The organism is Vibrio penaeicida (assembly GCF_019977755.1).
GTDB lineage: Bacteria > Pseudomonadota > Gammaproteobacteria > Enterobacterales > Vibrionaceae > Vibrio > Vibrio penaeicida.
Genome location: NZ_AP025145.1, coordinates 2,305,700 through 2,363,338 on the forward strand (window position 1 = coordinate 2,305,700; position 57,639 = coordinate 2,363,338).

43 protein-coding genes and 1 pseudogene (1 of these 44 running past the window's edge) are annotated in these 57,639 nt (G+C 43.6%); 12 read left to right on the forward strand and 32 right to left on the reverse strand.

Annotation, left to right across the window (positions count from 1 at the left end; translation table 11 throughout):
- A protein-coding gene (locus LDO37_RS28555; protein ID WP_126607649.1) for a glutamate synthase-related protein crosses the window boundary here: on the reverse strand, nucleotides 1-3,778 show its 5' portion. Its footprint begins 1,679 nt before the window's first position; 3,778 of the gene's 5,457 nt are visible here — the first part of the coding sequence; its start codon is at nucleotides 3,776-3,778; its stop codon lies beyond the left edge, outside the window.
- Nucleotides 3,779-4,174: 396 nt separating this feature from the next.
- On the opposite strand from LDO37_RS28555, the gene LDO37_RS28560 reads away from it, so the two are divergent.
- A complete protein-coding gene (locus tag LDO37_RS28560) occupies nucleotides 4,175-4,882 on the forward strand; it encodes a DUF445 domain-containing protein (protein WP_126607677.1) in 708 nt (235 codons plus the stop codon).
- Between the two features lie 95 nt (nucleotides 4,883-4,977).
- Here LDO37_RS28560 and LDO37_RS28565 read toward each other — a convergent pair whose 3' ends face one another.
- Nucleotides 4,978-5,463 carry an Lrp/AsnC family transcriptional regulator gene (locus LDO37_RS28565; protein ID WP_101111857.1) on the reverse strand — a complete coding sequence of 162 codons (486 nt, stop codon included), beginning with the start codon at nucleotides 5,461-5,463 and terminating at the stop codon, nucleotides 4,978-4,980.
- A gap of 715 nt (nucleotides 5,464-6,178) precedes the next feature.
- Between LDO37_RS28565 and LDO37_RS28570 the strand changes: the two genes are divergently transcribed.
- Nucleotides 6,179-7,819 carry a GGDEF domain-containing protein gene (locus LDO37_RS28570; RefSeq protein ID WP_126607648.1) on the forward strand — a complete coding sequence of 547 codons (1,641 nt, stop codon included), beginning with the start codon at nucleotides 6,179-6,181 and terminating at the stop codon, nucleotides 7,817-7,819.
- A gap of 51 nt (nucleotides 7,820-7,870) precedes the next feature.
- Here the strand turns inward: LDO37_RS28570 and LDO37_RS28575 are convergent, their stop codons facing one another.
- From LDO37_RS28575 to LDO37_RS28595, 5 genes are all read right to left on the reverse strand, one after another.
- Nucleotides 7,871-8,101, reverse strand: a complete 231-nt coding sequence (locus LDO37_RS28575) for a hypothetical protein (RefSeq protein WP_126607647.1) — start codon at nucleotides 8,099-8,101, stop codon at nucleotides 7,871-7,873.
- 337 nt (nucleotides 8,102-8,438) lie between these two features.
- A complete protein-coding gene (gene putP, locus LDO37_RS28580) occupies nucleotides 8,439-9,926 on the reverse strand; it encodes a sodium/proline symporter PutP (protein ID WP_126607676.1) in 1,488 nt (495 codons plus the stop codon).
- Between the two features lie 90 nt (nucleotides 9,927-10,016).
- The gene (locus LDO37_RS28585; protein WP_126607646.1) at nucleotides 10,017-10,715 is read right to left on the reverse strand and encodes a 1-pyrroline-5-carboxylate dehydrogenase; all 699 of its coding nucleotides are present in this window, start codon (nucleotides 10,713-10,715) and stop codon (nucleotides 10,017-10,019) included.
- Between the two features lie 11 nt (nucleotides 10,716-10,726).
- Complete coding sequence (gene putA / locus LDO37_RS28590) at nucleotides 10,727-13,846, reverse strand: bifunctional proline dehydrogenase/L-glutamate gamma-semialdehyde dehydrogenase PutA (RefSeq protein ID WP_126607645.1); 3,120 nt, start codon at nucleotides 13,844-13,846, stop codon at nucleotides 10,727-10,729.
- 251 nt (nucleotides 13,847-14,097) lie between these two features.
- Nucleotides 14,098-14,892 carry an AraC family transcriptional regulator gene (locus tag LDO37_RS28595; RefSeq protein ID WP_126607644.1) on the reverse strand — a complete coding sequence of 265 codons (795 nt, stop codon included), beginning with the start codon at nucleotides 14,890-14,892 and terminating at the stop codon, nucleotides 14,098-14,100.
- 418 nt (nucleotides 14,893-15,310) lie between these two features.
- On the opposite strand from LDO37_RS28595, the gene LDO37_RS28600 reads away from it, so the two are divergent.
- Both LDO37_RS28600 and LDO37_RS28605 read left to right on the forward strand, forming a co-directional pair.
- Nucleotides 15,311-16,414, forward strand: coding sequence for a PEGA domain-containing protein (locus LDO37_RS28600; protein WP_180958379.1), 1,104 nt, complete (start codon nucleotides 15,311-15,313; stop codon nucleotides 16,412-16,414).
- A 130-nt stretch (nucleotides 16,415-16,544) separates the two neighbouring features.
- Entirely contained in the window at nucleotides 16,545-18,368 is a 1,824-nt protein-coding gene (locus LDO37_RS28605; RefSeq protein WP_126607643.1) for an SUMF1/EgtB/PvdO family nonheme iron enzyme, read from the forward strand.
- A 419-nt stretch (nucleotides 18,369-18,787) separates the two neighbouring features.
- Here the strand turns inward: LDO37_RS28605 and LDO37_RS28610 are convergent, their stop codons facing one another.
- From LDO37_RS28610 to LDO37_RS28625, 4 genes are read right to left on the reverse strand one after another with little or no spacing between them, the layout of a single operon-like run.
- The gene (locus LDO37_RS28610) at nucleotides 18,788-19,657 is read right to left on the reverse strand and encodes a metal ABC transporter permease (RefSeq protein WP_126607642.1); all 870 of its coding nucleotides are present in this window, start codon (nucleotides 19,655-19,657) and stop codon (nucleotides 18,788-18,790) included.
- Entirely contained in the window at nucleotides 19,657-20,535 is an 879-nt protein-coding gene (locus tag LDO37_RS28615; RefSeq protein WP_126607641.1) for a metal ABC transporter permease, read from the reverse strand. The genes LDO37_RS28610 and LDO37_RS28615 overlap by 1 nt, the downstream gene beginning before the upstream one ends.
- Nucleotides 20,535-21,464, reverse strand: coding sequence for a metal ABC transporter ATP-binding protein (locus LDO37_RS28620; protein WP_126607640.1), 930 nt, complete (start codon nucleotides 21,462-21,464; stop codon nucleotides 20,535-20,537). The genes LDO37_RS28615 and LDO37_RS28620 overlap by 1 nt, the downstream gene beginning before the upstream one ends.
- Nucleotides 21,461-22,342 (reverse strand): metal ABC transporter substrate-binding protein, encoded by an 882-nt coding sequence (locus LDO37_RS28625; RefSeq protein ID WP_126607639.1) that lies wholly within the window; start codon nucleotides 22,340-22,342, stop codon nucleotides 21,461-21,463. The genes LDO37_RS28620 and LDO37_RS28625 overlap by 4 nt, the downstream gene beginning before the upstream one ends.
- 418 nt (nucleotides 22,343-22,760) lie before the next feature.
- On the opposite strand from LDO37_RS28625, the gene LDO37_RS28630 reads away from it, so the two are divergent.
- Both LDO37_RS28630 and LDO37_RS28635 read left to right on the forward strand, forming a co-directional pair.
- Entirely contained in the window at nucleotides 22,761-23,507 is a 747-nt protein-coding gene (locus LDO37_RS28630) for a helix-turn-helix transcriptional regulator (protein WP_126607638.1), read from the forward strand.
- Between the two features lie 1,058 nt (nucleotides 23,508-24,565).
- Nucleotides 24,566-25,330: a heparin lyase I family protein gene (locus LDO37_RS28635; RefSeq protein ID WP_126607741.1), complete on the forward strand. Its 765-nt coding sequence runs from the start codon at nucleotides 24,566-24,568 to the stop codon at nucleotides 25,328-25,330.
- A gap of 94 nt (nucleotides 25,331-25,424) precedes the next feature.
- Here the strand turns inward: LDO37_RS28635 and pdxH are convergent, their stop codons facing one another.
- Nucleotides 25,425-26,060, reverse strand: a complete 636-nt coding sequence (gene pdxH, locus LDO37_RS28640) for a pyridoxamine 5'-phosphate oxidase (protein ID WP_126607742.1) — start codon at nucleotides 26,058-26,060, stop codon at nucleotides 25,425-25,427.
- A 292-nt stretch (nucleotides 26,061-26,352) separates the two neighbouring features.
- Between pdxH and LDO37_RS28645 the strand changes: the two genes are divergently transcribed.
- The 4 genes from LDO37_RS28645 (at nucleotide 26,353) to LDO37_RS28660 (ending at nucleotide 32,576) form a co-directional block, all read left to right on the forward strand.
- Nucleotides 26,353-27,744 carry an HlyD family type I secretion periplasmic adaptor subunit gene (locus tag LDO37_RS28645; RefSeq protein WP_126607743.1) on the forward strand — a complete coding sequence of 464 codons (1,392 nt, stop codon included), beginning with the start codon at nucleotides 26,353-26,355 and terminating at the stop codon, nucleotides 27,742-27,744.
- A gap of 140 nt (nucleotides 27,745-27,884) precedes the next feature.
- Complete coding sequence (locus tag LDO37_RS28650; RefSeq protein WP_399481619.1) at nucleotides 27,885-28,529, forward strand: transglutaminase-like cysteine peptidase; 645 nt, start codon at nucleotides 27,885-27,887, stop codon at nucleotides 28,527-28,529.
- A gap of 5 nt (nucleotides 28,530-28,534) precedes the next feature.
- Nucleotides 28,535-30,445 carry a bifunctional diguanylate cyclase/phosphodiesterase gene (locus LDO37_RS28655; RefSeq protein ID WP_126607744.1) on the forward strand — a complete coding sequence of 637 codons (1,911 nt, stop codon included), beginning with the start codon at nucleotides 28,535-28,537 and terminating at the stop codon, nucleotides 30,443-30,445.
- A gap of 19 nt (nucleotides 30,446-30,464) precedes the next feature.
- Nucleotides 30,465-32,576, forward strand: a complete 2,112-nt coding sequence (locus LDO37_RS28660; protein ID WP_126607745.1) for a type I secretion system permease/ATPase — start codon at nucleotides 30,465-30,467, stop codon at nucleotides 32,574-32,576.
- A gap of 123 nt (nucleotides 32,577-32,699) precedes the next feature.
- Here LDO37_RS28660 and LDO37_RS28665 read toward each other — a convergent pair whose 3' ends face one another.
- Nucleotides 32,700-33,656 carry an NAD(P)-dependent alcohol dehydrogenase gene (locus LDO37_RS28665; RefSeq protein WP_126607746.1) on the reverse strand — a complete coding sequence of 319 codons (957 nt, stop codon included), beginning with the start codon at nucleotides 33,654-33,656 and terminating at the stop codon, nucleotides 32,700-32,702.
- Between the two features lie 165 nt (nucleotides 33,657-33,821).
- On the opposite strand from LDO37_RS28665, the gene LDO37_RS28670 reads away from it, so the two are divergent.
- Nucleotides 33,822-34,718, forward strand: a complete 897-nt coding sequence (locus tag LDO37_RS28670; protein WP_126607747.1) for a helix-turn-helix domain-containing protein — start codon at nucleotides 33,822-33,824, stop codon at nucleotides 34,716-34,718.
- Nucleotides 34,719-34,797: 79 nt separating this feature from the next.
- Here LDO37_RS28670 and LDO37_RS28675 read toward each other — a convergent pair whose 3' ends face one another.
- Complete coding sequence (locus LDO37_RS28675) at nucleotides 34,798-35,781, reverse strand: porin (RefSeq protein WP_185829799.1); 984 nt, start codon at nucleotides 35,779-35,781, stop codon at nucleotides 34,798-34,800.
- A gap of 272 nt (nucleotides 35,782-36,053) precedes the next feature.
- Complete coding sequence (locus tag LDO37_RS28680; RefSeq protein ID WP_221768531.1) at nucleotides 36,054-36,386, reverse strand: DUF1294 domain-containing protein; 333 nt, start codon at nucleotides 36,384-36,386, stop codon at nucleotides 36,054-36,056.
- Nucleotides 36,387-36,417: 31 nt separating this feature from the next.
- Between LDO37_RS28680 and LDO37_RS28685 the strand changes: the two genes are divergently transcribed.
- A complete protein-coding gene (locus LDO37_RS28685) occupies nucleotides 36,418-36,777 on the forward strand; it encodes a GFA family protein (protein WP_126607749.1) in 360 nt (119 codons plus the stop codon).
- 44 nt (nucleotides 36,778-36,821) lie between these two features.
- Here the strand turns inward: LDO37_RS28685 and LDO37_RS28690 are convergent, their stop codons facing one another.
- From LDO37_RS28690 to LDO37_RS28770, 17 genes and pseudogenes are all read right to left on the reverse strand, one after another.
- On the reverse strand, nucleotides 36,822-38,486 hold the full coding sequence (locus LDO37_RS28690; protein WP_126607750.1) for a DUF342 domain-containing protein: 1,665 nt from the start codon (nucleotides 38,484-38,486) through the stop codon (nucleotides 36,822-36,824).
- Between the two features lie 277 nt (nucleotides 38,487-38,763).
- Nucleotides 38,764-40,434, reverse strand: a complete 1,671-nt coding sequence (locus LDO37_RS28695) for an ATP-binding SpoIIE family protein phosphatase (protein ID WP_126607751.1) — start codon at nucleotides 40,432-40,434, stop codon at nucleotides 38,764-38,766.
- A gap of 21 nt (nucleotides 40,435-40,455) precedes the next feature.
- Nucleotides 40,456-40,755 carry an STAS domain-containing protein gene (locus tag LDO37_RS28700; RefSeq protein ID WP_101111882.1) on the reverse strand — a complete coding sequence of 100 codons (300 nt, stop codon included), beginning with the start codon at nucleotides 40,753-40,755 and terminating at the stop codon, nucleotides 40,456-40,458.
- An 11-nt stretch (nucleotides 40,756-40,766) separates the two neighbouring features.
- Nucleotides 40,767-41,942 (reverse strand): methyl-accepting chemotaxis protein, encoded by a 1,176-nt coding sequence (locus tag LDO37_RS28705; RefSeq protein ID WP_126607752.1) that lies wholly within the window; start codon nucleotides 41,940-41,942, stop codon nucleotides 40,767-40,769.
- Nucleotides 41,943-41,971: 29 nt separating this feature from the next.
- On the reverse strand, nucleotides 41,972-43,015 hold the full coding sequence (locus tag LDO37_RS28710; protein WP_126607753.1) for a protein-glutamate methylesterase/protein-glutamine glutaminase: 1,044 nt from the start codon (nucleotides 43,013-43,015) through the stop codon (nucleotides 41,972-41,974).
- Nucleotides 43,012-43,656: a chemotaxis protein CheD gene (locus LDO37_RS28715; RefSeq protein WP_126607754.1), complete on the reverse strand. Its 645-nt coding sequence runs from the start codon at nucleotides 43,654-43,656 to the stop codon at nucleotides 43,012-43,014. Before LDO37_RS28715 ends, LDO37_RS28710 begins: the two co-directional genes overlap by 4 nt.
- A gap of 7 nt (nucleotides 43,657-43,663) precedes the next feature.
- Nucleotides 43,664-44,524, reverse strand: coding sequence for a CheR family methyltransferase (locus tag LDO37_RS28720; protein WP_224055744.1), 861 nt, complete (start codon nucleotides 44,522-44,524; stop codon nucleotides 43,664-43,666).
- Nucleotides 44,509-46,830, reverse strand: coding sequence for an aerotaxis transducer Aer2 (gene aer2 / locus LDO37_RS28725; protein ID WP_317982789.1), 2,322 nt, complete (start codon nucleotides 46,828-46,830; stop codon nucleotides 44,509-44,511). The genes LDO37_RS28720 and aer2 overlap by 16 nt, the downstream gene beginning before the upstream one ends.
- A 225-nt stretch (nucleotides 46,831-47,055) precedes the next feature.
- Nucleotides 47,056-47,316 (reverse strand): annotated as a pseudogene (locus tag LDO37_RS28730) (PAS domain-containing protein); the annotation flags it as partial.
- Between the two features lie 11 nt (nucleotides 47,317-47,327).
- Nucleotides 47,328-47,792, reverse strand: coding sequence for a chemotaxis protein CheW (locus LDO37_RS28735; protein ID WP_126607980.1), 465 nt, complete (start codon nucleotides 47,790-47,792; stop codon nucleotides 47,328-47,330).
- Between the two features lie 3 nt (nucleotides 47,793-47,795).
- A complete protein-coding gene (locus LDO37_RS28740; RefSeq protein WP_126607979.1) occupies nucleotides 47,796-48,299 on the reverse strand; it encodes a chemotaxis protein CheW in 504 nt (167 codons plus the stop codon).
- A gap of 9 nt (nucleotides 48,300-48,308) precedes the next feature.
- On the reverse strand, nucleotides 48,309-50,417 hold the full coding sequence (locus tag LDO37_RS28745; RefSeq protein ID WP_126607978.1) for a chemotaxis protein CheA: 2,109 nt from the start codon (nucleotides 50,415-50,417) through the stop codon (nucleotides 48,309-48,311).
- Between the two features lie 48 nt (nucleotides 50,418-50,465).
- Nucleotides 50,466-50,825, reverse strand: a complete 360-nt coding sequence (locus LDO37_RS28750) for a response regulator (RefSeq protein ID WP_101111889.1) — start codon at nucleotides 50,823-50,825, stop codon at nucleotides 50,466-50,468.
- 19 nt (nucleotides 50,826-50,844) lie between these two features.
- Nucleotides 50,845-51,108 carry an STAS domain-containing protein gene (locus LDO37_RS28755; protein ID WP_126607977.1) on the reverse strand — a complete coding sequence of 88 codons (264 nt, stop codon included), beginning with the start codon at nucleotides 51,106-51,108 and terminating at the stop codon, nucleotides 50,845-50,847.
- Between the two features lie 449 nt (nucleotides 51,109-51,557).
- Nucleotides 51,558-53,624, reverse strand: a complete 2,067-nt coding sequence (locus LDO37_RS28760; protein WP_126606588.1) for a tRNA(Met) cytidine acetyltransferase TmcA — start codon at nucleotides 53,622-53,624, stop codon at nucleotides 51,558-51,560.
- Between the two features lie 168 nt (nucleotides 53,625-53,792).
- Complete coding sequence (locus tag LDO37_RS28765; protein ID WP_126606589.1) at nucleotides 53,793-54,767, reverse strand: ParB/RepB/Spo0J family partition protein; 975 nt, start codon at nucleotides 54,765-54,767, stop codon at nucleotides 53,793-53,795.
- Between the two features lie 3 nt (nucleotides 54,768-54,770).
- Nucleotides 54,771-55,991, reverse strand: a complete 1,221-nt coding sequence (locus LDO37_RS28770) for a ParA family protein (protein ID WP_126606590.1) — start codon at nucleotides 55,989-55,991, stop codon at nucleotides 54,771-54,773.
- Nucleotides 55,992-57,639 lie beyond the last annotated feature (1,648 nt).

Genomic DNA, 57,639 nt, shown 5'->3' on the forward strand with positions numbered 1-57,639 from the left:
GCTCAGGGTTCGTTGTCAGGCCCGCTGGGCACTTGATGTTACAGTTCTTCGCCATAACGCATTTAAGCATCATCAGCGCCGTTGTACCGAATTCGAACGAATCACCGCCCATAATCGCCGACTTGATGACATCCGTACCCGTTTGGTGTGCGTTGGAACAACGAAGCGTCACTTTGTCTCGCAAGCCGTTCTCGCTGAGCGACTGATGCACTTCTGCAATGCCGATTTCTGCCGCACGACCTGTATTTTTCAAACTGGTTACTGCGGCGGCACCTGTACCACCAGTGTTACCTGCGACGTTGATGACATCCGCACCCGCTTTCGCAACACCAACCGCGATCGTACCGATACCTTCAGATGACACCAACTTAACGATAACGCGAACACGCGCTGCTTTTGCATCGTGAATAAGCTGACCAAGATCCTCGATCGAGTAAGTATCATGGTGTGGTGGTGGGCTCACCAATTCCACACCCGGTGTACCACCACGCGCCGCCGCAATTTCTACGGTGACCTTTGGTGATGGTAGCTGACCACCTTCGCCGGGCTTCGCACCTTGCGCGATTTTGATTTCTATCTCTTCAAGCTGTGGATCGGCAAGGTAACCTACCCAAACACCAAATCGACCCGATGCAAACTGCTTGATCTTGCTCGACTTGATGCTGTTGAAACGGCTAGAGTGTTCACCGCCTTCACCGGAGTTACTCATAGCACCCGCTATATTGGTGCCTTGCGCAACCGCCATGTGAGCATTGGAGTTAAGTGCACCGTGACTCATCGCGCCCGATGCAAAGGTAGGCGTAATGAGATGTGCTGGCTCGACGTCGTCCAGCTCTATAGGCGATTTCGCTTTTTGAATCTTCCCAATAAACTCTGCGTATTTAGGTGCGAGAACCACATCCACTTTGTCTTGGTGAAGGGACAATTGTTCAACGTGATCTGCCCAACAGGTTTGCATCGCTTCTGCAAACGTCGAGAGGTTATCAGTGTTGTCCAAACAGAAAGTAAACACACGGTCTTGGCGCGACACACTCTCAATAGAAATGCCGCCCCACAAATAGTTGACGTTGCCATCCAAATGGAAACGGTCGAGAAGATGCGAAAATGCTTCTACGGTGTTGGCTTTGGAGAAATCCAGTGGCAGCAGCAAGATATCGCGAAGTGCCGCAGGTCGAGCACTACGTTCCTGATACAGGTTGTCGATGAACGCTTGATAAGACGGCGTAATGTCAAACTCGTCAATCTGTTCTGGGCTGCGTTTCTCGTAACCCTTGTCTTTGTAGGCGATGTCTTCACTGGCAAATTGATTGGTCTTGTCCATTGCCAGTTCGGCTTGATCGGCGTAACTGACAGGCTCTTGAGTCATGTTGATGTATTCGCGAACCGCTGTATTACCAAAGCTGTGACCCGCGCCATCTTGTCGCTCTTTAAACAAACCAAGAAGTGGAATCTGATTCTCTTCATTGATGGCAAGCGCTTTAAAGTGCCACTTAGCAGAACTCCAAGCCAGATCTTCAAACCTTGCCCCACCCACAGGCGAGCTGATGTTCGGGAAATAATGCTTCAAACAATCGGAATCGGAATCTAAGAAGTTTGATTCGAAAAATTCGCCACCGATGTAACTTTCAGCAGTACACAGACCAAACTTACCCATGGTCTTCATGAGTGATTTTTCGACTGCTTTTTGGAAATGCTTAAGACCCGCTTCAACCGTTTGATTGGTCGATAACGTTTGAGCACGATAGAACACAGAAATAGGGCAAACAGCCGATGAGCCAAACCCAAGAAGGCAGGCTATATCGTGGCTACTTGCCGCCTGCCCTGTGAGGTAAACAATGCTGGTGTCAAATCTCAGACCTTGTTTGATCAACCTTTGGTTGGCAGCGGCAGCCATTAAAATGGCAGGCAGAGCGGCTTTGTCTTTGCTGATGTTCTTATCGCTGAGCAAAACAATACCGCAGCGACGACGAGCCGCTTCTTCAATTTGGTCACAAAGCGCGTTAATCGCTTCTTCTACTCGCTTGGCGTTTTCTTCACGGCTATTCAGTGTCGGAGTGTACAGCGTATCGAACGTTGCGACCTCTATGCGATCTTGTTCAAGAATTTGCTCCAGCTGTTGTGGCTGCAACACAGGTGATTGTAAAACAAGCTGAACGGTATCTTGAGGGCTGAAGCCTGGCTTAGCGCCTAAGGCAACGCGCAAGGTCATACCATCCGATTCACGCAGCGAATCCAAAGGCGGGTTGGTTACCTGAGCAAAACGCTGACTGAAGTATTTGGACATGCCGCCTTCTTCATCGGTCAAAACGTTTGGCGCCAAGCCAAAGCCCATGGCAGAGATTTTCTCCGCTCCATTTTCGATCATGGGATCGAGGAAGAATTTGAAGCTCTCTTGGTTTAATGAATAAGCAACGTGGCGGCTGTAGGTACTGAAATTATTGTTTTCTTTAACCGCGTCAAGGGATACGGGTTCAATATCGTTCAGCGTGATTCTTGCCGACTCTAACAATGCCGAGTAATTACGCTCTTTCGCGAGCGTTTCTAAAATTTCTTTGGTTTCGTAGCTATTGCCAGTGGAGTGATCGAAGTAAATCATGCCACCAGCTTGAATACGCCCATAACGAATCACATCTTCTGGTGGAAAATCAATTTGACCAGATTCACTCATCACCGCGAGATAGCGGTTGGTTTCAACACTACGAAGCGGACGCAGACCCAATCGGTCTAGACGCGCCCCCACTTTCTCTCCATCGGAGAAAATCAGTGCGGCAGGTCCATCATTTTTTTCTTCGGACAAACTGAAGTATTCCAGCATGTCTCGTACTTCTTGCGAAATCGATTCGTCGTTTTCCCAAGCAGGCGGCATCATCGCCAACACCGCTGTTACGATGTCCATACGATCCTCAACAACGCGTCTAGCCAACGTTTGGTCAAGACGGGCTGAGTCCGATTGCCCCTTAGGGAAAATCACTTTTTTGTGTTGCTGACGCGCTATCGCATCTTCGCTTAGGCGGTTTTTCTTATCGGTATTAAGTTCACCATTATGCGCCATACGACGAAACGGCTGCGCCATCATGGTGGCGGGTGCGGTATTCGTCGAAAAACGGGTATGGAAAAACAAAGTGGTAACGTGATGCTCTGGGTGCGTAAGATCCGCAAAATAAGGTACAACTTCACCTGAGTTTAAGCGCCCTTTGTACACCTGAGTGCGCGAACTCATTGAAAGTGGGTAAAACCCTTCAAATTCAGAATCGGTAAAACCGATCGATTCAAGTTCTGAAAGCGCAGCGTTGATCTGGTCTTCAAACGATTGTGCGTCTGGCTGATTATCGCCTCGTAAAAAAACCACCTGTTGAATGGTTTGCTGAACTTTTTGCGACGCTTCATTGACTGCTTCAGGGTTAACGGGCACTTCGCGCCACAATTCAACCTTCAATGAATACTTGTAAAGCGTCTCTAGAATAAGCGATTTAGCCGACTCAAATTGTGCAGAGTCGAATGGGAAAAAAAAGTTTGCTACACCAAATTCGCCTTTTTCAAGCGTTGGTTCGTTTAACAGAAAGCGGTAAAAGTTCACGGATAAGTCGATGTTAACACCGGCACCATCACCAATACCCTCGGCATTCATACCGCCACGATGTGGAATAGTGCATAAAGCTTCATGGGCAAGGGTAAGAAGCTGATGAGTCTGCTCCCCCGTTTTATCCGTGATGAAACCCACCCCACAGCTTGAGTGTTCATGCTCGCGATCATACAGCGAGCGAGATTCCTGATTCATTCGATCATTTCCTTGATTGCTTGCAGCTATTAGCTCTGCAGGTCCTTTGGCATGTATCGCTACAGTACCGAAGCCTTTATCCAGTGTATTGTGAGCAAACCAATCCTGTTTAACTCACACAAATAGAAATGATAATAATTATCATGCGTAGTGCTGTAAGGCAAGTTTTCTGTGATTGAGATCGCTAAAAATTATTCGTCAAATTCCTAGTGATAGTTGAATGAGTATGCGTTCTGATTGAATTTAAGGCGGTTTTTCTAATTGAGCTGGCCACAAAACTTGTTTAGGGTGTACTGGTGAGTTTGAAAAAGATGAATACAAAGAGGTTATTTAGGTATTCAAGTCACATTATGATGTTGCTAGAATCGCGAAAATTTTTCATAAGACAAGAGAATGATGAATAAAAGTGTTGTCACTAATTTGCTAGCGCTTGGTCTGCTGGCAGCCGGATACCAATTGGACAATCAAATTGCACTGTATGCAGGTGTATTTGCTTTTTCAGGTGCAATAACCAATTGGTTGGCCGTACATATGTTGTTTGAAAAAGTCCCTGGGCTCTATGGGTCTGGGGTCATTCCGGCAAGATTCGAGGAATTTAAATCTGCCATTAAGAACTTGATGATGGCGGAATTCTTTACCAATGAAAACATTGATCGCTTCTTGAGCAACGAAATGTCTGGAGGTCAGTCGTTGGATCTACAGCCTGTCATCGAGTCCATCGACTTCGAGCCAACTTTTGAGTCTTTGGTAGAGGTTATCGCCAATTCTCAGTTTGGTGGCATGCTTGCGATGTTCGGTGGAACCGATGCATTGCAGCCTCTAAAACAACCTTTTGTCGAAAAAATGCAGCAATCTGTTGTTCAAATAAGCCAAAGTGATGCCGTTAAGGCAGCATTAAAAACGCAGTTAGAGCAGCCAGGTATGATCGATGAAATTCAGAATAATATCGAAAACATCATTGACCAACGTTTGAATGAGCTAACACCTCAGCTAGTAAAAAGCATGGTTCAAGATATGATCAAAAATCACCTAGGCTGGCTAGTCGTCTGGGGAGGTGTTTTTGGTGGTCTCATTGGTGTGGTTTCGGCTTTTCTTAGCGCCTAACTAAACCCACTTCTATGGTTCGTGCTGTCTGATAAAGTTTATAAGTGATAATTAGGGTCAATGACTCTAATTATCACCCTTAAGGTACTAATCCCCTAAAGCATGGTAATCAAATCTGGGTTCACTCCGAATCCAGTTTTATGCTCTTCAATCACCACTTCACTACGTGTTTGGATAACTCCTGGAAGCGTGCCTAATTTAGTAGACATGAAGTCTTGATACGCTTTCATATCTTTAACACGCACCTTGATCATGGTGTCGAAATCACCGGAAAGGGAGTAACACTCCTCAATTTCTGGCATTAACTCTACCGCTTTTGCAAATTTTTCGAAAATAGAAAAGCTCGTTTGATCCAAGCGAATATGAATGAAAACTTGGACATCTAGCCCTAATCGTTCAGGGCATAGCTCCGCGTGATACCCTTTTATGTACCCTTCTTTTTCCAGTCTTTTTACTCGGTCTGAACATGGGGAGGTTGTAAGGTGCACTTGTTTAGCAAGCTCCACCATGGAGATACGCCCCTTAAGATGAAGAATACGCAGTATTTCGAGATCAATTTTATCCAATGACGAGTGAGGCATAACAACTTCCTAGCAATAATTACAATCCATTAACAGCAAGTATCACTGAGTTTTTAACCACATCCAAGTGGAATTCACTTTGTGGCACCAAAATCACCATACGGTATCACTTTTTGACGTTTTTATTACTATACCCAAGTAACCTCAAGATACTTGGGTATAAAGTGGGATTTAAAGAGAAAAGGATAAAAAAAAGCCAACCGCAAAACTGTGCGATTGGCTGATAGATAGTGTGAACAAATAATATTCACTAACAACGTCAGTTGGCTAGGTGACCCTCGGCTTTAAAAGGGTCACAGTTAATAAAGCAAAACTGGTGCCAACTTTTTTCAGTAAAAAATCGAGTGATTTTGGATAAAAAACTATCGTTTTTGATTTTTTCAATGAAATTGATTTGCAAATTGCGAAATCTCGATTGCATAGTGAGAATGAAACGCCTCTAATAACGGTAGATTAACAACGTAAAACCAGACTTTGAGCGTATTTTTCCAGAAAACATTTAACGTATTGAATCCTCAAAAGAATTGAAATTCACTTAAACGTTTTATAAATCTCACATACTCTACTCGCAAGTGTGACTACCTTCTCAAAGTTTGATCTGTATTTAAGGAATCGCTGAATTTAACAGGCAGAGTTGCATAGTCACTATGGTTCGTATTGTCACAACCGATTACAATCGGCTAACTTTTGAATTAAGATCACAATACCTTCTTTAATGAGCCGTACTACGTATCATTTTTTCGCTTACCTTACCGCTGCAGTGTGCTCACTCAGCTCAAAGGAAATAGCCGCCTCACCACAAACCATTAACGTGGGTTTACGTTGGGTTCACCAATTTCAGTTTGCTGGGTATTACGCAGCAATCGATCAGGGCTACTACGCAGAAAAAGGGCTTCACATTAACTTGGTTGAAGGCTCACCGACATTGAATGTCACTGAAGAAGTACTATCCGGTACATTGGATTTTGGCGTAGGGAATGGTGAACTTGTTCTTCAGCGTTTAAAAGGAAAGCCGCTGGTTGCTATTGCCGCGACTTTTCAATATTCGCCATCTGTATTACTGACTCTTGAGTCTTCGGGTATAAGAACCCCCAAAGATTTGGAAGGTAAACGAATCATGACCTTAAATGGTCAGATGTACCCTTCCTATCTATCAATGCTAACGTCTGTAGGTACAGACGTTTCTACCATTAGGATTCAAAAATCCTCGTTTGATGTACAAGACCTCATTGACGGTAAAGTCGATGCCTTTAATGCCTATTTACCCAATGAACCCTATTTGCTTAAAAAACAAAACATCCGCTTCAATATTCTCAACCCTGGAGCTTATGGCGTCGATTTTTATAGTGACTTTATTTTTACACGCGACTCACTCATCCAGCAAAATCCACAATTGGTAGACCAATTCCGGGAAGCGACACTTCGAGGATGGCGATACGCTCTCGATAACCCCGAAGAAATCATTCAGATAATCCAAAGCAAATACAACAACGAAAAGACACTCGACGAATTACGCTACGAAGCACTCGCCATTTCCAATCTCGTGCGTTCCGATCTGGTGGATATTGGCTACATCAATGAAAGCCGAATTGAAAAAATGGCCGCTATATTGATTCAAGAGAATTTGGTCGATGATCTCTACCATTTGGATGGATTGGTGTATCACGCTGAAAAAGAACAAATTGCTGACGCTCAGAAAAAGGTGTTCTGGTTATCACTGGTACTCATTTCACTTACTGGTGTATGCACCATTCTGATGCTTCTAATGCGACGCTTAAAGCAAGAAATGGCCAGCAGAAAAAAAGTCGAAGAACAGCTCCGCCACCTAGCTTCGGTAGATCCTCTCACTAGCCTATACAATCGAAGAATGTTTGCGAGCTTGATGGAAAAAGCCACAAACATCGCTCGGAGAACACAAATACCTTATAGCTTGGTGATTCTCGATATTGACCTATTCAAAGCAATCAATGATCAACATGGTCACAACACAGGTGATAAGGTGATCGTGGGCGTTGCCGATACGATAAAAAATGTGGCGAGAAGTTGCGACGTGTGTGCCCGCTTCGGTGGCGAAGAGTTTATTATTCTGTTGCCTGACACCGATTTGCGTGGCGCGACCTCTTTTGCTTCAAGATTACGAGAAAGAGTCAATCACCAACCCTTTTATTCTGAAGAAGATCATGCCTTTAAAGTTACATGCTCGTTTGGTGTCGTAGAATGGAACCTTACGATGAGTCTTGATGAACTTATATCAAGAGCAGATGACGCCCTCTACGATGCGAAAAGAAGTGGAAGAGATAAGATTTGTACCTTTCACAACAGTACTAAGGAAACGCTAAAGCCCATTGAAGCCTAACTTGTTCATTGAATAGCTAAACAAGCAGGCGGCAATGAAAACCCAGCAAATCTAAGCAATGCTGGTTTCTTTTATTTCCGTATTTACCGGGCTGCAATATTCTTGATTGCATACTCGGCAGTAAAGCCTTTGTTCCATTTTATGGTCGTTATCACCACTAAAAATTTGGAACATCATTTGATTAGCCTTTTCCAACAGCGTTGTACATTGCGGTGTGGTTTTGCACATAATGGCTTTATGGTGGGTCTTCTTATCACACGCTTCACAATATACCTTAGGCATTAATGGTTTCCTTTTAGCACTTTTGAACTAAGTAGACCTAATTAGAACAAACCTGTTCGCTATTATTAATTCTGAAACTAATATTTGTGGTGGACATAACATATTTTCAGAACTTAACACTCAACGAACACTATTCTTGTGCTTGGTGTCATAATAAAAATGTTTTGTTTCAGGAAAATACGATATCTAGTACTTTATTTATAGCTAATGAAGACAACGACAATTAAAAGCTCAAAAATTCTTGTCCACTCAATGAAACTCAATAAAAAACGCCCTCGGATGAACGAGGGCGTTTTGCTCTTTACAAGAAAGACTCTGTTCCTAATAACTGCCGCTCTTAGTCAAGTTCCTGCAATTGCTTTTCAAACTTGGCATGTTGCGCTTTCACTTCATCAGAAGGTTCGCCTGTTGCAATGCTGACTGCAACAATAGAGATCGTTGATAATATGATCCCTGGTACAATTTCGTACACGTCAAACCAACCGCCTGAAAGCTGTTTCCATACCACAATCGTGATACCACCGACCAAGATACCCGCAAGAGCACCGTTGCGATTCATGCCAACCCAGAAAAGACTCAATACGATTGCAGGTCCAAACGCAGCACCAAAGCCAGCCCACGCGTAAGAAACTAGCCCAAGAACAGAACTGTCTGGGTTCATCGCAAGGAACAAAGCAACAAGTGATAGCAAGACAACTGCAATTCGACCAACAGTAACAACTTGCTCAGGTGATGCTTCGTTATTAAATACCTGCTTGTAGAAGTCTTCAGCTAGAGCTGATGAAGATACAAGTAACTGCGAATCCGCTGTACTCATTATCGCCGCTAGAATGGCTGCCAAAAGAATACCGGCAATCACTGGATGGAAAATAGCATTAACAAGCAGCATGAAGATTTTCTCACCATCCGCCAAATCATTGCCTTGTCCATTGAGGTAAACCAAACCAACCAAGCCCACTAACATGGCGCCAACCATTGATAGTGCCGACCAAATAACAGCAATGCGGCGCGCCGTGACAAGATCTTTGTTGCTTCTTGATGCTTTGAAACGAGCCAAAATATGCGGCTGACCAAAGTAACCCAGACCCCATGCAGCCAAAGAAATAATGGCGATGGCAGTCAGTGGTTCACCTTTAGAGTCATTCCACAAAGTCAGAAGCTCAGGGTTAATGTTTTTCAGATCCTCAGTCAGCTGACCAAGCCCTCCATCCATTGCAGCAATAGGCACAATTAGAAGCGCAGCTGCCATTAGCAAGCCCTGAACTAAATCCGTCCAAGAAACCGCTAAGAACCCACCAAACAAGGTATAAGAAACAACACAAACAGTGCCGATTATAACCGCTGTGGTGTAATCCAATCCGAATACCGTTTCAAACAACTTGCCGCCTGCAACCAAACCTGAGCTGGTATAAAAAAGGAAGAACAAAAGGATAAAGAAAGCAGAGATTGTCTGAATCAATTTCGAATTATCTTGGAATCGACGCGATAAGAATTCAGGTAACGTTAACGCATCGGTTGTGATGCTGTAAGTACGCAGACGCTTGGCGTTAATAAGCCAGTTTGCCCATGTTCCTATTAGCAGACCACCAGCAAGCCAAAATGCTTCAATACCTGCAGCATAGGCATAACCTGGTAGACCAAGAAGCAACCATCCACTCATATCTGACGCACCTGCAGAAAGCGCAGCTGGCCAAGGACCTAGTGAACGACCACCCAAAAAGTAATCACTTGAATTTGAAGTACGCTTATAAGCAATAACACCGATTGCAAGCATCAAAATAAGATACGCAATAAAGGTACCGGTAATAGCAAAGCTATTCTCGATCATATAAAACTCCTCGTTTTATTATTTTTATTCCATGTAGCTTCCCCCCTAATTGAATACACAATTAAGGGAAAAGCGGGCATGAATTGGCTAGTGGCCGTCGCTCCCGAGCTCAAGCAAGGTCGCGTTTCCACCGACTGCCGTTATATTGATGGTGCGCGTTCGCTCAGTCACGAAGCGCAAAGCAAGGAATGGATCTAATGCTGTCGGAAGACCAACAAGATCCGTTTCACTAATAAACGAAACGATGGCACCGTTTCGATTGGATAAACTTCGGTTAAGAAGAATTTCTTGTTCTGGAGAACCAACAAAACCTAAAGCGCGAACATCGCACTCTAGAATTTCCTGAGCGGATTCTCGAGGAATAACCTGTAAAACATGAGCGGGTAATGAAGTACTCGATATCGCTTGCTCAATTGCCTGCGTGAATACGGCATCATCCGAACTCAAAATAACGGCGTTACCCGCTAATAAAGCGCAAATTAACTGCGCCGTAACAGCCTGTCGCCCGGTGTCGGACGATTCATCTTGAAGCAACAAACAAACGCCTCTGCCAGCTGTGTAAAGCTCGTTTGTTTCACCTGTAGGCCCTGGCATCAAATGGGTTTTAGCCAGTAATGCTTCGCTTTTCTCTAGGTGATACGAACATACCGCACTGGTCGCAGATTCCTTTTGACTAAGTGCCTTAGTGAAAGAGGTAATTGCGGCGCTACGCTGTTCGTAGCCAGTTAGGTTCCAATTTTCCCATGCTGAGTATGCATCTGAAAAACAAGTGACTTGATGTGCCATAACGGTTCTCCTTATGCGTAAACGGCTTGAGTGAATCGGATCAGATAATGTGGACCACCAGCTTTAGGACCTGTGCCCGACAGCCCTTGACCACCAAATGGCTGAACGCCAACGACCGCGCCAACTTGGTCGCGATTGATGTAACAGTTACCGACTCGAATGTGTTTTTCGATCCAGCGGTAGGTAGTTTCATTCCTACTATGAACACCCATGGTCAAGCCAAAACCTGTGTTGTTAATTTGTTTAACCACATCAGCAATTTGGTTCGCTTTAAAGCGCACAATGTGAAGAATCGGGCCAAAATGCTCTTTTTCTAATACTGAAATATCATCAATTTCAAATGCAGAAGGGGCGACGTAATCACCATTTGCACAGGCGTGAGAAAGCTCTGCCTGCGCGACCAGTTTTTGCGTACTCGACATATTTTCAATGTGAGCAAGCAAATTGGTTTTAGCAGTCTGGTCAATGACAGGACCTACGTCGGTTTTATGTAAGTAGGGTAAACCCACATCCAATTGAGCCATTGCGCCCTGAATGAGTGACGTAATTCGATCGGCAATATCTTCTTGAACAAATAAAACGCGAAGAGCGGAGCAGCGTTGTCCTGCAGAGGCAAAAGCCGAACGCATAACATCACGAACCACTTGTTCTGGTAAGGCGGTGCTGTCGACGATCATGGCATTCTGACCACCGGTTTCCGCAATAAACGGAACGGGAGCAGCTTCGCGGCTTGCCAACGTTGCGTTGATTCGCTGAGCTGTTTCCGTCGATCCTGTAAACGCAACACCCGCGATGGCTGGGTGAGAGGTTAATGCGCTACCGATTTCGCGACCAATACCTGGAAGCAACTGAATAACGCCTGCTGGTACGCCGGCTTCTAGCATCAACTCAATCGCTTTAACTGCAATAAGGCTGGTTTGCTCTGCGGGTTTCGCCACAACCGTGTTACCTGCAACTAGTGCCGCTGTAACTTGACCAAGGAAAATCGCTAATGGGAAGTTCCATGGACTAATACAAACAAACACACCACGCCCTTCACGCGTCACCTGCTTAGTTGAGCCATCAAATGCGGTGATGTGCTGCGCTTTCAAGAGATTCGCCTGATTTGCGTAGAAGCGACAGAAATCGACCGCTTCACGTACCTCGTCAATACAGTCGTGAATCGTTTTTCCAGCCTCGTGATGACACAAAGCCACCAACTCGGCTAAATCGCGCTCCATCAAATCGGCAAGTGTATTGAGATACTCGCCTCGAGCCTCTGTGGATTTACTGCGCCATTCATCCACATTAGCGGCAGCGCTGTTCAAAGCTTCGGAAACATGATCAAGGTTTGCAAAGACCAAATTACCGACGTGTTTATTACGATCGTAGGGAGCTGTAACCGCGGTTGGCTGTACGCCTTCCTTGATCATGCTTTCGAAAAGGTTCACACCATTAATAATTGGCGCACCTTTCCATTGACGATCACTAAAGGCATGAACAGCCTTCTCAAACACTTCGGCTTCGCTGTCAATATCCACATTGACGCCGATCGAGTTTTTGCGATCATCAAAAATATCACCTGGTAGAGGTATCTGAGTGTTATTCAGCGTTTCAAATGCCAATAGCGAATCGACAGGGTGATGGGTCAGCGTGTCGACAGGGCAACGAGCATCAACCAAACGATGAACAAAGGAACTGTTTGCACCATTCTCAAGTAGGCGACGAACAAGGTATGGAAGTAAGTCTTTGTGGCTTCCAACTGGTGCGTAGATACGAACGGATTGTCCAAATGCAGACATCGCATGCTCGTACAACGCATCACCCATACCATGCAATCGTTGGAATTCGTAGTCGCCGTGATCGGCCATCACCGCGATTGCAGTAACGGTATGTGCATTGTGGCTCGCGAATTGAGGGAAAATATTGCCGCGCACTTCTGCACTCAATAAAAAGCGTGCACACGCTAGGTAAGCAACATCCGTCGCTTCTTTGCGAGTATAAACCGGATAGTTATCGTACCCACCTTGTTGCGACCATTTAATTTCGCTGTCCCAGTACGCGCCTTTCACTAAACGTAATGGAATTAAATCACCTTGATCTTTTGCCAAACCATTTAGCCAAACCAGTACAGGCAACGCACGTTTCGAGTAGGCTTGAACAACCAGTCCAAACTTACCCCACCCTTTAACACTTTCGCTTCGGTAAAGCTTTTCAAAGAGCTTAAGTGAGAGCTCTAAGCGGTCCGCTTCTTCCGCATCAATGGTTATCGCGACATCAAGCTCACGGGCTTTTTCAAGCAATTTAAGAACGGTGGAATACATCTCATCCATCACGCGTTCGTAATTCGCAACTTCGTAGCGTGGATGCAATGCAGATAGCTTAATAGAAACAGACGGAGCTGGGCTCGTGTCTAATCCATACCCATCGCGTCCCACGGCTTCAATAGCCATGATGTAGTCATTAAAGTATTTGTCTGCATCTTTGTCTGTCAGCGCGGCTTCACCCAACATATCAAACGAGTAGGTATAGCCTTTATCGCGCATCTTTTTGCCGTTCTTTTGCGCCTCAGAAATCGAGCGTCCAAGAACGAATTGATGACCCATGATCTTCATCGCCTGATGCATCGCCTTGCGAATAACGGGCTCAGAGAGCTTATTCACCAAGCTATTAACAGCTTGAGAAGGGGATTTGGATTCCGTTTCTTTAAGTCCAACCACTTTACCTGTCAGCATTAAGCCCCAAGTGGATGCATTCACGAAAACCGAGTCTGAATTTTTAAGGTGAGACTTCCAATCAGCAACACTCAACTTGTCACGAATCAAAGCGTCTGCTGTGGCGGAATCTGGAATACGCATTAATGCTTCAGCCAAACACATCAATAGGATGCCTTCTTGAGTGTCTAAACTGTATTCCAATAGAAGTGCATCAATCATCTGCACAGCATTTTTGTCGGCACGGATAGCATTAATCAGTGCTGTGGTTTTTTCCTTTGTAGCACGCTTTTCATTATCAGAAGGCATAGCTAATGGAATTAGTTGTTCTAACCATTGGGTCTCTTCAACCATATACAATGGCGAGATCAGCGACCAAAGTTGATCAAGCGGTTGCTCAACAAACTGTTTCGTCAACACATCTGTTGCTGTAAACATGCGTTTTCCTCAATCTCAGTACCGAATAAAATATCGGGTTCATCCACAATGGGTAGCAGTGTATTTTGAGCTTGAGTGAGATACTTGTCAAAAACTCCGGCTTTTTTGGCAAAAAGTCGGATTTTTAACAAAGTGAAAACATGATCACAGGAATTTCGCGACAGTTTATGCAATATAGTGCAAATAAATTCGCGCGGATTTAACGTATTTGGGTTCTATTTTCCCTGCAGTTTAATTGGGGAGGTTTGGAGTTAGTGTTTGTTCAAAAGACGCTTCTTATAGACGGATGGAGAGATTCCCTGAAGACGTGAAAAAGTATGGGTAAATGTACTTTGTCCGGAAAATCCAGTCAGCTCTGCGATATGCCCTAAGCTCAGATTCCCTTGTTCAATGAGTTTTTTTGCCATGTCGACACGTCTTCCAAGTACATATTGATGTGGCGTAACACCAGTTTGCTCTTTGAAAAGCATGTGAAACTGGCTTTCTCCCAAGAAAACACTACCCGCAAGCTGGGTAACGGTAATTCTATGGCTCAGGTGCTGCTCGATATAGCGATCTACAGCATCCATATCTAGCCGACCATCTTTCTGTAAAGCTTGAAAGGACTTCAGGTGTCTTTGCAGTAGAGCAATTACAGTATCATTACATGCTCGGCTCAATAATTCATCAGCAGGGCTATTGCGCATTTCACTCACAAGCATTGCAATCAATTGCTGTATCTGGTTATCAAGCTGGAAATAGATATCTTTCTTTCCTAGCTCATTCAATTTTTGTAATACCAGAGGATCATACTCACTCATCATAGGCATATTGAGCACGAGAATGTCCGACTTGCCAATTCCTCCGAAGGCATGTTGCGAAGAAGCTGTTACAACACAACCTTGACCAGGTCCGATAAAATTCCCGACCCCAGCAACGTCAAATTCTGCCTGCCCATTTAGCCCTATTACGATCTGAGTATATTCATGATCATGGTTGTTCATTTCACTGGGAAGCGTCATGACTTGAGCGGGCTTAGGCCCATTAAGACCGTTATTATTTTTCATGGCAGCACCGGAAATTCATAGGCTTATGTGCACTATGACGACTAAAAATATGAAGCAAGATCACAAAGGTTGAAATAGTATCATTGAGCAGTGTACCTGCGGGCTTCAACTTGAGTCAAAAAAGGTTACATTTCACGGAACAATGATCAAGTGCACATAAATTACGGTCAATGCTTACTCAATCCACTTTAATCGCATTTTTTTATATCAAAACTAAGAAAATTGTGAAATTCTCAAAGACAGAGTAGACTTTTGAGAGTTCAATAAGTTGGGCGACTTGATTCTTTGCTCATTAGCTCAAAAAACTAAGAGACTGAATGTGCTTAATTTCATACTAAATTTAAGTTCAAATCAGTCAAAATTATGACCTTATCAGAGCAGTAAGGTTACTTACGAAATGAATATCATGCAGGGACTTATGATCAAACATCGAATCCCAGCGCTTTTGCTTGCGCTTACCCCAGTTTGGCTACCTTCCTCTTTACAGGCTGAAGAGATACAAAGCGTTGATTTAGTGGCAGCTATCGATGAAAAAATCACTCAAAATCAAGAGAAAATTGATTCTGTCGATGATGAACACTTCGAAGAAGCCAAAACGCACTCTCAACTCAAGCAACAATCAGAGCAACTGCAACGCGAGTATGCTGAATTAGTTGCTAAACGGAACCGAGCAAAAAGTGCTCTGGATAAGCAATTTACCCGTTTGGTTGAAGAGCCTGATATAGACCTCTCCAGCTTCCAAAAGCAATACCAAGAGTCTTGGGTTGCAGTTAAAGGAAACCAAAAAGAACAACTCAATCAACAGCACCTTGTCAGCGAAAGCGAAATGCGCCTGTCTCAGCTTAAGCAGCAGCAGGCTCACTTGAACGCAGCGCAGCAAAATCTGCAAGAATCCCGTGTTGAAGCACGAGTAAAGAGGCTAGCCGCTGAACTACGTGAGAGTGCTGTTCTTGAAACCAGTTACAAGACAACGTGTTCAGCAAGCATGACCCTGCGTGACTGTGCGAACCGTGGTAAGCACTTAACCAAACAAAAAGCCGTCAATACATTTAAGTCACGATTGATAGGTCAGTTAACTGAAGCTAACGTGGCAAAGCAACACTTGCAAGGTGTGCAACTTAATATCCACGTTCAAGATAGCCAAATCATTAAAAGTGGTTTTTCTGGCGACAACAGTTACGCGACCAAAATGCAAGCGCAGCTTCAAGCCAAACCTGAATCGCTGGCTGCATGTAAACTTCTAGGGGTTGCAAACCGCTACTGTTACTCTGAATCGAATGTCGTGACTACATCCAAAGTCGATAAAGCATGGGCTAACATTACGGTACGCTCTGATCAGTACGAAGATGACGTTACCGTCAACGGAGTAAGATATGGCAGCACTCCTGTTGAGTTAGTACTTCCAGCGGGTCGCCACCAGATTACTGTTTCTAAAGAAGGTTTTGAAACATACAGCCGCCAGATAACCATTAACGGTAATGATACTATTTGGGTTAAACTGAGACCTGAAAAGCATGGGTAGAGCCCAATTTCGGCATGATACATTGCCCATTTACACGTAATTTCTTATCGCCATTTTGTTTATATCAATCCTCATTGATAGTGACAAAATGGCGCTTTAGTTAAGCAAACAACACGAATTAGAACTGAACATGAGACAAGGATTACCAGCGCTTTTGTTGGCTCTTTCACCGAGCCTGATATCAGTAGCAGCATATGCTGAGGCTTTGGATATCACGAATGTTTCAAAAGCTATGAGTTCGAAGGAGGCTGAAATACAGTCCGTCGGTACTCAGGAAACGGACATTCAGGCAGCCATTCGAAAGCTCAAAGCTGAGTTACTACAGGTGGAACAAGATGAAGACCGCCTTGAAAACAAAAGGCTGAAAGCCAAACAAGCTCTGGAAAGACAGTACGCTCGAATGCTGGATGATCCTGAGCTAGACCTTGCCTCGAGCCAAAAAGCTTATCAGGATGCATGGGCAAAACTGAAGCAAAACCAACAGCAGCAGCTTGATGTGGAACACCAAATTCAAGAGCAGCAAATTTCCTTATCTAGTTCAAAAGCCAAAAGTGCACAACTCAACGCTGAACTCCGAGAATTAGAAGAGAGCCACTTTCGTTTGCGTGCAGATCAACTGCAAAACGAGTTAACGGTTCAAACCTCCCAAACGGTCTCTTACCTTCATAACTGTGCTCAGGATGCGACTCTGGCGCAATGTAAGGAACAAACCACAGGGTTAGCGCTTCAAAAAGCCGTTAATCAATTCCAGTCGGCATTAATTAACAACACAACGGAAAGTGAGATAGTTAAACAACACCTTCAACAAACCGCGTTAAACATTCATGTTGTAAGCCATCAGCCAGTAAAAACAGGGTTTGTTAACGGTGGTCAATACCAAGCAAAAATTGACGTTGCCATCGAATCACGCCCTTCGTTAAACGCCGCATGTCGCTTACTTAATATTGATTCAGCTTACTGCTTTGACCCGAGTGAGAAACTCGAAAAATCAAGTACGCAGAAAGAAGTAAGGTGGGTGACGTTAACGGTACGTTCAAATCAATACGACGACAGTGTGTTGATTAATGGAGTGAGCTACGGTTCCACGCCTGTCGATATCATGCTGCCAACAGGTGCCCACACTGTGAGTGTCAAAAAAGAGGGATTCCGTTCCTTTAGCCGTGAAATGACACTCAAACAAGACGGTAACCTACGAGCTGTATTGGTTGAAAACGCTAACCTTCCGCGTTCAGGAAAAGCCTTTGCAGACCAAGTTGGTGAACCAACAGCTGCGCCGCAAATGATTGTTGTTGGCGCAGGTAATTACTATGTAGGCAAAAATGGCTCTCAGCAAGTCGAGTTAACACGCGCATATTCAATTTCATCAACACCCATCACCGTTAAGCAATTTGCTGCGTTTGTAAACGACACGGGTTACAAAACAGCCGCAGAACAAAACAAAACCTGCTCCACAATGGAAAATAGTGTAGACGTGGTGGTTGATGGTAATTATTGGCGTCAACCCGGCTTCAAACAAAGTGATCAGTCCCCTGTTGTGTGCCTTAGTAGAAGCGATGCCCGTGCGTATACAAAGTGGCTAAGTAATAAAACAGGCTACCAATACCGCCTCCCTACGGAACAAGAATGGGAAATTGCCGCTCGTGCAGGCACGTCCAGTGATTATTGGTGGGGCGATGAGTTTGGTACTGGTAAAGCGAATACAGGTTGGGCTGGCACTAAGTGGTCAAATGTGAGCAGTTCCCCTGTCAAAGCATTCCGCCCAAATGCACTTGGTTTGTACGACATGGTGGGCAATGTTTGGGAATGGACAAATAATCGATACGGTAGCGCAAAAGGCGGTGCTTGGAGCTTTGCCCCTGCAAAAGCTTCAGCACATGAATCTTTGGAAGTCGCTCCAGAATCAACAACGAACTACATCGGGTTCCGAGTTGTTCGAATGCTCACAAAGAGTTAAGAATTTTTCTTTATCTTCACTCAGTAAAAAGGGCTTCCAAATGGAAGCCCTTTTTATATAACTGTCTGAATGAAAATAGCTAATCTCAGCTTTGAATATATACCCAAGTGACCTCAAGATACTTGGTTCAGCGAGATTTAACTGTCTTTAAGACAAGGCACCGATTTGATGATTTAGTGGTTCTAAATCAAAAATCGGTAACGCAGTATGAAAGCCAGTTAAACTCGCCCTTGGGAGCCCATATTCTTTCCCATTTCTTCGTCAAAGAACTTGGAAAGGATTCATCATTCCGCTGCGTTCCTGATTTTTTGAAATAAAGAGCCTTGAACTGAAACAGAATATGAGGCTCTGAATCCTGCATCTTGAGGTGACTAGGGTATACAAATTCAATTGGCTGGCAACTGCATTTTAATTCCTTATTATTCGTTGCATTCCGTGTGTACGGCTAGCGGTTTCGCTTTGCCAAGGTAAGTTCGAAACTTAGCAAACGACAACGCAACAATGAAGCAGAACGCTTGAACGAGAACAATACACGCACTGGTTGCGCCATCAATATGGAAACTGATCAATGTACCCGCTAATGTCGAACCGATTGACACAGACAGCGCTATTGTCAGCATGTTGGTAAACTTTTTGGTCAATACAAAGGCTGTGATACCAGGAGAAACCAGCATTGCAACGACCATAATGACGCCTACAGCCTGAATGGTCGCGACTATGGTTAATGCCAGCATAATAAGCAAACCATAGTGTAAGAGCGTTACAGGTAAGCCAGCAACACGTGCGTGGCTCTTATCAAAGCAGTAAAGCAAGAAATCATGTCGAAATACAACCATAACACAGAAAACGATGACGGAAATAACAACCGTTTGCCAAAACTCAAAATCGCTAATCCCTAGCATGTTACCAAACAAGATGTGTAACAAGTGCTGATCGGTTTCTATCTTAGCGAACATCACCAACCCCAGAGCAAACATACCCGAGAAAACAATCCCCATTACGGTATCTTCTTTCACCCGGCTATTTTCCTTTATATAACCGGTTAGAAGCGCACATGCGAGTCCAGAAACAAACGCACCAATCGGTAGCGCAATCCCCACAACATAAGCCACCACAATACCAGGTAAGACTGCGTGAGAAATCGCATCGCCCATCAACGACCAGCCTTTAAGCACCAAATAGCACGATAGGATGGCACAGACACTCCCCACAGCTAAACCAGCCCATAGCGCACGCATCATAAATGGGTATTGGAACGGCTCAATAATCCAGCTAATCAACGCTTCCATTACGCTCTCCTAGCCAATTTGCTGGCGCTGCTCAACCGCCCCAAAGCAGCAATACGATCGGAAAATAAGCCGTACTTAGGAGCGAACAAAAACGCAAGCATGAACAATACGGTTTGAATCAAAACAATAATGCCGCCTGTTGTACCATCTAAGAAGTAGCTGATATACGCACCAAGCCCACTACTCAATAGTCCAATAGTAGTGGCAATAATGAGCAGCCAGCCAAATCGGTCGGTCAAAAGATACGCCGTAGCACCTGGAGTAATAACCATGGCAATAACAAGAACCGCCCCTACTGTTTGCAATGATGCAACAGTACAAGCGCTCAAAAGAGTAAAGAAAAGTATCTTCAATTTAACAGGAGAAAGACCAACAGATGAAGCTTGGGTTTCATCGAAAAAGACAAGCATGAGGTCTTTCCATAACAGCCCTAGAATCAACAGAGACACGACTGAAATAGTGACAATTTGATAAAGATCTTCGGGGCCAATACTAAGGATATTGCCGAAAATAATTGCTTGGACGTTAATAGAGGTTGGGTTAAGTGAAATCAGCAGTAATCCAGCCGCAAAAAAGGTCGTGAAAATAAACCCTATAATGGCATCTTCTTTCAAATGCGAGAGTGACTTCAGCGCTGCAATACTCAGAGATGCGAGAAACCCAGAAAAGAATGCTCCAACCGCGTAAGGTAACCCCAATGCGTAAGCGCCTGCTACACCAGGGACAACAGAGTGCGAAAGCGCATCACCAATTAGGGACCAACCTTTCAACATAAGAAAGGCTGAAAGAAACGCACACACGGCACCCACAATCGCACTCGCGAATATGGCGTTAATCATGTATTCGTAACCTAGGGGCTCCAATAAATATTCCAACATTACTGATCCACCCGGCTTTTTTGATCGCGACTGGGTTCACCACGATTGGATTCATCGCGATGTTGAGCTTCGCTGATTAGAGTAGAGTCATTTCTATTGGTTCCATAGAATACCGCGGGTTTCTCGTGATCAGAAATGATCGTAACAGCACGGCGATCGGCATCATTGTGCAGTTCTTCTCCAGGGATACCAACGTGTTTAAGAACCCCACCAAATGTCGCTTCTAGATTTTGCTGAGTGAAAGTAACATCTAACGAGCCTGCTGCAATAACCGTTCTGTTTATAAAAACCACTTCATTGCAATAATCTGGAATACTTCCCAAATTATGGGTGGACACTAAAATCAGATGCCCTTCAGCCCTAAGTTCTCGAAACAACTGCATAATGGCACTTTCTGTAGTGAAATCGACACCAGTAAAAGGTTCATCAAGTAATATTGTTTTGCTCTCTTGAGCCAATGCTCTTGCCAAAAAAACACGTTTTTTCTGTCCACCGGAAAGCTCGCCAATTTGTCGTTCAGCTAATTGGCTAATTCCCATTCGGTCCATCGCTGAAGCGACTTTTGCCTTATCCGTTTTACTCGGTCGGCGAAGAAAATTCATAAACCCAAAACGACCTTGCATCACCACATCTTTAACTAGGATAGGAAAATCCCAGTCGATATCCTCACTTTGAGGTACGTACGCCACTAAATTACTTTTTAGAGCTTTACGTATGGTCATCCCAGAGACACAAATGTCACCAGACGAGAGCTTCACAAGCCCCATGATGCTTTTAAAAAGCGTCGATTTACCACCACCATTGATCCCAACGAGGGCACATATAGTACCCCCGCTAAGAGAGAAGTTAACGTGGTTAATCGCTGTGAAGCCGTTGTTGTATGTCACACCAACGTTGGATACTTCTAAGCTGGCCGACAACGAACTCATAATTCAAATCCATCCGCTACAGTTTGTGTAGTAACTTTCAATAAATCTAGATAGGTAGGAACAGGACCATTTTGAGTAGACAGAGAATCTACATATAGCACGCCGCCATATTTTGCATTCGTTTCTCTTACAACCTGTTTTGCAGGCTTGTCCGAAATGGTGCTTTCACTAAACACTACCGGAATTTGGTTGTCACGAATCTTATCGATAAGTGATTTAACCTGTTTTGGCGTGCCTTGCTGGTCAGCATTGATCGGCCACAAGTACGCTTCTTTTAAATCATAATCTTTCGCTAAGTAACTGAATGCACCTTCACTGGTGACTAACCAACGCTTGTCTTTTGGAATCGTACTCAATTGCTTGCGAATTGGCGCATCGAGATTCTTAACTTTTTCGGAATACGCTGCTGCATTACTATTATAGGTCGAAGCATTCACTGGGTCATGTTTTACGAGCGCTTTACGGATGTTTTCAATGTAAACAAGAGCGTTACTTGTAGACATCCACGCATGAGGGTTGGGTTTACCTTGATAAGGACCGTCGTAAATGGAAAGTGGCGTAATTCCTTCTGTTAGCGTTACAGATGGAACACCTTCAATATTACTAAAAAAGCGCTCGAACCAGCGTTCAAGGTTCATTCCATTCCACATAACTAAGTCTGCTGACTGCGCTTTTACAATGTCTTTAGGAGTAGGCTGATAGTCATGAATTTCAGCGCCAGGTTTGGTAATAGATACGACTTCAGCAGCATCACCAGCTACATTCTGAGCTATATCTTGAATGATGGTAAATGTTGTAACAACTTTGAAATTAGCAGTAGCCATACCTGGTACCAATACAAGGCTACACAATCCCAATTGGGCTAAAATCTTCTTCATTTTTTCATCCTGAATCCATTAGATGCTGCAATCGTAAATGATAACCATTATCACTTCAACAAAAACACAAGTATTTAAAGGCTAAGTATCCCCTAATTACGTGCTTCAGGTGAACAATAATACGATATTTATCGTATTTAGACCGTTTTTTCCTTAAAAGGGGGGAATTCCCCCCTTTTAAGGAAAAAAATACTGTTTTATCTTAAGTGTCATAGAGTTAGATACAGTCCAGTGTATTTAACTCTCGGTATCATATTGATACCAGTTATGATCACTTAGACCCTGAAGTCGATCATAACCTCTTCTACACGTCGACAAGATGTATCTTGTATTTTGCCAGCTCCCTCAAGCTGGCTTTTTTTTAAACAAGCCTACTTGAACGTATAACATACGCTGTAATCTCTATATTGAGACTGATATGATTGTTAACAAGTGGCGCACTACAACAGAGCGAATATTCGTGCCTAACTCAACTCTTTTGTCTGTTCTCAATCAATTTCCGGGTTGCTGGGGCTGCAAAGATACAAATTCTAACTACGTATATGCGAGTGAATCGTTCAGTCAGCTCGTAGGGTTAAACAGCCATTCGGACTGTATAGGACTATCGGACTTTGATATCCCTTGCCCTTCAACCATCTGTGCTCTCGATTTTCAGCGGCAAGACAAACACGTCATGGAAACTCGACAAACCTTAAAGATCTTAGATATCCATCCATATCCAGATGGAAAATGGCGGGCTCATATCTTTACCAAATCTCCATGGATAAACGACAACGGAGAAGTTCAAGGCGTTATTTTCCACGGTCAAGAGCTGGAAGATACCGCCATACTAGAAATTGGACATTGGATTTGCCGGGCCACAGGGCAAAGCCTAAAAAGAGATGTCTATGTCAGTACCATTTGCAGCACACCCAAAAAAATTAACCAGCGAGAATCTCAAGTTCTTTTCTTCTTGTTATACGGGAAGAAGCCTCAATTCATTGCAAACGCTATGAGCATTTCGGTGAAAACAGTGGAAGGACACGTTGCTCGGTTAAGGAACAAGTTTGGAGCGAGAACAAAAAGTGAACTTATAGACCTAGCTTTAGATGAAGGGTTTGGCTCCATTATTCCTGAAAGCCTGCTGAATACACAGATATCCGTTGTGCTTAGCCAAGTAAAATAGTTAACGCCCCGCTTCAAACCAGCTGAACCATCTTGGTTACCTGTATTTTTAGCCAAATAGTAAAGGTACCAAAATACATTCAAATCACGAATAATTATTAAATAACAATAATTTAATAAAATAACCCCAATGAAAAAGTATCATCCTATAAAGAATAAGAACTTTTAAGAAAACCTGTAGCGTACGATGTATTAAAAATGTAAACAGTTCTACACATTTAAAAATAACACCTCTAAAAGCTCGTTGCCCTATATATTTAGCTCAGACCATATTAGCCCACCACATTTTTTCTACACAAACATTTACAAACACAAAACAAAATTCGCTAGCTTAATTGGTGAATAATGGCCAATTAATGCCTTTTTTCACTCAAAACCCTAAAATGTAATATTTATTTACACTTAGAGGCTAAAGCTCCAAAAAACTCACTTAACCCTTTATTAAACATAATAATAACCTCAGAAATTGAGCCAATTAAAAAACAATAAAATATACTATTCATTCATATTTATTGCATAAATTGAGCCAAATAATAAACTTTGACCTCTCAACATAACTTGCATAGTGAATAGTCAATATATTTATTAAATATCAACATATTAACTAACAAAATAAAGATAATAAATTCGATATATTTACTTTATTTTACTCTAGTAAATTATTTTATGGAATGAAGATCAAATCTTTGTTTTTGATTTTGTACAAATATCATTGTGAGCCTTTTATGAATTTTTCTATTAGAAAATAAACTTTAATATTCTCGTTGTGGACAAGAGAGGAACGAGACAGTAGTTCCGAACTTAATGTAATAACTTATTTGATGTACTTAAAAATTGGATTGTTATCGCTACATATAAAAGCCAAAAAATAGTTAGTTTTTAAAATCAATAAACATTAAGTATTTAATATCATTGATTTTAATTTACAAAAACACAGAATTTTAATGTTAGAAATCTGTTTTATCTATTAAGCATTTATTTCTCTCTGAGAAATAAGCGGGCTCTCTATGTCGCAATTACTTGAAAATTAAATTTATTTCTTTTACGAGTGGGTGAATAATGATGAAAATTTTAACTTTATTATTAGTTGGAAGTGTATTTTCGGTAAGTGCGCAAGCGGCAAACATGTGGAAAACGGTATACGAACAGCTTGACCTAGGTGGGCTAAAGACACCAAATGAAAAAGTTCATATCGAGTGTCATTTCGACTTGCTCTCGGTGAACTTAACCAAAGATCATGACATCACTAAACTAAAAATGAACAAAGCCCCAAACCGCAAACGTTGTGAGTTTGCAATAAAGGATGTCGTTAAGCGTGATACCCCGTTTAAATTCTCTTTTGATTTCAAGACTAACGACAACTTTGCTCACTATAGCCAATGGCACAGCTACTTCCAGCTACATTCAGTACCAGATCAAGGTGAAGCGTGGCGCTGTCCAATCATGGCTCTTGAGTCTATAAACGGCACTTTGAGAATGTTCAACCGTTGGGATGAAAACCAAATATCAGTGACGAAGAATGGGACATGTGGCGGTACTGGTAACTCAATCGAATACAGAAAGCTATTCAGCGATTACTACTACGAAGCAGACAGTTGGTATAATGTAGAAATCAGTGGTGAACTTTCTCATAACAAAGATGCATGCTTAACAGTAAAAATTAACGATGAAGTGCTATCTGATGTATGTGGTCCAAACACATTCAACGATATTCAAAAGCCTTACATCAAGTTCGGTATCTATAAACCAACTTCATGGGAAGTGGATAACGAAGAAATTGAATTAAGTGTTAAGAACATTCGCTACCACGAGCTAGCCAACTAAAAAGTAAATAAAAACAAAACGCCGCACTGACTTACAGTGCGGCGTTTTTATATTCAAATGGAATTTTAAAGCCGTATGTAAAGGCTAAAACTGATTACGGCGCGAGTCGGTCTATCGACCACTCATCATCATCGCGTGAAAATAAGAAGCGATCATGAAGGCGATGCTCACCGCCTTGCCAAAACTCCATACTTTCTGGCTTCACTCGAAAGCCACCCCAAAACGTCGGAACCGGAATTTTTCCATTCTCAAATTGCTTTTTGACTTCCATATACTTGCTTATCAACATGCTACGAGCAGATAACCGGCTACTTTGCTTGCTGGCGATCGCGGCAATTTGGCTCTCTTTCGGTCTGGAGCTGAAGTATTTCATGTTCTCCATTGCCGTTAGCTTTTGAGCGACACCAGTCACATGTACTTGTCGTTCCAATGGGTGCCAAGGGAAATGAAGACTGATCTTACTGTGACTATCGAGGTGTTGCGCCTTACGGCTACCTAAGTTGGTATAAAATACAAATCCCTCTTTATCTACACTTTTCAACAACACTATTCTTTGGAAAGGCATGCCGTTTTCATCAACGGTCGCGACTGTCATCGCCGTCGGATCACTCAATTTGGCATCTACAGCTTGCTGAAGCCAAAGATTAAATTGATCAATCGGATCAGATTTCAAATCTCGACGCCTTAAGCCGTCTTTTGTGTATTCACGGCGAATATCTGAAAGTTCCATTTCGACTCCTTCTGGTTTCCGATGATTTTGCGCCTAAGGATTTTGGAACTCAAGTCATTTTTCTTTATGTTTTCTTTTCCGCTTTACCAGTCCATAGAATTCAAAAACACGTATTTTGAGGTAACTATCTGCCGCCTAGATATGTGAATGTATTTAGCTGAGGTATAATTAAATGAACAACTTAACAATTTATTCATCAAATCCGAAGATTCACAAGCGTTAGCATGAAAATTGCTTCAAGATAAAACACACAAATTTTTGTTGACCGTCTGATTTGTTGCAAGGGAAATACATGGACACCAAGAGCCTGAAAAAGCTGGACTCAAAAGAACTAGACTACGTGGATGATAAAACAGCCGCTTTACTTTTGAATACACCGAGTAGTGCTAGAATTCTTCTTTGGGTGGTCGTACTGTTTTTTGCCATTGCCATTGGTTGGGCTGCTTGGGCACAAATTGATAAGGTAACCGTAGGTCAAGGTAAGGTTATCCCGTCTTCACAATTACAGGTGGTTCAAAACCTTGAGGGAGGATTAGTTAAAAAAATCCTTGTTCACGAAGGTGAGATGGTTGAAAAAGGACAACAGCTTCTTCTGATTGATGACACCAGATTTCGTTCTGATTTTCGTGAAAGAGAACAGCAAGTCACCAACCTAACAGCCAATGTACTGCAATTGTCCGCTTCCATCGCGAGTATTAAAATCCGTGAAGATTTAGATCCGGATAACTGGCAAGACAGCGTTGTTATCGAAAGCGATAAACTGATCTTCCCTGAACAACTGGCTGAAAACGACCCACAATTGGTCGCGCGCCAATTTGCAGAATATCGCCAAGATCTCAATAATCTAAAGAATCAGGTATCTGTTCTTGATCAACAAGTAGAGCAGAAACTTCAAGACCTTGTCGAAATCAAAGCTCGAGTTACCAACCTTCAACGTAGCTACGATTTCGCCAAAAAAGAACTCGATATTACAAAACCATTAGCAACAGAAGGCATCGTCCCTCGAATCGAGTTGCTAAAATTGGAACGACAACTCAACGATACCAGTCGAGAACTCACTTCTACGGAACTTAAAGTGCCGGTATTAACCTCTGCCATCCGCGAAGCTATTTTGAGTCGAATCGATGCCGCTTTAAAATTCCGCTCGGAGCAACAAGAAAAGCTTAATCAAGCACAAGATAAATTGTCATCGCTGACCGAATCCACGGTTGGGCTTGAAGACCGAGTGAACCGAACCATCGTCGTATCTCCGGTTACTGGCACAATAAAAAAAATGCACACAAATACCGTAGGTGGTGTTATTCAACCCGGCATGGATTTAGTGGAAATCGTCCCAACCGAGGACACTCTGTTGGTCGAAGCAAAGATTGCCCCACAAGATATTGCCTTTTTAAGACCCGGTCTGCCTGCTATCGTTAAATTCAGTGCTTATGACTTTACTCGATACGGAGGGCTTGAAGGCATTTTGGAACACATCAGTGCGGATACCATCCAAGATGAAGAAGGCAACAGCTTTTACCTTGTGCGAGTACGGACTTTGCAAGACAGTTTTGGTCATTCAGAACAGCTCCCAATCATTCCAGGAATGACGACCTCGGTCGATATTATAACGGGAAAACGTTCTGTTCTGGATTATCTATTGAAGCCTATATCACGTGCCCAACAAACGGCTTTGCGTGAATAAACCGGGGATTACATTGAATGCGATTCGGAGGAAACCATTGTCCTTTACCAACTATTTGGCGCGTAACATTGCCTCAAACATTCAGTGAAACGTCCTGATTTTTGATGGCGATTAACCGAATAAAAACAGGTGCATTATTGATGTGCCTGTTATCACTTCCATTCACTTCAGTAGCTCTAAATACGAAAGAGCAACGCTGGGTAGAGGCTGTTCGAGGCACATACGGTGATCGCGCAGCGAAACGCGTTACGGCTTGGCGTAATGGCATTGCCGACTACCACAATTTGAAAGAAAAAGATCAACTTGAAGCCGTCAACAATTTCTTTAACCAGATGAATTTTGTCGACGACATAAACCTGTGGGGACGTAAAGACTACTGGGCAACACCCCTAGAATTTCTAGGAAGCGCTGGTGGGGACTGTGAAGATTTCACAATTGCGAAGTATTTCTCATTGCTTGAGCTCGGCGTCCCAGATAAGAAGCTCCGCTTAGTGTACGTTAAAGCGATTGAATTAAATCAATTTCACATGGTTCTGGCCTATTACCGAACACCAAGTTCGCAGCCTTTGATTTTGGATAACTTGATTGCAGATATTAAACCAGCTTCGAAGCGCAGAGACTTACTGCCTATCTACAGTTTTAACGGTAAAAACCTATGGCTAATGAAAGAAAAAGCCAGTGGTAAGTTAGCAGGAAAATCCTCTCGCTTGAGCTTATGGAACGACTTACGCTCACGCGAACAAAAATTGAAATTAAATAAACCCATTATTAATTATGATGAGTAAGCACCATGACACTATATAGACAGCTAGTCGCTTGGATGTTGGCAGTATTTCTACTGTTAATAACCTCGGTCTTTGCGATTGAGTTTAACACCACACGGAATTTCTTAGAGCAAGCGCAACGCTCTGAGGTGAATAACACCATCAACACCGTCGGGCTAGCGTTAGCGCCTTATCTTGAAAATCAAGATGAAGTTGCCGTGGAGTCTGTTATAAACGCCTTGTTTGATGGCAGCTCATATTCCGCAGTCAGGCTCATCTTCCTTAGTAACGATAAGGAAATAGTTCGAACCTACCCGATTAAGAATCACGATATTCCCGACTGGTTCACGAATTTGGATTTGTTTAGAACGATTCACGATCGTCGAGTCGTAACCAGTGGATGGCTCCAATTGGCAGAAGTGGAAATAATCAGCCATCCAGGCGATGCCTACTTCCAACTTTGGCAGGCTCTCACCAGCTTAGTCACTCTATTTACAGGAATCTTCATCATTGGTGCGGTGGTGATTTCTGCGGTAGTGAGACGCGCATTGACCCCACTAACACTCATCATTCAGAAGATGAAAGAAGTCGCCAACAATCACTTTGGTGAACCACTTGAACGCCCACGAACTCGAGACTTGATTGCCGTTGTCGATGGGATTAATGCCATGTCTGCACAAGTTGAAAAAAGCTTTAAAGCGCAGGCAAGAGAAGCCCAACAGTTGCGTGAAAGAGCGTATATGGATCCGGTATCACATCTGGGTAACCGCTCATTCTTCATTGGTCAGCTAAATACATGGTTAAGCGAATCTGCAGTAGGCGGTGTGGCTATCTTGCAAGCAGCCTTTATAAAAGAAGCGTACGACGACGAAGGGTACGAGATTGGCGACAACCTTGTTAAAGAGTTGGCAGACTTGCTCAAAGCAACCACTTCATCTCCAGACGTCACCATTGCACGCATCAATACCGCTGAGTTTGGTTTCATTCTCCCTAACTTAGAAGAAAGTGAATTGCGCATGGTGTCGGAAAGCATCATGAACTACACCCAAGATATTCGACCGGACCCGACGGGCACCGCGCCATCTTCAGCTTACCTAGGTGTGGTCTATAATGAAAAGCGCAAAAATACAACCGAGATTCTTTCCTTGGTGGATAATGCACTTTCAAATGCACATGCCCATCCAGAAAAATCATATGACCTTGTTACGGATAAACAAAACCAAGTGCTTCTTGGTAAGCAGCAGTGGCGTACCTTGGTTGAAGAAGCCATTAGTAATCAATGGGTAGAGTTTAAACTACAGACTGCAAACACCACGACGGGAGCGACCTATCACCGCGAGGTTTTCTCTGCCATTGAGAAAAATGGTGAGCGCTTCACTGCCAACCAATACCTGTTTGCGTTGGAGCAATTAAATGCAGGTCATATCTTTGACCAGTACGTTATCGTGGCGATGTTAGATAAGCTCCGCAGCCGAGAAGTCACGGATACCCTAGCAATCAACTTAACCATCAGCAGTGTCACTGAGCCAAGCTTTATTCGCTGGCTGACACAAACCCTAACCAAGAATGGCGCACTGGCTAAAAAACTGCATTTTGAAATTCCTGAGTCTTGCTTTATCAACCACCAGCACCACACCGCTTTAATCTGTCACGCTATTCGCAGCGCTGGCGCTGATTTTGGTGTGGACAATTACGGTCGTCATTTCCACTCCTTGGAGTACATCAACGAATTTAGACCGGCTTACGTTAAGCTAGATTACCTGTACACCCACCAAATTGATGACGAGAAGCAGAAGTACACACTTACTTCAATTTCTCGAACTGCGCATAACCTTGGGATAAAAACCATCGCTTCGCGCGTAGAAACACAAGCACAGCTGGATTTTCTTTCTGAGCACTTTATTGAAGCATTCCAAGGCTTCATTGTTGATAAATAAGTTTTAAGGTCTATCAAGGATGCAAGATCCGTTGTTGAACTCGCTGGTGTACATTAGCCGCTACTATGGCATGTCGAATTCACCAGAAGCACTCGTAAGTGGCTTACCGTTAGCAGACGGTAAGCTGACACCCTTCCTTTTTCCACGCTCAGCAGAAAGAGCGGGGTTAGTTGCCCGTGAAAATCGCACTGAATTTGAAGGCATTCCAGAACTGATTCTGCCTGCAGTCTTGCTTCTCAAAGGGGGGGACGCTTGTGTACTTGTGAGCATAAACCGCGAAACACAAGAAGCAGAAGTGGTGACATCAGATTCTCACCTAATGCCAATTTCGCTGCCTCTTGAGGAATTGAAACAGCTGTATACAGGGCGCTACTTTTTAGTTAAAAAGCAATTTCGCTACGACGAGCGTTCTCCAGAAGTATTGAAACCGCGTGATGGGCATTGGTTTTGGAGTACTTTGCTGGAATCCAAACACATCTACCGCGATGTATTGATTGCTTCCATTCTGATCAACCTGTTTGCCATTGCCGCCCCTATGTTTACGCGATTGGTGTACGACAAAGTGGTGCCGAACCTTGCGTTTGAATCCCTGTGGGTATTAGCGTCTGGTATTTTTGTTGTCTTCCTGTTCGACTTTCTTCTTAAGTTGCTGCGAAGTTACTTCATTGATGTGGCGGGTAAGAAATCCGATGTTCTGATTTCGTCGAAATTATTCAGTAAAGTCATGGGCATTCGAATGGAATCTCGCCCAGCATCTGTGGGGGCGTTTGCAAGGCACTTACAAGAGTTTGAATCGATAAGAGAGTTCTTTACCTCTGCAACAGTCTCTTCATTGATTGACCTCCCTTTTGCGCTGCTGTTTTTGGTGGTCATATGGTTGGTGGCCGGTAACCTTGTCATTGTGCCAATTGTCGGAATTCTCATTCTGATCCTTCACTCCATGCTTATCCAAGGTCCTTTGAGAAAAAGCATCGAAGAAGGATCGCGCTTGGCTTCACAAAAATACGCCAACCTGATTGAAAGCCTTGCGGGGCTGGAAACCGTTAAAGTTTTTGGTGCACAAAGCCAATTCCAATACCGCTGGGAAGAAGCGGTTGCTCATATGGCAAACTGGAACATCAAAAGCCGACGCATTACCGACTCCATTCAAAACGCTGCTGGCTTTATTCAGCAAACGGCAAACGTCGGTATGATCATTGTGGGTGTGTACCTGATTGCCGAGGGCGAACTGAGCATGGGTGGGTTAATCGCTGCCACTATGTTGAGCGGTCGCGCAGTCGGTCCTCTCGTACAGCTGTCACTGCTTTCTACTCGATACAATCAAGCTAAATCTTCTATGACCATCATCGAACAAGTGATGTCGATGCCAGAAGAGCAGGAAGAAGGCAAACGCTATATCCATCGCCCCATCATTCAAGGAAAGATTGAGCTCGACCGCGTGACATTTCACTATCCGGACTCCGATCTCGCTTCAGTTCGAGACGTGAGTATTTGCATCAATCCAGGTGAAAAAGTGGCGATCATTGGTCGTATTGGTTCAGGTAAAACAACGATAGAGCGCCTCATTATGGGGCTTTATCAACCCACAGAAGGCAATGTCCGAATTGACGATACGGATATCGCGCAGCTGCACCACGCTGATGTACGCCGCAACATTGGTTGTGTACCACAAGATATCACTCTGTTCTTTGGCTCAATTCGAGACAACATTACGCTTGGTCAACCTTTAGTGGATGACAGAGAAGTACTGGATGCGGCAAACCGAGGTGGTGTGACCGTATTTACTCAACAAGACCCCGCAGGGCTTGAAAGGCAGGTAGGTGAAGGTGGGCTTCTACTGTCTGGCGGTCAGCGCCAATCCGTTGCTATATCGCGAGCATTCCTTGGCAGGCCTCCGGTTTTACTCATGGACGAACCAACCAGTTCTATGGATAACCGTTCCGAAATGCACATCAAACATCAGCTTGTTAATCTGAAAAAGAGCGAGACGCTGATATTGATAACGCACAAAACCTCAATGCTCGATGTCGTAGATCGTGTGATTGTAATGGAAAAAGGGGCAGTGATCGCCGACGGACCGAAAGAGCAAGTTCTCAACAGCTTAAAACAAGGTCGCGTGAAAGCATCGTAGTACTGAGCCTACAGCCAATAATGATGCCAACATCTATTTGTGAACTCAGCCCTCTCTAACCGAGAGGGCTTTTTTAACTTAATCTATCCCCTGCATCTGATGGGTATATATCCGAAAGCGTCATCACAATTTAACCACCACACTTCCTGCTTTGCGCCCTTCTTCCACACGACGATGAGCTTCCACCAACTTGTCGAATTCGAAAATCGAATCAATAACTGGGTTTAATTTATCGGTCTCAATCAACGTTTTTATCTGGTTCATATCACTCTTTGTTTCGATAGCTAAACCACACACAACTTTTCTTCGCCCCCATATTCGCGTAGTCAGCATGCGATAAAAATCAGTAAGACCGCCTGATGCAGCGAGCCAAACTCCATCATTGGTGAGCAAGTGTTTACAAGCTGAGTATTTAAGATTACCAACCGTGTCATATAGAATGTCGAACTCGCCAGATCTATCTTCAACCGCCCTTTCTGTGTAATCCCAAACATCGTGAGCACCAAGGGATTGGACGAGCGCTTTCTTTGCTAATTGACATACGGCGGTCACTTCCATTCCTTTGTTTACCGCAATCTGAATACCGTAGCTACCCAGCGCGCCACCCGCACCGTTGATAAGAATGCGTAATTTTGGTCTTGTTGAGATCCGATGATGCAAAAAATACCAAGAAGCTGTCGCTCCAAAGGGGATGGATGCCGCTTGTTCAAAGGTTAAGCTTGAAGGCATATGCGTTACAGCAGCGGACTCCTCGAGCAATAAATACTCGGCGTGCGCACCCATTTCTGTTCCAGTACCACCAAAAACGCAGTCTCCGGTATTGAATTGAGTCACTGACTCCCCGATAGCCGCTATCTCTCCAGAAAATTCAGTTCCTAGCACTTGTTTCTTGGGAGTGAAGATGCCATTAAACAGGCGTACAGCCCATGGGTCGGCTTTTCGCATACGAACATCGGCAGAAGATACCGTTGTTGCTCGTACCTTAATCAAAATCTGATTTTTGTCTACAACTGGAATATCCAAAGCCTTTGTTTGTAATACATCTGTATCACCGTAACGCTCATATATCATCGCTTTCATTATCTGTCTTCCTAGCTCATTCACTCGCCTCACTTTAAAACGACAAAGAATCCTTAACTTGATAGTTTGTGCGGTACTGGTTACTTTTTTACTGAAGTCACAATTTGGTTCTGGTCAGGGTTTGGCTTAAATCACTATTCAACTCCATCGTTTTGGAAGGACGGCATGTCACATTTAATCTCGCAGCTTCAAGAGTTGGTTGAACATATTGAATCTCACCTAGATGAAGACATCGACATCGCCCTATTAGCAAAGCGGTTTAGTATGTCACCGTGGCACTTTCAACGAATGTTCAAAGGCTTAATTGGCGATACATTAGGAGGATACATTCGCGGACGAAAGTTGACGCGAGCTGCGCAGCAGTTGATTCATACCGAGCTGGGAATTATTGATATAGCGCTGAATGTGGGCTTTGGCTCCCACGAGGCTTTTACACGTTCATTCAAGCACTACTTTTCAATCACTCCGAAACAGTTTCGCCAGCAAAGCCCCGTTGTAAACTTGAGAGAAAAGCCTGTACTTACTCAATCACTTTTCTCACACCTAAATAATGGTATGAAGCTTGAGCCGCAAATCATTCATCAACCAGAATTGCTGCTGGTCGGTTTTGAAACCACTATTCCCTCTCCATTTACCTTTGAAGAGAGTTTTTGCGATTTACTCGAAGCGCCTTGGATGCAATTATTGGGGAGGCGAGAAGAACTCAAACATGCAAAAGACGACACCTACTACGGGCTGACTATTAGCCCTTCAGGCACTTTTTTAGAAGATGAAGTGACGTACCTTTCTGCGATGGAAGTATCCGATCGACAACTTATCCCTAGTGACATGAAGACTCATAGGCTTCCTCAGCAAGAGATTGCCGTATTTGAAGTAGAAGAGGTAAGTGAGGACTCCGTTGGTAAAACCATGGATTACATTTATGGATACTGGCTACCCAATTCGGAATATGAACGAGGTACGGGGCAAGATTACGAACTGTTTGAAAACCTGAAAAACTTTACGTTACCTGAAATGAAATCCAAGTACATTATTCCCATTCGCTCCAAAACTAGATCTTGATTAAACGCCATATAAAACGAAAAACCCCGCCACAAGGGCGGGGTCAAAACTCTAAAAGTAGAAAAGGCAGTGGTAACTTTTAGAATTTAACTTCTAGACCTGCTGCATAACCCAGCTCAGTCTTAACCTTGTCACCGTTTGCTTCTTTAACATCAGCGTGACCTAGTTCTGCGTAAACTTTCACATTGCTGTGGAACTTGTGAGTTACGTTTGCGTAGAAGTTGTGTACTTTTGCAGCATCTTTTGCATCACCGTAGTCGTAACCACCAGCAATCGACGTTTTCTCATCAAGAGCATACGCTGCAGAAAGCTTAGCAATGTTGATCTTGCCATCAACCGTTACTTTGTCGCCGCCGCTTAGCTTAGTTGTTGCGTAAGAAGCACCAACAGTAATCGCATCAAACGTACCTTTAACCTGCGCTAGTGCAGAGTTAGATTTTACGTTTTTCGCCGTTACTTTACCGAAAGTTGCTGTATCCAACTTCACCTGCTGAAGGTAAACAGCCGCTTCTACGTTACCGAACTTGTAGCCACCAGCAACATCGTAAGCAAACTTGTGCTCACCTTTAGTTTCTTTAACTTCAGCGTAAGAACCACCAACCCAAGCATTACCAAAAGTACCTGCGTACTTAGCAACTGAATCGCCAGAACCTACTGCTAACGTTTCAACTTCATCATCAAAGAACTTAATACCGAACTCGATGTCGTTAGAGATACCAGCACCGTCGAAAGTCGTTGATTGACGACCTGCTGTAAACGTACCGAATTTGCTGTGCTGTAGACCAACATACAGCTCGTCGTTCTCAACGTCTGTTTTTTCGAATTTAAATGCTGCTTTACCGATAGCCGTTAGCTCTTCATCTACTGTTACTGTAGTAGTTGCGAATAGGTCGCCATCGTCTAAACGGAATTTGCCTACTGATTTTTCAGCACGTTCTTTTTTGTACTGAACTTCAGCGGCACCACCAAGATCTAGCTTAACGCCATCCTTGTTGTAAATTTCTGCTGCGTTTACTGATGTTGCTGCAAGAGTTACTGCAACAGCTAGAATTGTCTTTTTCATTATCATTCATCCACTGCTAATTATATTTAATTGCAAAAGAATTCATTTGCGCAATGGATATTAGACATAAGACGTTAGTTATCAATAGTCCCTTACTCACGCTTACACCATACAAACCAATCACTTACAACACCTTACGTTTCTCATCTTTCATTACACAGAGAGGCAAATGTTTACAATTGACGAAGTAAAAAAGTTGCGATGATAAGAGATAAGCTTTAGGAGTTTGGCGTACGGATTCGTTAGGTTATCGTGATTACCTCCCCCAGTATTTATGCTAACACAACGTAAACAAAGAGAGCGGTAAACGCACAGTGCAATGCCGAAACAGAATAAAGGATGAGATAAAATGGACGCTTTTGCGTTTTATGGCGAAACACTTCTCTACCAATAAGCGCACCAGGCCAGCCACCCAACATAGCCAAGCCGTGCAATGTGGCTTCTTTCACTCGACGATTCCCTTTGATCGCTTGCCGTTTATCCCACCAGTAGAAAAAGAGCGTGAATAAACTCAAAAGCTGTGACACCAATAACCAATAAATTGGGAGGTGGCTATAAAATAGGGAGACAAACAAGAATAACCAATAGAAGACGGACAACTTCACGGCACCTCCTCGGCTTTAAAGGGAATGTAAGATGACAAGTGGAACCTGCCATTGTGGCAATATCACGCTGCAAGTAAAGACACTTCCAGACACTTTAACTCAATGCAACTGCTCTCACTGCTTTAGAACTGCGCCTTTATACGGCTACTACACATCGCCTGAAGTGGATGTGATCGTGACTTCTGGTGTAACCGATGGATACGAGTGGGGTGATCGAATGATTCACTTCCACCATTGCCCGATATATAAAATACATACCCATTACACGGCAACAGATAAAGCGGGAATGGATAGAGTGGGCGTGAATTTCCGATTGTTTGACAGAGAAATGGTTGAATCTATTCGTGTGCGGCGTTTTGATGGCGCGGATACATGGACGTTTCTGGATTAAGGCATTTCTATGGTCTGCTGGCGTGTTAATCTGTATGACACAGATTAGCTCTTCATCATCGCTTCAAAGCTAATTTCATAGTGATTGTAAGACAGTATGGAAGGACCATGTTCACGACGTGTGACTACCGTGTCCTCACCAAATCTAACCGTTACACGGGAATACACTTTGTTTTTTACGGTGATGGTATTCGCCGAAAGCATTTGCTCAAATTCAAGTTCAACCGCATCGAGCTTTTTCTTGGTTCGAGTGAGTAGATCGTTGTTTTTTTCTTTTAAAGAAGCAACGTTATCCACCATATCTTGAGTCCGCTCGGATTTAGGTGTTTTGGAAAGCTCCAATTCCGCCCGAACCACCTTCATGGTTTCTTCTTGAACTTTTTTATAGTTCTCTTTCAGCTTTTCAATACCCGCTTTGTACTTTTTATAGCGAGCACAAGCTTCCACATTGGTGACAGAATCGCCTTCAACGCCTAAGTTCACGCAGGTAATCTTTCCACCAACTTGGGTGTTGCCTCCACTTAGCGTGCCCTGTTTTCCATTCGCATCACAGACACTTAGATCGCCTCCACAACGGACTTCGTTTTGCAGGCTATGGATGGCAAGAGTAATGTCATCGTGAGCTTGTACCGTCGCATACTGAGCATATTTACTCGTAATGGAGCCACCAGAACGGACAACACAGGCATTCTCTTCACCTTCTCCAACTGGGCGACCGATAATACCTTTTGCAGCGGTAATATCTCCATGAGCCTGAACATCGGCCGATTCAATAAAACCACCCACCGTGATAGAGCCAGTGGCAAGCACCTTCATTCCGGGTTCTATATCGCCCGTAATGACAACGCAACCTTTGAATTTAATATGACCGGTCGATACATCGACCTTGCTCAAACACAGCGCATTATCAACTTCAACGCTCGAGCCTTTCTTCATGACTGGCATTCCAGACACGGATGCACGAAGTAAATTAGGGTTGTTTTTGCATATATAAGTGCCCTTCCCTTCTCGTAAGAGTTTGTCGGTTCCGGGTTTAGGAGGGATAGCTTTGCCACAAACAGTAAAACCAGGCGTACCTTTCGTCGCCGGTTTACGCCGTAAAAGCTCTTCATTTTCGGCAACCGTTATGGTTTCACCGAGATTACGCATATCAACACGGTGAGTAACCGTATTAACTTCTTGTGGTCTGAGTACGCGGCTGTTGATATCGGGGAACAGTGAAATGAATTCCGCATCTTTTCCGTCTACAGGACGCTTACCAATGGCTACTGCCTGAGAAAACTCTTGCCCTGGTGGTACCTTATGGCTCATCGCCAGTACCTTTTTTAGCGCGAGTTTATTGATGCCTTTGGTGACATGTGCCGCGGATAGCGCTTCTACAATTTCGCTGCCTCGAAGTGCTCGACCTCCTTGAGCACCTTGTACAACCATACGCGCGATCATATCGTCATCTTCGAGCTCAACGGTTACCCTTGCATTTTTACGGTACGCAACTTTGACACCCTGAAACGCTTCTTTTTTCGCCTTACGGGCAGCGCTAACAAAGGTTTTTACGGCACCATCGTCTAAGAAGAAGGAAGCGGCACCCAAATTTTCGATGGCGTGATCAAGTCCCAGCTCACCGAAGTCAGGCTCTACAGCCATATCGGTGGGCATCTGTGCTATGACACTTTGATCATCATCCGAAAGTCGGATGAACTCTTTCCACATAGTCCGTCACTCAAAAATAAGACACCATTTCTGGAATGAGTGTAACGAATTTGTCCAGAGATTTAACAAAAACATGCGCGTTTTCCGGCTGTGGTCACTAATACAAGCACATCAACTTCACCACAGCGAGAAAATTCAATATTTAGCTCACGACATTTTCATCTCTAAACATTGATTATTCAAATTCCAGCTACATATTCTTTAAATCACACGAATAAAGCAAACATTCGACTACACCATCAATGCCAGCAATTATATAAGTAGCTCAAATAAAACGCTAATATTGGCTAAATTGATACACTGCCTTCACTTTTTTGCCACAGTTGGAATACTCGAGTGATTCGCACAGCTCCGAAACCAACACAATCCCCCGACCATAGCTGTTTTCATCAGAAACCATACTTAAGTCATGATAATTAAAGCCTTCACCAGTATGCTCAATTGTCATACCCAGCTGATTGATCTCAGGCAAATATTCGAGTTCCAGTGTTAGCATGGCTTCCTCGTTGAGGTCTTGTAGCCTTTCTTCTCGTAACTGGTAATACGTAAAAAACCCTTCTTCATCATTTTTTAATTTTGAGTCCAGTCCTAATAACCCGTGTTCAATGGCGTTAGCAAAGAGTTCTGATAAGACCGAGCAAACCAAATCAAGGTTGGGGCCTCCGCTCACAATACCAGAAATGTAATGACGAACCTCCGCCATGACGGTCACACCACTTAGCACGTCTTTCGGGAAACTTAACCGAGTATTCAATGGTACTTTGCCAACAAAGGGCAATTCAGCGTCAGGGGTTTGCCCAGCCTCATTGTGGATAGGGAATGTCATGGTAAGAATGGAAAGATCATCATCCTTGCTTTTGTTTGAAAAAACGTTCACCGCTTCATACAAAGAAGGGATTATTGCAGTGGGTTCACACTCATTAAGTACATGTTTGAGCCTATCTTCACCAAACTGCTCTCCAGAGGGGCTAGCCGCTTCGGTTACACCATCGGTATAGCACACAATCTGTTGTCCTGGTTCTAAGCGAAGGTGGACTAAATTGGTTTCAAATTCCTCACCACTCAATACACCCAGAGGCATATGAGCAGATGTGAGGTTGTTGATGATTTTTCCAGAGGAGTCGAGAATATAGCTGTCTGGTAGCCCTCCTCCCCACCATGTCACATCCAGCCCGTTTGCGCTGATTTCAAACACGTTCGCTGCCACCATCATTCCTAGTGGTAAAAAGCGCACGAGAGACGTATTGATTTCTTCTAAAATCTCACCAAGAGACATGCCTTTGGAAGCCATTGAGAAAAAAGCTCTCGTGGCAGGAATTGTCGAAATAGCCGCGGGTAAACCATGACCAGTCGCATCAGCGATCATCACGTAAACCCCACCTTGAGGGCGATTAGCCACAACAATCAAATCCCCATTAAACACCGTAGAGGGGTTAGATATGTATTCGATGCCGTCGATATTTTTATACATATCTTCAGCAAGATTGGTGAAAATGGATTCAGAAATGGCGTAATCGTACTTAACCTGCTCGCGGAATTTACTCAGCTCATCGCGTTGTTTACTCACTTCACTGTGCATTTTCGCAACACGATAGTGCGCCTGTACTTTGGCAAGTAGCGTACTTCTGCCAACAGGCTTGAGGATGAAGTCATCCCCATAGAAAAGACAACGCCCGAACGAATCACGATCATCCAAAACAGTTAAGAAGATGATGGGCATATGTACGTCAGGGAATTCTTCGCGAATCTCTTTGGCCGTCGTAAAGCCATCTTTGACTGGCATCATAACGTCCATAAGGATCACATCGGGAAGGCTCTCTGCTTCTTTTAATGCGTCAACGACACCTTCGCCATTCTCAAATAGGGTAATCTCTTCTGCGATGCTGGTGAGCATATAGCGAAACATTTCCCGATTGGTTTTTTGATCATCAACAATCAGCACTCTCATAACCTAGCCCTCCTGAATTCACTATTCGATTGAGAATTTCTTATCAAATCTCGATATCAGTAGAATTTTTTTCACCTGAGGCATGCTGTTAGTAATGACGATATCGCCATCTTGCTGTTGTAAGAATTTATGCATATTGAGTAACATGCCTAGACCAGCACTGTCGATGTAGTCCACTTTTCGAAAGTCGACCACGAAACGATACCCTTTTTGCTGGCTGTAACTTTGGCGAAATTCATGAACCAAATTAAACCCAAATGCCCCCTCAACCGAAATGACGACGCGTCTTTGGTTGTTATCTATTTCAGCGGATACTGACATAGTTCTTCTCCCTAGAATAATTCCACTTCACCTTCATCGATACCGGATTGCTGTGCAGCAGCTTCTCCGCGGTTTTGAGCATGACCCATTAGATCTTCAATACCTTGTATCAACTCTGAAAGCTCTATTTCTCGCCTGTTAAACTTGCCCATTAGAACCGTCATATCTTCCAGAGCATGGGCGCTGCGTTCCGCATGTTGACCTTGCTGCGCGACAATATCGGCGAATTGCAGTGCGCGGATCCCGTTGCTCACCTGCTCAGCAAGTTCACTTCCCATTGCTCGCAATTTGTCGACTTCTTCCTTAATCTCAACGTTAACCTGCTGCACGCCTTGCAACATATCTTCCACTTGATCTTTCGAGTCGATCGCAACAGTCATATCTATTGAAGCGATCTCACCAACCGTTTCATTTGCTTCATTGATTGTGCCTTGGGCGATCGTGATCTCTTTCTGTATCTGCCCGTTCAAATCTTCCGCTTTAAGAGACAAATTCCTCACCTCCTGGGCGACAACGGCAAACCCACGCCCCGCATCACCAGCTCGCGCGGCTTCTATAGCGGCATTCAGAGCCAACAGATTGGTTTGCTCGGATAACCCTTGGACTTGGTCCAATAGGCGAAATACGTTGTCCAATTTTGATGACATGTCATGAATGCTGTGGACAGCGGTAATGCTTTTTTCCGAAACGCTGACAAGAATTTCAATATATTGAGCGAATATCTTTTCTGTTTTAGGAAGTACTTGGGTCAAGCTGTATTTACTGTCTTGATTGGCTAGAAGGTTATTGACTAAAGTCTCTGACACAAGGCTTTGACGCTGTGAGACTTCTTGCAAACCGAAGAAGCTATCATTGAGTGTCACGACAGATTCATCAATCACACCACGCTGCTTATCTAAACTTTCTTTTATATGCGGAAGCTCTTCTTCCATCAGCTGTTTGATTTCATCTAGCCGTACTCGTCGATCTGAATTCATTTCGATGGTTAGTTCTGGCTCCGTCCCCGTATCAAGTGACTTGGATTCTTTTTGTGGCGACTTAATCAGAACCCAAGGTGTGGCGGCGATCAACACAGACAGCGCAACCACCCACATTGAAGATACTTCCATTGCAACGAAACTGAGCCCCAACACTTGCAAGCCGAGAATGAGCCACCAATTCGTCACGAAATTTGTTATTTTTTGCATTGTTATAGACCCCTTCAATTCAGAAGTATTCAGGAAGAAAACAACGTGTCACATATCAGTTTTGGAATTTTATTCAGTGACGCCACTTTTTCTACCGCTCCTACTTCTACCGCAACACGCGGCATTCCCCATACCACAGAGGATTGCTCATCCTGCGCTATCGTAAATGCACCTGCATTGTTCATATTCAGCATTCCTGCTGCTCCATCCTGTCCCATTCCCGTAAGAATTACGCCAATGGCTCTGTCTTTTAGCGTTTCTGCTATTGCATCAAACATGACATCAACAGACGGCTTGTGGCGGTTAACAGGAGGGCGATCATCCAATTCGCAATACAAGCAACCGCCCCGCTTAACAATCACCATGTGCTGATCGCCTGGTGCAACGTAAGCGCATCCATTCACAAGAGGAGCGGAGTCCACAGCAAGGTCTCGCACCGTCATTTCACTTGCATCATCAAGCCGCTGAGCAAACGAGGGCGTAAACAACGCACTAATGTGCTGAGTGATGACGATGGGTGGCAGGTTCGATGGCAAAGACGACAATACCGATCGGACGGCTTCCGTCCCTCCTGTCGAGGCACCAATAGCAATCAAATCGAACTGCTTACTTTTGTGTTTTACTTTTTCTTGCTTTTCAGCATGATGAGTTTTGTGTTGCTGTTTGACGTTCGCCCCTGCCGCCATTTTGACTTTGGCATTGACCATTTGTTTGTAATGGATCATCTCTGCCGTGTTCTCTACGGCAGGTTTAGGAAAATAATCGACGGCACCTATTTCCAAGGCTTCAAGTGTGATGTCGGCACCATGCTGAGTCAGAGTGGAAATCATGACGACGGGCATAGGGCGTAATCTCATGAGGTTTTTAAGAAATTGCACGCCATTCATCTTCGGCATTTCAATATCTAACGTCAGTACATCAGGGTTGTGCTGCTTGATAAGATCCCGAGCTTCATACGGATTTTCTGCTGCTGCCACAACAGTCAACTGAGGATCGGATTCGATGATCTCAGTGAGCAGCGCTCTGAATACAGGGGAGTCATCAACGATCATTACTTTTAGTTTTTTATTCATAAAAACAGCTCCGCATCATTATCGTGAGAACGATGACTCTCTATATCCAACTCTTTGGCGTATTTCGCTTCATTTCGTTTCACCTTATCAACTTCAGAGAGTCGGATGCGTTTAACCCAAGCCTGACCACTCAGCGGATCAAACATCACCTTTCTGGGGATCATTCCCCCCAGATCCTGCGCTTCAATCTCAAACTTTTCTTCACGCGCGTAATTCAGTGCAAATTCGATATTCTTATCGCCAATAAGGGCACTTCTGCCCATCAATTGCGCACCACCAAACAGTTTCAAACGGATCCTTTCTCGTACGGCCCCACCAGCAAGCAATTGGTTTATCAGCATCTCCATTGCGTTGTTGCCATATCGAGAGGCTGTCGAAACAATTTCTGTGGGATGCCAATGCTCTATTTCAGCGTTACTGTCGAATGGCAACAAAAAATGGTTCATACCCCCGATATAGGCCTGCGGATCCCACATGCAGGCGGCGATGCACGATCCTAGCCCGGTACAAATCACTTCAGGCTCACGGCTGGTATAAACACCTCCGGGCATCACTTTCACCATGTGCACTTTCTTTTGTTGATGGTAAAAGCGGCTGAATTGTGACGTTTGGATAGGTGCATTTGCCTGCAGTCCTTTCATTCTTGCCTCACTGTTTAACATAAATGGTGTGTCCGAGGTGACGGAATATGTCAGTACAATTTCCAACACTCTCTGAATGACCGATAAACAACACACCATCGTCGGCAAGAAGTTCGTAAAATCTCCGAATGAGTGTCTCTTGCGTTGGCTTATCAAAATAAATCATGACGTTGCGACAAGAGATAACATCAAATTGCTGATCCATGGGCCAATCAGCTAATAGGTTGAGCTGGTTAAAAGTAAGGTGTTGCTGTAACTGACGTTTTATTTTTATTTTTCCGGCCATTTGGCCTTTTCCCTTCACGAATGCCCCTTTTAGATATTCGCTGGGTATACTTTCTAGTGATTCTTCCCCATAGACACCTTTCTTGGCATGAGCTAACACATTGGTGTCTAAGTCGGTTGCAAGCATACGTACATCGTTTATCCGCTCGAATACTTGCGCTTTTTTTAACATAGCAAGGTAACTGTAGGGCTCTTCTCCTGTTGAACACCCTGCCGACCAAAACCTAAGTTGTTTTTTACCCTCATTGAACCACTTTGGAATCATCACCCCTTCTAGGTATTCAAAATGATGAAATTCACGGAAAAAATGGGTTTTATTGGTGGTTAGGTTATTAATAAAATTTACTTTTTCGGCATCATTGATTTCGAGCAATTCACGATATTCAGAGAAACGCTGAAACCCATGTTCTCGTAAAATACGGCTGATGCGACCGTAAACCATCGCCTTCTTTTTATCCGACAAAAATATCCCGACACTTTTGTGGACAAAATATTGTATGTATTTGAAGTCCTGTTCTGTTAGTTCAAACTCTCTACCAGTCAGCGGACTCTCTGCCTCTGCTCGGCTTAGAACTCTTCCCATTCGTCTCCTTCCTCACTCAACTGTATCCCCGAGTTAACCGCTCGGCTTGCTGGTTTGGATGCGGGGACATTTCGAATCTCTGCAACATTGCTGGACGGCTTTCTTACCGCTCCAGCCGCTCCCCTTGAGGAGAAGGTTTTCACATCATTGTCGGTGGAGAAGAAGTTCATTAGGTTAAGTAACTCTTTGCCTTCATCTTTCAGCGATTGGCTAGCAGCAGACGTTTCTTCCACCAAAGAAGCATTCTGTTGCGTCATTTCATCCATAGTGGCAACCGCACGGCTAATCTCGTCTATGCCTGTTGATTGTTCTTGGCTGGATTGCGCGATTTGGGTAATAAGCTCCGACACTTTCGCAACAGCATCAACTATCTCGTTAAGCGTTTCGCCGGATTCGTCGACCAGCCTCGAACCTTCATCTACCTTATCGACACTGTCGTTGATTAGACCTTTGATTTCTTTTGCTGCAGCAGCACTGCGTTGAGCCAAATTACGAACTTCACCAGCAACAACAGCAAAGCCGCGACCTTGCTCTCCGGCTCTCGCCGCTTCCACTGCTGCATTCAATGCAAGTAAGTTAGTTTGGAAGGCAATTTCATCAATTACGCCAATGATGTCGGATATTTTTTTGCTGGCACTATTGATTTCAGCCATGGCTGCAATGGCTTGTCCAACAACCTCGCCACCTTTACCCGCCTTCTTAGCGGCATCATCCGAAAGATCATTTGCGCCTTTTGCATTCTCTGCGTTTTGCCTGACGGTAGAGGTCATCTCTTCCATGCTGGCGGCAGTTTCTTCTAGGTTGGACGCCTGCGCTTCAACACGCTGGCTTAGATCGTTATTGCCTTCTGCTATTTCTGTGGATGCAGTGGCGACTCTTGCGGACGATGTGGTGATTTGATCAACCATATTGCGTAGATTAACGATTGAAGTATTCACGGCTTCAGACAACCGTCCGAATTCTCCTTCGTTATCGTCAGACATATTTTTGTTTAGGTTGCCGTCTGCGACTTCGCTCATTACATCAATACATTGCCCGAGTGGCGCGACGATGGCATCCAATAAGTTGTTCACTCCATTACCGAGTTCAGACATGAAACCACTGTAAGCACTGGTATCAATTCGGTTTGTAAGCTCACCCTTGATCGCGTTTTGAATCAGGCTTTCAACCTGACGCTGACCATCTTGCTGCTCGGTGATGTCTTCCCATTGAAGAGCCGGTCCCATGTAGTTACCTTCCGCGTCACGCATGGCGATACACGTTAAGTTAAATTCAAGCCCCCCAACGGCGATGTTCGAAGAAAACGGTAAGTTATCAGGATTGGAGATAATGCCTCTTTGATGGGCTGGGTTCTTATGGAAAATATCAATATTTTGCCCAATGAGGTTGCTGGCATCGAACCTAGGTAACGCTTTTTTAAGATCGCTTTCTCGGCTGGTCAGCAATTTGATCAAAGACGGGTTTAAGTATTGGATAATGCCATTTTCATCGGCCATCATTAGGTTCGTCGTCATACCTGCAACAGCAGAGGCTAAACGGCCAATTTCCGCCTCTTTTGCCCTTTCTTCTGTAACGTCTTTCCACTCTAATGTATTACCAACGTAGTTCCCTTCAGCATCCGTAATTGCAGCAACGTTTAGCTCTATTTTTAGGTCCGCAATGACAATGTCTGTTTTAATTGGCAAATTGTTCGGGTTATCCAGTAGCTTTCGCTGGTGGGCGGGGTTCTGGTGGAATTCATCAATACAGCGACCTATCAACCAATCTTCGTTTGCGGTGAAATCACGCCAAACGGTTCTGAGTGTGTTCTCATGCTTTTTGAATAAATTAATGGTTTCAAGATTGGTGTATGTGATTAAAAAGTCTCGGTCGATCATGACCATCGCTGTCTGTGCTTGGTGCACAGCGGCACTCAAACGCGCAATCTCTGTTGCTTGCTTACGCTGTTCAGTAACGTCACTCCATTCAAGTGTATTACCAATGTAATTGCCATGCGCATCCATAATGGCAGCGACATTAAGTTCTATTTTGAGATCGGCAATTTCAATGTCAGTGCTATAAGGTAGATTGGATGGGTTATCGAGTAACTTTCTTTGATGGGATGGATCTTTATGAAAGCCATCAATACATCGCCCCATTAACCAATCTTCTGTTGCGCTAAAATCGGGCCACACACTGCGAAATTTAGCTTCGTGTTTTTTGAACAAAGAGAGCGTTTCGTGGTTGGTGTACGTTATCTCAAAATCACGGTCAATCATGACCATAGCAGTTTGTGCCTGATCCACAGCCGACTGCAACCGCAGAATGTTGGACTCTTGCTGCCTAAGCTCGGTGACGTCTTCCCATTCTAATGTGTTACCAGTGTAGTTACCTTGAGCATCGATGATGGCCCCTACATTAAGTTCCAGTAGCACGTCTTTGACTTGAATTGTCGCGGTATGAGGCATGTTGTTGGGGTTGGAAAGTAGCTGACGCTGGTGTGCTGGGTTGGCATGGAAGCCATCGATACAATTCCCTATCAGAAATTCTTCATCAGCGCTAAATCCGGGCCATGTCGATTGAAAAAGTAGCTCATGTTGTTTTAACAAATCCAAAGAACGCTTGTTAACGTAAGTTATGTTGAAATCCCGATCAATCATCATCAACGCGGTTTGTGCCGTGTTCAATGCGGAAAGCAGTTGCTCATTACTGATAGCCCCCGAGACACTGTTGGTCTCTCCCATTAGGTTGTCTTGGGATGGAGCAACAAACTGTCTTTCTGCTCTTTCTTTTTTTCGGTTCCAAAATGACATAACTTTACCTCTCACATGAGCGCTTTTTCTTCTGATAAGTTGTTGAGCTCTGCGACATTAAATAGAGCTTCCAAATTAATTAAGATCACATGTCCTTCTTTTGCCGGAACGATGCCGACTATGAAGTTTTTATCTACCGTTAACGACATATTGGGAGCAGGTTTAATATCGTCCGTGTCCAGTGCGTACACTTCAGATACCGCATCCACTATGATGCCTAATGGCTGTCCATGCGTATCGTTCAAAACAATCACAACCGTTGTTGCATTAATGCCTGCAGGTTCAAGATTGAAGCGTTTTCTCAAGTCAACAATGGGGACATACTCCCCCCGAATTTCTAAGACACCATTTAAATAACTGGGTGAATTCGGAACCGAACGTACGTTGCTCCAACCTCTGACTTCTCTAACATCCAGAATGGGTACTGCATATTCTTCTTCATCTAAGATGAAACTCAGGAATTCTTGTATTGCCATCATTCACCCTGCCTTGAGTATCGTTTCCATGTTGAGCAATTCATCGGTGTCTAACAGAGACATCACTTGCTCCTCCACGTTGAGAAGCCCAACCGTAAATGGGGTAACTGCAGAATCCCCCAGAGCAGGAGTCAATTCTTTATCACCTTGGCTCACCACATCGGAAACCGCATCGACAACCAGCCCCATCAATCGCTCTGTATCGGTACTTGCACAGCGAAGAACAAGTACCACAGTCGTCGGAAGATAAGCGCAATCACCAATGCCAAAACGAATACGGAGATCGACCACAGGCACAATCATGCCTCTTAGGTTAATGACCCCTTTTACAAAATCAGGAGATCGAGGAATGGGGGTTGGGCGCTCCCAAACTCGGATTTCTTCCACATCTCGAATGTCGATTCCATACAGTTCACCAGCCAAACAAAAACTTAAAAAATCAGCATTCTCACTGATCTCGCTATCGGAAATGGTGTCACCTTCGACAACCTGAAGTGCTTCGTTCACTGTGGCTCCCTAGGCTGCTATGCCGCCTTTGCTGTCTGACTGACGGTTTAAAAATGAGGTGATTAACCCTTGAATATCTAGGATCAAAGAAACCGAACCATCACCAAGAATGGTGGCACCTGAAATACCGGCAACTTTGCTGTAGTTAGACTCGAGGCTTTTAATCACAACTTGTTGTTGGTCCAGCAACTCATCGATCAATAACCCGACTCGATTGCCTGCCGCTTCGACCAAACAAAGAATCCGTCCTTCGAGCTCTCCGCTCTCTCCCATTTCAAACTCTTCATGCAAACGGAGTACTGGGATATTTTCCTCTCGGAGACGATACAATTCGACGCCACCTGCCGCGTGTTTCACACACTGTGTATCAATTTGAATGGACTCAATAATGGTCAGCAACGGAATAACGTAAACTTCACCAGCAACCTTAACCAGTTGCCCGTCTAATATGGCTAATGTAAGTGGCAAGCTAATGGTGAATGTACTGCCAGTACCGAGGCGAGATTCAACTTCAATATGCCCACCAAGCTCTTCAATATTTCTCTTAACTACGTCCATACCCACGCCACGACCAGAAATATCTGACACTTCATCTGCAGTAGAGAAACCAGGGGCAAATATCAGATTCACCACTTGTTTGTCGGTCATTTCTTCACGTCGTGATTCTGGAGGTAACACGCCCTTATCAACTGCTTTCTGCCAAAGTTTGTCGCAATTGATACCAGCGCCATCATCTTTCACTTCAATAATGATAGAGCCACCTTGATGGAAGGCGTTCAGCTCTATAACGCCCATATCTGGCTTTCCTTGCTCTTGCCTTTGCTCTGGAAGCTCTAAGCCGTGGTCGATTCCGTTTCTCACTAGGTGAACTAACGGATCCACAATGCGTTCCAACACGGTTTTGTCTAACTCGGTATTTTCACCTTTGATCTGCAAATCAACTTGCTTTCCTAAACGGCCGGACAAGTCCCGCACTAACCTAGGGAACCGACTAAAAGCAAAACTCATTGGAAGCATTCGAATATTAAGAACGTTTTCTTGAAGGTCTTTACTGTTTTGCAGAAGTTGGTCTAACCCTGACTTCAACTTCTCCAATTTATCGACCGTGAAATCATTGCCAATTTCAGTGAGCATTGATTGGGTGATCACCAACTCACCAACGAGATTGATTAAGCTGTCCACCTTGTCTATATCAACTCGAATGGAGCTCACGCTAGACTCGGATTTGGCGGGTTTACTCGCTGGCTTTGGAGTATCTTTGGGTTTTGCTACAGGCGCGTTGTCGGCTACTTGTGGTTCTTCCGGTGGAGTTTCGGATTGAGTCACCTCAGGCACTGGTGGAGCAACGTTTTCTTTTTTCGCACTTTCACGTTGCACTTCCAAGTCGCATTGGTCTTCTACCCATTCAAATATTTCGTGGATGTCTTCTTCAGCGATGCTACCAGCAAGCGTTATTCGCCAACTCAAATAGCAGAGCTCGGCTTCGATTTCGCTTAACTCTGGTAACTCGGATGTGTTACACACAATGTTGCAATCTGGGTCCAATTCAACAATTTCACCCAGTATTCTTAGCGGGTCATTACCACTAAAGAATAAATCGGAATGCGGAGTAAAAGAGACATGCCAAGGGGCACATTCAGATGCATTTTCAGTATGATCAGATGACACTTCCCCATCCTGCTTGTCAGAAGAAGAGGCTTGAGAAGCATCACTAGGTTGATTTTCCGCTGGCGATTCCAGTAATGTCGATAGCGCTTGATTCACTTCTTCTTTCAACGCCGACTCTACAGGTGTATCGGTTTCATACCCTTCCAGCATTTCAGTAATGCAATCGCCACTTTTCAGCAGAATGTCAACACTGTGCCGAGTAAGGCTCATTTGTCCGTTTCGGACTTCATCTAGGTAAGCTTCGACGTTGTGGGTGAATTCACTAATGTCGAGCAAGTTAAAAGTCGCTGCGCCCCCCTTAATAGAATGAGCGGCACGAAATATAGTATTGATGGTCTCTAGGTCAACACTCTCTGGATCGAGATCCAACAATACGGTTTCAAGCACTTCTAAGTTTTCACGACATTCCTCGTAAAACATTTTACGAAGTTGGTTCATGTCTAAAGCCATGGGTCACCTACCTAAATCTTGCATCACGTTCTCGATACAATGCTGTTTCTATATAACGCGCTTTAAGGTTTTTAGGAGAGTTTCTGGATTGAATGGCTTGACCAACCACCCCGTTGCTCCTGCCGACTTACCTTGTTGCTTTTTCTCCATGCTGGTTTCTGTCGTCAGCATCAAGATAGGAATGAATTTGTACTGGGGGTTTCCACGAATGGCTTTTACCAGCTCAAACCCTCCCATAACTGGCATATTTACGTCGGATATCACCACATCAAACTTGGTCATTTTTGCTTTTTTAAGTGCATCACTACCATCGTTCGCGGTTTCTACATCGTAACCCGCGTCCTTTAAAGTGTGACTAACCATTTGACGGATCGATACAGAGTCATCGACAGCAAGAATCTTAGTCATAAAAATCCCTCTCAATTCCTTAATTTTCAAACACACTTTGTAAGTCGAGTAACTTGATACTTTCTTGTAAGTCATCAGGAACATTGACAAGTTGTATGTCGGTATTTGCCTGCTTGGCACTAAAGAAAAGAGATGCCAATGCTTGCAATCCTGCTGCATCAACTCTAACAACGGAGGAAGCGTCTACAATTAGCTCTTCGTTGCTATCGAGCCATTGCTGATACTCATTTTTGATGTTTAGGACGTTACCAATCTCTAAGGATTCTTCTAGTTGACGTTCCATGTATCCATCCCTTCGACCTAGCCATTATCGGAGTTGACGTTTATTTTGAGTGTAGGAGGGATTCTTTGTTTATCAACAATAAAAGTACGTAATCGGCTCAATCGGTACTCATGTACGAACAGGATTGCACATTGAGTTTGTAGGCGCTTATTTGCATTTTAGTTTCAAAATATTACTGATAAACAAATATATACAACAAGTCTCACCTACAAAAGAGCCATGCTCGATAAGTGTTTTTAAGGCTCAATTTCAATGTTGAAAATAATTTATTTTTTGTGCTAGAAGAAGTGAGATTTTGACAGAAGAATTGGACGAAATATTGAAATTTACAGTGTAAATTTCAGAATGTTAGCGTTTTGCGTTGCTGTTGAAGCTTGGTTAAAAAAGAGCATATTTAGCAGCCTACGAACATCAAAACCCGTCAGACTATGAAAATAGAAATTTACGCTTTACGATTTACACTGTAAATCATTGAGTGCAATCGACACTTGCTCACGCAAGTATGCGTCTAGCGCTTTCCTTCCAGTGAAACCGTACAGATTTGAAGTCCTAGACCAAGTTTGATGTTGCAAAAACAAAGTGATCAGCGGATAGAGCGATACTTGGTGAGATTGAGGCAACGTAGAAACCAGCCATTCACTTAAGATGTGACTGATAGACTCTTCGCCATTTCCACCATCAGCGTAGCGAGAAAGCATTCGGAATTGATGATCAGATAATACCTGTGTTTCCGGTTGCCATTGCATAAAAAACTGAGAAATCAATTTCGGCTCAAGTGTGTTTAACTCTTTAGATAGCTGCGAAACAAAGTTTTGTTGCCAATATTGAATGGCATTTCTAAACCAAGATAACTGAGCAATTGGGCACACCATAATGACAGAGTGGCAACCACTGGCTTGATCCCTTGTATTTCCAACTCGAACTACTTGATATTGATTTTCTTGCCAGAAGCGAAGCAATTCATCGGTTGCACCAAAGCTAGTGGACAAGTACTGAATACCATCTATACGAGCATGTAGCTCAGACAACATTTTTGCACCTACCCCCTGTCTTTGAACTTCTGGATGAACCGCGATTCTCATCACCCTCGCACTCTTCTGCTGTGCCGCTTCATCGAACCCTAAATGATTAGCAATACTTGCCGGGACTAAATGCCCTTTTGGTCGCCTTTTACCGCTCACAATACCTGAAATCACGTCCAAAGAAAGATTGCCCTCCCTTATGACGGTGATAACGCCAACCAAGCTGTTGTCCGCAACCGTGAGCCACAATTCGACATTGCTATCATTGAGTATCTGAAATAAATCATTAGGGGTCGTTTGATAATGAGCATTAACCAAAAGACCAAAACAACGTTTAAGAAGGGCTTTGTCTTCAACAAGCTCGTTTTTATTCTGGCGAGATAAAGTGAAATGCTGACTGTCCACTTCCGATGGCATGTTGATTTTCTCAAGATCAGCATCCAATAAAAACGCATCAAACAGCCAAGATTCAACTGGGTCATCTTCCGCCCATCGAATCGGCTGATTCAAAGATATGGAACGCCACCCAGCACGATGTTGTTGCAGCCATTGAGTAAACTTAAGGGTAAACCCTCGACCGCATCCTTCATATCCATGTACGGTGGTCGAGAAGACCATTCGGTGATACCGCTCAGTCATTTGAATAAGAAGAGGAATAGGAACCGCCGATGCTTCGTCCACAATCAGTAAATCGCAATCTGGTAACGTCGATAGCAATTCATCAGGAGCAATAAATCGCAAACTGCTCCCGTTTGCCTTTTCTACAATATGCTTGGTAATGCGAGCTTCGAGACCAAGTTGTCGTTGAGCATGTTCAAATATAGGTGCGATAGCGCTTGTCGAAGGTGCCGTAACAAGAATCTCAACTTTACGGGTCAGCATCATTTTTGCTGCCGCAATACCAATTGCAGAAGACTTCCCTCTCCCTCTGTCTGCTGTCATAACAAGTGGTCGTTTTCGCTTTCCTGTTAACACTTTTTGAACGGCATCAATCGCCTTTCGTTGGTCTGCGTATTGAAGAGTACTCGCTTTAGGCATTTTTTCAGGAAGTGCCGGTATCTCGACTGATGGACCTATTTTTATCACACTTGCCACGTGGGCTTTCAACCAACGTGCACCTAAATTATTCTCCAATTTATGAAGGTTAATTAAGAAAACAACTCCGCCACCCACAACAGCACCGCAAGCTGCGGTAAAACTGTTGGCATCGAATCCGTCAGTGCAATCGTAGATAAGCGCTCTCATTTCAGAGCCGAGTAATTTCGTTCCGTACTTAAAGGGTTTTGTAGTGGCTCCGAGGAACGGATTCCCTCCAAGTTTGTACACATTTCCTTGGTTTGAGGTTATGTCGTCGTGGCTAGAGGATATGTTTTCAACCGCTGGATTTAGTGTTGTTTCGACCCACTCCTCATCCCCTGACATCTCCACCAAATAGCGATGTTTATTGTGATTGGCAATGTCAAAAAGCTGGATAATGAAGTCCGAATGGGTCACGTAAAACCTGCATCAAATAATCTGAGAATGAGGGCATGGTATCAGTGATCCAGCGGCAAGCTCAAGAAGGCAAAGATGGAAAGAGCTCCCTATTGCGCGTTCCTAATTGCAAAAGAAAAAAGCCGCTTAACAAAGCGGCTTTTCGAAACAAGAATAAACAACGGTTCTCTAAGAGAGTTTTTCCTGCAAAAAGGCTAATATTTCATCCATCGTTTGGTTATCGACCTTTTTCATATTCAAAGATAGTGCATTGCCTTTTCTAGTGTAGCTTACGCGACCTTTCACTAAATCCACTTTTTCAGAGCTTGCTGCTTTCTTACTTGGAGACAGTTCTTCGATCCAAGCTTCAAGCTGCTCTGTCACTTCTTTAGTAATACGGCTAACCCCTTGGGTTTGCGAACTTTGCCACACATAACCGCTTTTGCCATGACACTTTTTCAATAACGATTTCTGCTGATCTGCCGTTAGCTGGAAAAATTGTTTATGCAGTTTAACAATGGTTGGACGACCTAAATCGCCAACATTTGGGTATGCACGAAGTAACTCAAGCGGAAGAGCAGCAGCTTTCAACGCACCACTCACTAACGCTTCACTGCATTGAAATAACGCTGCCAAAGCTTTTTGGTCTGCCGCTTCTTTGCTGTCTAATTTCGCCTGCATTTCACGACCACGCTCGTACAACGATAACGGCTTATGGGCATTCGCTACATCAGATAGAAACTTAGCGTGCTCTGTTTCAATATTTTCAGCAACGTAGATTAAGAAGTCTCGTTTGGCCAAAATACACGACATACGACGTCGGCTACCATCAAGAACTTCAATCTTTCCATCACGAGTTCGACGACCAACAGCTGGGTATTGCTGCCCTCTTTCTTCCAAGGTCGTTAAGATATCGGAAAGCGCGTGCTGGTTGAGGAAAGACTGCTCACGGGCATTTTGCTCAAATACCAGCGTGTCTGATTCCACTTTATCTGCAGGAATTTTCACAAGTTCAAACGAAACCAAATCCTGACCCGCAACGGCAAGTTCGATAAACTGCGCCTTTTCTTTAGCAGCAGTTTGAGCTTCTTGTGGAGATGTTGCTCGGCGCTTATTCGCTTTACCAAACAACTTTGCATTCAATTCGGATGTTTTCAGTGCCATAAATTAAGACTCCTGATTGAGTGATGACCAGTGACTGTGCATTACGCGCTCTAATTCCAATGCGCTTTTTTGGACGGCATCTTGCGCCGTAGAAAGGGTTTTCTTACCCCCTTCAAAGTCTCCGACCGTTAAGTCAAATACTGTGCTGTAAGTATCAGCACAAGTTTCAAAAGCACGGCTACGAGGAATCGTCGCCATCATCACTTGTTCACCTAAAAGGTAATTCATTTCTGTAAGTACAGAGACTTGTTTTTTGTTGTCATCTTCAAACATAGTAGGCATTAAGCGAACAAACTCAAGCCCCTTCCAATCGTCTGGGAACATTTCGTAAACCGTTGGAAGATGCTGGAAAAAGTTAACAGTAGACGCCCAATCCAACCTCTTCGCTGCACAAGGGATCAAAAGTGCGTTAGAAGCGTACATCGCATTCCAAACTAATGGATCGACATGTGGACCGGTATCAATCATGACGATATCAAACTCGTCCGCAATTTTGTCTATCAGCTTCTCTTTTAATAAGCGGACAATATCCAAAGATGCATCTTGAGATAAGCTCTGCCATGCTTCCGCATTAAACATTGCATCTTCAGGGAACGCTGAAATCGTCTTCAAATTAGGATACTGGGTAGAAAGCAAAACGTTCTTTTGCAGAAACTCCGTATCGACTTCTACACCTTCTGGAACATTATCAAGCATGATATCGACAGCAGAATAAATGTTGTCATGCTCTGTCACGCTAATTTGTGGGTTAAGAAACAGTCGTAACGAACCTTGAGGATCAAGGTCAATTAGGCAAATACGGTAACGCTTATCCAGGTTTAGGGCTAAACAAGCAGCAAGGTGAACGGCAGACATAGACTTACCTGTGCCACCTTTCTGATTTTGTACGTTAACAATCCACGGTTTATTATCGCCATTCTTCTTACGTTCATGGAACTTAGGAATCCCCGCTGCATCCATCAACATATGCGCTTCTTGAAGAGAGATCGAATAGTGATTAGCGTTATTCTTTGTGAACTGGTGCCCGTTCTCTTCTAGTTTCCCGATAGCGTCATCTAGTTTACGCCTTGTTAACCCCGAACGAGTCTCCATCAACGCTTTCGACATGGGAGGAAAATGATCGTCACTGCGTTCTTCTAATACAATTTCAATTCGGTCGGCTTGAACTTGCTGAGTCTGTTCAGCCAACTCGATGAGATTTTCTATTGTTTTTTCTCGTTTCATCTTTAAGCATCCAAACGAATTAACTATTTTGCATTGTACAGCATTACCTAACTTAAACAATAAAAAGGTGAACACGTACTTTTGAGCGAAATCACATTAAATAAAGCTATTTAGACGAATTCCCTGCAAAATTAAAAATTTCATGATTTAAAAAACATGTAACTTAGTTTACATACCGGACCAGATTTAAAGTGTTACAGCATCACTTATTTACACTGTAAACGAAATCTGATCAGCAGAACCGTAAAATAAATACCGTAGAAATAGAGATGGGCATTTTTCAAACAAAGTAATAACTAAAGTGAAGAGTCAAAGCCCAAATCTTATTATGTTAGAAAAATTCTACTTTTCACACGCTAGCACCTTCGAGCTGGCTGGCTATACAAAAAAGCGAACTATTTCTGAGAAAGTACGATTTTCAATACAGCCATATCGCTCGGCGCAATAAGTCCTCGTAAAAATGAATACAACCTATTGGATTTTTTAAAAATACTCGCCGACAAAGAACGGGAAGGATAGAAACCAAACCTATATTTGGTTCCAAGCTCCTTAGAAAGACAATATTCATAATTCCACCTTCCGTTTCAATTCACGCCTCTCTAGCCATAAAGACGCAGGAATGATGAGTTTTTTCTAACTTCTTTGACGATGAAATGGGACAAAAGACAAGCTCCAAAGGGCGATTTTCTTGGGTTTAAAGGAGTAACAGGACCTTTTTACCCCTTAAAAATCAACGGAACGATTATTGAGCGCCCACAAATTACGGGGGGTGTAAATTGAATTTATAGTAAGAGATGTCTCAACTTCTTCTAAGCAGATATCAAGACAAGTTCGCGATTACGGATGCATGATCAAGGGAGCACATCTTGATCATGCTTTCAGGCATAAATAGTCGCTTAGGAAGCATGATCATGGGAAATATCGGTGTAAATACCACTTCATTGCTAGCCGCTTCACACAGATCCATTTCGGATCAATGATCAAGTTGTATTCTTCCCTCGGAAGCATGAAAATTATCGACCAACTTACAGAGAGTGTAGATTCAATAAGGCATTGCTTATTTCTACAAGTAATAGAGTCGTAAAATTAGTGTCATCCAATGAACACAAACGTTTAGCGATAAAACCTTGATCATGCTTCGGAGAGAGTGGGCTGTGGAAAAGTTTCGGAGCTTGATTGTTTACAGTGCTAATTCAATCGAATTACAAAACAAATATGGTTGTTCTTGATATTCATACTTGATCATTGATCCGTATCACCCGTTATTTTAATAGCCAAACGAAATGCCAAGTGTGGATAACTTGTTAAAGCTCTTTGATCATTGTTTCGTGAAGCACTTGATCATGGGTTCGATCTATTGATGATCATCGTTTCTAATTTTTTTGATCATGCTTTCAATAACTTAATGATCATCGTTTCGAGGTTTACATGATCATGCTTCTGAAAGCTAAAAAATAAACTCTATTATTTTCATTGGCTTACGGGGGTATTTACGCCCAGATCATATGATCACTTAATCAATTTAGATCAATTAAATCATAAAGATCAGTTTTTTTAAGAGCAGTAATTTTTTCTTTATTTATGAATAATTTTTCTTTACTCTTTCGGAAAGATAGCAGAATTACGGTCAAGCGGCCATGGATAACAA

Excerpts from the sequence above, each read along its gene's own strand:
- LDO37_RS28650 (WP_399481619.1), top strand. The coding sequence starts at position 27,885 with ATGTGCCTGTTATCACTTCCATTCACTTCAGTAGCTCTAAATACGAAA.
- LDO37_RS28625 (WP_126607639.1), bottom strand. The coding sequence starts at position 22,342 with ATGAAGAAGATTTTAGCCCAATTGGGATTGTGTAGCCTTGTATTGGTA.
- pdxH (WP_126607742.1), bottom strand. The coding sequence starts at position 26,060 with ATGGAACTTTCAGATATTCGCCGTGAATACACAAAAGACGGCTTAAGG.
- LDO37_RS28685 (WP_126607749.1), top strand. The coding sequence starts at position 36,418 with ATGACAAGTGGAACCTGCCATTGTGGCAATATCACGCTGCAAGTAAAG.
- LDO37_RS28620 (WP_126607640.1), bottom strand. The coding sequence starts at position 21,464 with ATGAGTTCGTTGTCGGCCAGCTTAGAAGTATCCAACGTTGGTGTGACA.
- LDO37_RS28560 (WP_126607677.1), top strand. The coding sequence starts at position 4,175 with ATGAATAAAAGTGTTGTCACTAATTTGCTAGCGCTTGGTCTGCTGGCA.
- LDO37_RS28600 (WP_180958379.1), top strand. The coding sequence starts at position 15,311 with ATGATCAAACATCGAATCCCAGCGCTTTTGCTTGCGCTTACCCCAGTT.
- LDO37_RS28750 (WP_101111889.1), bottom strand. The coding sequence starts at position 50,825 with ATGACTAAGATTCTTGCTGTCGATGACTCTGTATCGATCCGTCAAATG.
- LDO37_RS28735 (WP_126607980.1), bottom strand. The coding sequence starts at position 47,792 with ATGGCAATACAAGAATTCCTGAGTTTCATCTTAGATGAAGAAGAATAT.
- LDO37_RS28710 (WP_126607753.1), bottom strand. The coding sequence starts at position 43,015 with ATGAATAAAAAACTAAAAGTAATGATCGTTGATGACTCCCCTGTATTC.
- LDO37_RS28690 (WP_126607750.1), bottom strand. The coding sequence starts at position 38,486 with ATGTGGAAAGAGTTCATCCGACTTTCGGATGATGATCAAAGTGTCATA.
- LDO37_RS28675 (WP_185829799.1), bottom strand. The coding sequence starts at position 35,781 with ATGAAAAAGACAATTCTAGCTGTTGCAGTAACTCTTGCAGCAACATCA.
- LDO37_RS28705 (WP_126607752.1), bottom strand. The coding sequence starts at position 41,942 with ATGCAAAAAATAACAAATTTCGTGACGAATTGGTGGCTCATTCTCGGC.
- LDO37_RS28770 (WP_126606590.1), bottom strand. The coding sequence starts at position 55,991 with ATGAAACGAGAAAAAACAATAGAAAATCTCATCGAGTTGGCTGAACAG.
- LDO37_RS28715 (WP_126607754.1), bottom strand. The coding sequence starts at position 43,656 with ATGAAAGGACTGCAGGCAAATGCACCTATCCAAACGTCACAATTCAGC.
- LDO37_RS28765 (WP_126606589.1), bottom strand. The coding sequence starts at position 54,767 with ATGGCACTGAAAACATCCGAATTGAATGCAAAGTTGTTTGGTAAAGCG.
- LDO37_RS28645 (WP_126607743.1), top strand. The coding sequence starts at position 26,353 with ATGGACACCAAGAGCCTGAAAAAGCTGGACTCAAAAGAACTAGACTAC.
- LDO37_RS28655 (WP_126607744.1), top strand. The coding sequence starts at position 28,535 with ATGACACTATATAGACAGCTAGTCGCTTGGATGTTGGCAGTATTTCTA.
- LDO37_RS28630 (WP_126607638.1), top strand. The coding sequence starts at position 22,761 with ATGATTGTTAACAAGTGGCGCACTACAACAGAGCGAATATTCGTGCCT.
- LDO37_RS28695 (WP_126607751.1), bottom strand. The coding sequence starts at position 40,434 with ATGAGAGTGCTGATTGTTGATGATCAAAAAACCAATCGGGAAATGTTT.
- LDO37_RS28635 (WP_126607741.1), top strand. The coding sequence starts at position 24,566 with ATGATGAAAATTTTAACTTTATTATTAGTTGGAAGTGTATTTTCGGTA.
- LDO37_RS28615 (WP_126607641.1), bottom strand. The coding sequence starts at position 20,535 with ATGTTGGAATATTTATTGGAGCCCCTAGGTTACGAATACATGATTAAC.
- LDO37_RS28660 (WP_126607745.1), top strand. The coding sequence starts at position 30,465 with ATGCAAGATCCGTTGTTGAACTCGCTGGTGTACATTAGCCGCTACTAT.
- LDO37_RS28700 (WP_101111882.1), bottom strand. The coding sequence starts at position 40,755 with ATGTCAGTATCCGCTGAAATAGATAACAACCAAAGACGCGTCGTCATT.
- LDO37_RS28665 (WP_126607746.1), bottom strand. The coding sequence starts at position 33,656 with ATGAAAGCGATGATATATGAGCGTTACGGTGATACAGATGTATTACAA.
- LDO37_RS28670 (WP_126607747.1), top strand. The coding sequence starts at position 33,822 with ATGTCACATTTAATCTCGCAGCTTCAAGAGTTGGTTGAACATATTGAA.
- LDO37_RS28720 (WP_224055744.1), bottom strand. The coding sequence starts at position 44,524 with ATGGGAAGAGTTCTAAGCCGAGCAGAGGCAGAGAGTCCGCTGACTGGT.
- LDO37_RS28575 (WP_126607647.1), bottom strand. The coding sequence starts at position 8,101 with ATGCCTAAGGTATATTGTGAAGCGTGTGATAAGAAGACCCACCATAAA.
- LDO37_RS28745 (WP_126607978.1), bottom strand. The coding sequence starts at position 50,417 with ATGGCTTTAGACATGAACCAACTTCGTAAAATGTTTTACGAGGAATGT.
- LDO37_RS28565 (WP_101111857.1), bottom strand. The coding sequence starts at position 5,463 with ATGCCTCACTCGTCATTGGATAAAATTGATCTCGAAATACTGCGTATT.
- LDO37_RS28605 (WP_126607643.1), top strand. The coding sequence starts at position 16,545 with ATGAGACAAGGATTACCAGCGCTTTTGTTGGCTCTTTCACCGAGCCTG.
- LDO37_RS28570 (WP_126607648.1), top strand. The coding sequence starts at position 6,179 with ATGAGCCGTACTACGTATCATTTTTTCGCTTACCTTACCGCTGCAGTG.
- LDO37_RS28585 (WP_126607646.1), bottom strand. The coding sequence starts at position 10,715 with ATGGCACATCAAGTCACTTGTTTTTCAGATGCATACTCAGCATGGGAA.
- putA (WP_126607645.1), bottom strand. The coding sequence starts at position 13,846 with ATGTTTACAGCAACAGATGTGTTGACGAAACAGTTTGTTGAGCAACCG.
- LDO37_RS28595 (WP_126607644.1), bottom strand. The coding sequence starts at position 14,892 with ATGAAAAATAATAACGGTCTTAATGGGCCTAAGCCCGCTCAAGTCATG.
- LDO37_RS28755 (WP_126607977.1), bottom strand. The coding sequence starts at position 51,108 with ATGGAACGTCAACTAGAAGAATCCTTAGAGATTGGTAACGTCCTAAAC.
- LDO37_RS28610 (WP_126607642.1), bottom strand. The coding sequence starts at position 19,657 with ATGGAAGCGTTGATTAGCTGGATTATTGAGCCGTTCCAATACCCATTT.